The following is a 57,671-nucleotide window of genomic DNA, read 5'->3' as shown; positions in this document are numbered from 1 at the left end:
ACTGCAACAGCACCTTCGCCCGAATGCAGTAAGGACAAGTTTGCCAAGTATAAATCTCCACATGAGCCTTCACCTGCTCAGGGTGACGACCAAAAAACCGATTGAGAAATTCGAGCATGTTTTCTCAGAATTGCACTGCTATCTTAAGCATACTATTCGCACCCTCAGCCAAATAGAACCAATCCATCGCTCCAACCTCAATGCAGCGGGAGCGGAAAAACTACTAAAAGACTAAAACCCGCGATCGCCAGCCCCAGAGAAACCGCCGTTAATTTCACACGATTCTGCCAGTCTGGTATCCCTGGCGATCGCTCTCCATCCATTCTTTGCGGCTTACTCCCAGACCAAGGCACCAGCCACAACAACAGACTCCCCAGCGTCATCAAACTACCCAAAATCGCCAAACTGCCACCGACCCAAGCCACCAGGAACCAAGCCATTTGATTCATCGTGATGCTCCGAACTTAAAAAACTTCCCAGCGATCGCCAGATAGAGATAAAGCCAGCTCTAGCCCACCGCCTCAAAAACAGCTGAATCACGCTTGGAGCCAAGCGCCTGTCTCCACTGTAGCCTTGCTCAATCTGGGTTTCTGGGAGCAATTTGTGACGAATTCCTTAAGTTCTGACACACCCAAACTGCCACTCTTGCTGCTCAACCCAAAATCTTTCTGTCAAGGGTATACCCGCACTTTGGTAGGATTGAGAACTGAAATTGCCAGTTAAAACGACGCAAAATCAGCCGTTTGGAGGAAACACCTCGTGGAAAACACGCTCGGTCTTGAGATTATTGAAGTAGTAGAGCAGGCTGCGATCGCCTCTGCTCGCTGGATGGGCAAGGGCGAAAAGAACATCGCTGACCAAGTTGCTGTAGAAGCAATGCGGGAACGGATGAACAAAATTTACATGCGAGGCCGTATCGTGATCGGGGAAGGGGAGCGCGATGACGCCCCCATGCTCTACATCGGGGAAGAAGTGGGAATTTGCACCCGCGAGGATGCTAAAGAATACTGCAACCCAGACGAGCTGCTCGAAATTGACATTGCGGTTGACCCGTGCGAAGGCACCAACCTCGTCGCCTATGGTCAAAACGGCTCTATGGCCGTGCTGGCTATTTCTGAAAAAGGTGGTTTGTTCGCAGCGCCCGACTTCTACATGAAGAAGTTGGCAGCTCCGGCGGCAGCCAAGGGCAAAGTGGATATTCGCAAGTCTGCGACCGAAAACCTCAAGATTCTATCCGAGTGCTTAAACCGCTCTGTGGAAGAACTAGTGGTTGTCGTCATGGATCGTCCTCGTCACAAGGAATTGATCCAAGAAATCCGCCAAGCTGGAGCTAGAGTTCGCCTGATCAGCGACGGTGACGTGTCTGCCGCCATTTGTTGTGCTTTCGCTGGCACCAACATCCACGCTCTGATGGGCGTTGGCGCCGCTCCTGAAGGTGTGATCTCCGCTGCTGCAATGCGTTGCTTGGGTGGCCACTTCCAAGGCCAACTAATCTACGATCCCGCAGATGTCAACACTCCCGAAAGCAGTAACTGGAACCGGGAAGCCAACATCGCTCGTTTGAAAGAAATGGGCGTGGACGACCCCGATCGCATCTACAACGACGATGAGCTAGCGTCTGGTGAAACCGTCCTGTTCGCCGCTTGCGGTATCACCCCTGGCACTTTGATGGAAGGCGTGCGCTTCTTTAGCGGTGGCGCTCGGACTCAATCTCTGGTCATTTCCAACCAGTCCAAAACGGCTCGCTTTGTAGATACCATTCACCTGCTTGATGGACAAAGCAAATCCCTGCAATTGCGTTAATTTGCAGTTTCTCAATTGCTAACGGCAGGATTTCAGACAGGGGTATGGCAATGCTATGCCCCTGCTGAACTTTAAGCCTGAAACAGCATTAACCCCAGAGAAGTGCCACACTAAAGGTAGAAGCGATCGCTGACGTAGATCGCTTTTTCATGCCTATCACTTTGGGTCTCCAGCTAGATGAACTTTTCCTAACTTGCCTGTTTTGGGTACTCCTTTAGTTTTAATTTAGATTTCTAAAGATCCATTGATTGAGACTGCTAGACGCCTGCTGGTTATCAAAAACGTTTTTTACATCAATCGCTCCGTCTGGCTTGAAAGACGACAACTCTTAGGGAGGGAAGATGAATATTGCCGTTGTGGGCCTGAGCCACAAGACAGCCCCCGTTGAAGTGCGCGAAAAGCTTAGTATTCCAGAACATCAGCATGAAGCGGCGATCGCTCACTTGCAGAGCTACAGCCACATTGAGGAAGCTGCCATCCTCAGTACCTGTAATCGCCTCGAAATTTACATTGTCACTACCGAATCTGAGCACGGCGTGCGGGAAGTGACACAATTCTTATCTGAGCACAGCAAGTTACCCATTCCGGCGCTACGACCTCACCTATTTGTGCTGTTACACCAAGATGCAGTCATGCACTTGATGCGGGTGGCTGCGGGTCTGGATAGCTTGGTGCTGGGCGAAGGGCAAATTTTGGCGCAGGTGAAGCACACTCACAAACTGGGTCAGCAATATAAAGGCGTAGGCCGCATTCTCAATCAACTTTTCAAGCAAGCGATTTCGGCAGGAAAGCGGGTTCGCACAGAAACCAGCATTGGTACGGGGGCTGTTTCAATTAGTTCAGCTGCGGTGGAACTGGCTCAAATTAAGGTGCCAAATTTGGCCGCTTGTCGAGTTGCCATTATTGGGGCAGGCAAGATGGCGCGCCTGCTAGTGCAGCACTTGATTTCCAAGGGAGCGGTGCAAATTTGTATTCTCAATCGTTCTTTGGAGCGGGCCGAGGAACTAGCCAGCCAATTTACAGAGGCACAACTCAAGCTCTGCTTGCTGTCTGAGCTGTCGGAAGTGCTGACCTGTTCGGATTTGGTGTTTACCAGCACCGCTTCAACTCAACCGATTTTGGATCGCGCCAAGCTAGAAAACTGCTTGGAACCAGCTCAACCGCTGATGCTGATCGACATTTCCGTGCCCCGGAACGTCGATGCCGATGTCAACGACTTGGAATGTGTTCAGGTATTCAACGTCGATGACTTGAAAGCCGTAGTGGCGCAAAACCAAGAAAGCCGTCGGCAGATGGCAATGGAGGCGGAAGCCCTGCTAGAAGATGAGCTAGATGCCTTTGATGTTTGGTGGCGATCGCTAGAAACTGTCACGACCATTAGCTGCTTGCGGGAAAAAATTGAAACCATTCGCGAGCAAGAACTGGAAAAGGCCTTGTCACGTTTGGGTTCTGAGTTTGCCGAGAAGCACCAGGAAATTATTGAGGCGTTGACTAGAGGGATTGTAAACAAGATTTTACATGACCCGATGGTGCAACTCCGGGCGCAGCAGGATATTGAGGCGCGGCGGCGAGCGATGCAGTCGCTGGAGATGCTGTTTAACCTCAATCCAGAAGCGCGATCGGGTGAGGCAATTTAGCATCCGAACCTTGGGGGCACTCGCCCCCAAACCCCGCTGAGGGACGGCTGCGTCCCTCAGATCCCCTCCAGAAGTGGGGTTATTTTTTTGGGGTGAAGGCTGATGTGTAAGAACTGGTTCCGCACAGTTTCTCAGGTTGTTGTCTTCCTGGTTGGATTGTGGTTGGCATTTGATTTGCTAGCTCGTTTAGGGGGAGAGGTGCTTTGGTTTCAGGAATTGGGCTATTCACCCGCGTTTTTGCTGCGGGTCTGGACTAAAGCCTGTCTCTGGACGATCGCCTGCTTGGTAACGATTGGGTTTTGGTTTGGTAATTTTGCGATCGCCCAACGCTTGCAGTACCAGAAGCCGCAAGAGCAAGATCTAAGCCCCAAGGAAATTTTGTTGGGGAATCGGGTGGCTCGGCCTCGCGGCTTAGGGGTGACTAAGTTGCTGCCGTTGGCAGTGGGGTTAAACCTGTTAGTGGGCGTGATGTTGCTTTACTACGCTCAGGTGGCAGGACGCTATTGGCATCCTCCTAGCTGGCTGGGCAAGGCTTTTTCTAGCTTTTCCAACGCATCACTGCCGTCCCCCCAGCGCTTAGAACCAGAAATCATATGGCAAATCTTGGTGCAATTGCCGACTCACCTGTCGCAGGCGGCAGTGTTGGGTGGGCTTGTGCTGGGGCTAACAATTGCCCCTCGGTTTTGGTTGCGAGCGATCGCGGTGGTTTTAGCAGTGGGGTTTGGGCTCACACTGGATGGCCACTGGGCACAGGTTTTGCAGTACTTCTATCCCACGTCATTTAACAGTACTGATCCGCTTTTTGGTCGCGATATTAGTTTTTATGTCTTCACTCTGCCAGTCCAGCAACTCCTAGCCTTTTGGCTGACAGGCTTAACGCTGTATGCCTTAGTGTCAGTAACGCTGTGGTATCTCCTATCAGGAGAAAGCTTGAGTGAGGGCAACTTTCCAGGATTCTCGGCTCCGCAAGTTCGCCACTTACAGGGCTTGAGCACTAGCCTGATGCTCGCGATCGCTTTTAGTCACTGGCTCAGTCGTTACGAGTTGCTGTACTCCTCTAGAGGCGTGGTCTATGGCGCTAGCTACACGGATGTAACGGTACAGTTGCCGATTAACACTGGCTTGAGCTTTTTGGCCTTAGCGATCGCGGTTTTTCTGCTTTGGCGAACGATTGTCGGCTCGAAGCGAGCTAGCCAACCCGCTCCTTGGCTGTATGGGTTGGGTTTGTACGTCGCGGTTGTGGCGATCGCGGGCATCGCCTTCCCAGAGGCAGTGCATCGTTTTGCCGTACAGCCTAACGAGCTAGCACGGGAACGTCCCTATATTGAGCGCAGCATTGCCCTAACCCGTCAAGCTTTTGACCTGCAAGCCATTGATGCTCAAACCTTTTCCCCCACTGGAGAACTGACCCGCACTGACCTGCAAAACAACCAACTCACCCTCCGCAACATTCGGCTTTGGGACACGCGCCCGCTCCTACAAACCAATCGGCAGTTACAACAAATCCGGTTGTATTATCGGTTTCCAGATGCGGATGTCGATCGCTACACGCTTTTGAAGGATGAAGGCGGAAGAACGTTCGCGAAGCGTTCCGAAGGAAGGGATGATATTGCTTCTTCTCTCCTCACTCCTAACTCCACCCTGCAGGAACGCATTCAGCGATCACCCCTCACTACCGAAAAGCAACAGGTTCTCATTTCGGCGCGGGAGTTAGATTACAGTGCGGTGCCGCAACAAGCTAAAACTTGGGTGAACGAGCACTTGGTCTATACGCACGGCTATGGATTTACGCTTAGCCCAGTGAATCGGGTGGGGCCAGGGGGTCTGCCAGATTATTTTGTTAAAGATATTGGGGTCAACCCAGCCGATGATAATGCTAGCTCTTTGACGACCTCCAGCGCTGGAATTAGAGCCAGTATTCCTATTGGCCAACCTCGGCTCTACTACGGGGAGATTGCTAATACCTATGTCATGACTGGGACGCGAGTCAAGGAGTTGGACTATCCCAGTGGAAACGACAACGTTTACAACACCTACGGGGGGCGCGGTGGTGTCTTCCTGAATTCTCAATGGCGACGGTTGCTATTTGCCAAGTACTTAAATGATTGGCAGATGGTCTTAACTCGCAACTTTACGCCCCAAACCAAGGTGCTGTTCCGTCGCAACATTAACCAGCGGATTCGGGCGATCGCTCCTTTTCTGCGTTATGACAGTGAGCCTTATTTGATTACGGCTGACACCAACCCAGATGCTACTGCTGGCAATGATTCAGCCGACCAAAATTATCTTTATTGGATGGTCGATGCCTATACGACGAGCGATCGCTATCCTTACTCAGACCCTGGCAACCATCCGTTTAACTACATTCGCAACTCGGTCAAGGTGGTGGTCGATGCTTACAATGGCTCGGTTGATTTTTATGTCGCTGATCTCACAGATCCGATTATTCAAACTTGGGCCAGAATCTTTCCAGGATTATTCAAACCGATCAGTGATATGCCCGCCGCCCTTCGCAGCCACGTCCGCTATCCGGTCGATTTTTTCAATGTGCAATCAGAGCGGCTGTTGACCTATCACATGACCGATCCGCAGGTATTTTATAACCGGGAAGACCAATGGCAGGTTCCGGTGGAAATATATGGCAGTAAACCGCAGTTAGTGGAACCCTATTACCTGATTACTAGCCTGCCTGGGAGCGACACAGAAGAATTCATTTTGTTGCTGCCCTTTACGCCGCGACAGCGCAATAATTTGATTGCTTGGTTGGCAGCGCGATCGGACGGAGAAAACTATGGCAAGCTGTTACTCTACGAGTTTCCTAAACAGCAATTGGTCTACGGGCCAGAGCAAATTGAAGCGCGGATTAACCAAGACCCGATTATTTCTCAGCAAATTTCCTTATGGAATCGGCAAGGTTCACGGGCGATTCAGGGCAATCTGTTAGTGATTCCGATCGAACAGTCATTGTTGTATGTTGAGCCTCTATATCTGGAAGCTGAGCAAAACAGCTTGCCTACTTTAGTCCGAGTCATTGTGGCTTACGAAAACCGTATCGTCATGGCAGAAACGTTTGACCAAGCTCTAGCAGCTGTGTTTGAAGCTAAAGCACCCACTGCCCCAGTGGTGCGTCCCGTAGCCGCTCCCACACCTCCCACTCCATCGCCTGTTCCCCCAACGCCCTGAACCGTATTAGGATTTAGCCACATGGCAACCATCCGTGAAGCGTTTGTTAGCGCCGTTCAGCATCACGAAGCTGGGCAGTTGCATCAAGCCGAGCAGCTTTACCGCTTAATTTTGCAGCAAGAGGCTAATTATTTCCCTGCCTTGCATGGCCTAGGGCTAATTGCTTACCAAGCTGGTTACATTGAGGAGTCGATCGCGCACTACCGCCAAGCGATCGCCCTCAAGCCTGAGGTTGCTGATGCTTACAACAATCTAGGATTGGCTTTGGTTGCCAATGGTGAATATGCGGCGGCTGTGGCTAGCTACCAGCAAGCGATCGCTCTAAATCCCCGCTACCCAGAAGCCTACAACAACTTAGGCCATGCCCTGCGGCATCAAGGCAAAGTAGCTGAGGCGATCGCGGCTTATGACCAGTCAATCGTGCTGAAGCCAGAATTTGTCTCGCCTCATTGGAATCGGTCTCTGGCTTTGTTGCTGGGTGGAGATTTAGGCCAAGGCTTTGCTGAATATGAATGGCGCTGGCGACGGGAAGGCAAACAACTCCGCCCATTTCCCCAACCTCTCTGGGATGGCTCAAACCTAGCGGGACGGCGGATTCTGCTATATGCCGAGCAGGGGTTTGGCGACACCATGCAATTTATTCGCTACGCCTCCTGGGTGGCAGAGCGAGGCGGGCAAGTGGTGGTAGAGTGCCAAGCTCCCATAGTTCGCTTAGTCCGAACGGTGCCCGGAGTGCAAGCCGTTGTCGCTCAAGGTGAAGCCTTACCCGCCTTCGATGTGCAGAGACCGCTGATGAGCTTACCTTGGCTCCACGGCACCACTCTAGAAACTGTTCCTGCTCAAGTGCCCTATCTTCAGGTTCCTAGCTCTAGCTCGATCACCTTGGTCACCCCTCCGAACACCCAGTTAAAAGTAGGGTTCGTCTGGTCGGGCAATCCAGAAAATCGCAATAACCGCAATCGCTCTTGTACAGCGGGTGACTTCCGCCCTTTGCTCAATATCCCTGGCGTAACGCTTTACAGCTTGCAAAAAGCAGCCCAACCAGAAGAACTGGCTCAACTGGGTGCACTGGGCGATCGCCTCCAAGATTTAAGCCCCCAGTTACAAGATTTTGGTGATACAGCCGCCGCGATCACCCAACTGGATTTAGTCATCACGGTAGACACGGCAGTTGCTCATTTGGCTGGAGCTTTAGGTAAACCTGTCTGGGTATTGCTTTCATTTGCTCCCGATTGGCGCTGGATGCTAGAGCGGGAAGACACGCCTTGGTATCCCACCATGCGGTTGTTTCGGCAAGCTCAATTTGGTGATTGGGCAGGTGTGTTGGCGCGAGTAGTGGCAGCACTGCGGGAGGCGATCGCTCAGCCGCAGAAATATTTACTAGACAAGAGCCAAACCTCATTCCCAGCCCCTCTCCTACAGGAGAGGGGTGCCGCAGGCGGGGAGAGGTCAGCCAATGCTCTACCCGAGCAAGATTGGGCAGCACTCCTAAAAACTGCTATCCAACACTATCAATCAGGTCGTTTGGCGGAAGCCGAGCAAATTTATCAGAAAATTTTGCAAGCACAACCCAACCAAGCCGAGGTTTGGCAGTTGCGAGGAGCGTTGGCAGCCACTGAGAAACGCAACTCTGACGCGATCGCCTACTACCAAAAAGCTTTAGCCCTCAAACCCAACTTTCCGGAAGCGCATAGTAACTTGGGCGTAGCGCTCAGCCAAACCGGGCAAATTGAGGCAGCAATTTTTCATTACCAACAAGCGATCGCTCTCAATCCTGGAGCCGCCGAGTTGCACCACAATTTAGGGGCCGCGCTGAAAGAACAAGGCCAAGTTGATGCCGCGATCGCGCATTACCGACAAGCGATCGCGCTGAATCCCAGCTACGCCATGACCTACAACAACTTGGGCACAATCTGGGAGGCCCAAGGTCGCTATGTCGAGGCAATGGCTTGCTACAACCAAGCGCTGGCTGTTAATCCTGAGAATGTCGATGCCCGCTTTAGCAGAGCGATCGCGCTATTACGGCTCGGTGACTTGAGGCGAGGTTTTGAGGAATATGAGTGGCGGTGGCGACGACTAGATATGAAGCCGCAACCATTCAAACAACCAATTTGGGATGGCTCTGACTTGTCAGGAAAAACCCTGCTGATTCATACAGAGCAGGGGTTTGGCGACACAATTCAATTCATTCGCTACATCCACCTAATGGCGCAGAAGGGAGGCCGTATCCTTGTGGCTTGTCAGCAAGCGTTATCCACGCTGATTCAGCCCCTCCCCCAGATTCAGCAATTTATCGTCGAGGGTCAGGCCATCCCCAAGTTTGATGTCCATGCGCCACTATTAAGCTTGCCGCGAATTTTAGACACCAGCCTGGAAAACATTCCTGCCCAGGTGCCCTACTTGCAGCCTCCAACCTCCAGCCTGACTTTAGTCGCCCCACCCGCCACTCAACTCAAAGTTGGGTTGGTTTGGTCAGGCAATCCTAGCCATCCGCACAACAATCAGCGCTCTTGCCCCCTCCAGCAGTTTTTGCCTCTGCTAGAGCTGCCTGGAGTCGCGTTCTATAGTTTGCAAAAAGGCCCGCAAATTGCTGATTTAGCGCAATTACCCTCCACCGCAATTCAAGATTTAAGCCCCCAGTTACAAGATTTTGGCGATACAGCCGCCGCGATCGCCCAACTTGACTTGGTGATTGCCATTGATACCTCCGTGGCTCATTTAGCGGGAGCCTTAGGCAAGCCAGTTTGGTTGCTGCTCGACACCTCCCCCGACTGGCGCTGGCTCACTGACCGCGAAGACAGCCCTTGGTACCCGACAATGCGGCTATTTCGGCAAACCACTGCGGGAAATTGGCCTGAAGTCATTGAGCGAGTCAGTCAAGCACTGCAAAAATTATTAGCCAGTTGCCTGCCTACACCTTTGAGTGATTTGGAGGCGGCGATCGCTACTGCCCTCCAAAGGCACCAAACTAATCAACTAGAGGCAGCCAGCACCATTTACTTTCAGGTGTTGCGGCAAGACCCCAACCACCTAGATGCTTTACATTTGCTAGGAGTGATCGCGCACCAAAAACGCCAATTTGACCAAGCGATAGCCTACTACAAGCGGGCGTTGGCGATCGCGCCCAACTTTGCCGAAGCCCATGCCAACCTCAGCGCCACGCTGCGGGAACAAGGCCAGTTTGCTGAGGCGATCGTCCATTGCCAAAAAGCTTTAGCGTTCAACCGCAACTTCACGAACGCTTATGCCAGTCTGGGTTTAATTTATCGTCAGCAAGGTCAAGTCGCTCAGGCGATCGCAGCCTACAACCAGGCTCTAGCTAGCAATCCTGACGATATTGAGACTCATTGGAATCGCGCTTTGGCTTGGCTGATCGGCGGAGATTTCCAGCAGGGATTTGTCGAGTACGAATGGCGCTGGCGACGACCCCACCGACGGCCTCGTCCTTTTGCTCAGCCACTATGGGATGGCTCAAACTTGCAAGGGCAAACTATTTTGCTCCATGCTGAGCAAGGCTTTGGCGATACGATTCAATTCATTCGCTATGCGGCTCTAGTCGCTGAGCGCGGCGGACGGGTGATTGTGGAATGCCAAGCCCCACTGCTGCGGCTTTTATCTGGAGTAACTGGCATCGATCAACTTGTGGCCCAAGAAACTCCCCTACCCGCCTTTGATCTGCACACGCCACTGCTGAGCTTGCCGCGCTTGTTTGGTACCACGGTAGACACCATCCCTGCCTCAGTTCCCTACATTTTCCCTCCGACACAATCCGCCGTAAAACTCAGCGCACCGACTGGCCATCTCAAAGTGGGCTTAGTTTGGTCGGGCAGCCGAACGAATCAAAACAACCATCATCGCTCTTGCTCACCGCACTATTTTCAACCGTTGCTGACGATACCAGGAGTCAGCTTCTACAGCTTGCAGAAAGATGCCTCAGTTGCCGAACTCGCCCAACTCACCAGCGACGGCGCAACCGTAGAGAATTTAAATTCGCAGTTGCAAGACTTTGCTGATACAGCCGCCGCGATCGCCCAACTCGATTTGGTGATTACTGTGGATACTTCTGTGGCTCACCTGGCAGGCGCAATGGGCAAACCTGTGTGGGTGCTGCTCACCTTTGCCCCCGATTGGCGTTGGCTGCTAGAGCGCGAAGATAGCCCTTGGTATCCCACGATGCGGCTGTTTCGTCAGCAACAACCGGGTGGCTGGGCCGCTGTGATCAACCGTGTCCAGGAGGCATTGCAAACATTAGTCGAGACACCATCGCCATCAACCCATTCTCTTCCTGCCATGCCCCAGCCTTCTCCTGAATTCGCAGCAGCTACTCCACCCGACGATTCTACTAACGTCACTCCCCCACCTCCCACCGCAAATACTAAGCCAGTGAGACCCATTGGTATCGGCTGGCAACTGAGCTTAATGACAGGATGGGGAGTCTACGGCATCAACTTCACGCTCCAGTTGCAGCAGCATCCCCACTTCGCCCCGATGTTGCTGACACCCGCCTCAGTCACCTCAGAACTGCTCAATCCGCTACACCAAGTGCTGTTGCGTCCTGCGATCGCTCAACAGCAAAATTTGCAAAATCTACTGGCTAACTACCCCAAGCAACAAGTCGGCTTAGATATCCCCGTCTTCTACGCCTTGGGCAAAGATTTTGACTCTAAACTGTTACCACGAGTCTCCGGTCAGCACAATTTCGGCGTGGTGTTTTTTGAAGATACGGCCCTAAAACCAGAAGCCATTGCCAAGGCTAAAACCTATGATGCGATCGTGGCAGGCTCGACTTGGAACGCCCAAGTATTGCAAAGCTATGGCCTGGCGAACGTTTACACCGCCCCTCAAGGCATTGACCCAGCGATTTTCCATCCTGCTCCCAAAGCCAATTTGTTCCGCGATCGCTTTGTGATTTTTTCCGGCGGCAAGCTGGAGTACCGCAAAGGTCAGGATATCGTGATTGCAGCTTTCAGGGCGTTTCGCGATTGCCATCCCGATGCCTTGCTACTTACCGCTTGGCACAATTTCTGGCCGCAGTTCATGTTGGGGCTGGAGCAATCAGGTCACGTCCAAGGTATGCCAGCTATTCATGCTGATGGTCGCTTGCGAGTAGTGGAATGGCTCGTTGCCAATGGGATTCCCGCCGATGCCTGTATTGATGTTGGTCCTATTCCCAATCATATGGTCGGGCAAATTATCCGCGAAGCTCATGTTGCAGTATTTCCCAATCGCGCCGAAGGCGGCACCAACTTAGTCGCAATGGAAAGTATGGCTTGTGGGCTACCCACGATTCTCTCAGCCAATACGGGCCACTTAGATTTGATTGGAAGCGATCGCTGCTACGCCCTCACTCATCAAAAACCTGCTAAATCAATTCCCATTTTTCAAGGTGTAGAAGGTTGGGGTGAATCAGATGTAGAAGAAATCGTGGAAGCTCTAGAACAGGTCTACACCGACTACCAAACCGCTCAAGCCAAGGGCCAAGCCGCCGCCCGCTTCATGCAAGATTGGACTTGGGAAAAACAAGTACAACGCTGCCTCACCGGACTCAATCTGTAAATTTGAAGTTCTTTATGACTCAGGTGGGCACTCTAGGTGAGCTAATTTGACATATAGAAACAGATATGAAGCTAATTCATGTGCATGGGTTTACAGAGCTTCAGCCGGAATCACTTATTACCAATCAATATCGAAAGTTTGCCAAGAAACTTCATTGGAATTTGGAGATTCAAGAGTTTAAGTGGAAGACCCTAGAAGGAAATCCAACTAAGATAGTTGCCAATTTCCATGAATCTGAATGTCGTATTGAAGAAGTTGCACCTCGACTGGCAGAGGTAATTGCAGCCGAAAAAGATGAAGTTATATTATCTGGTCATAGTCTTGGTGGTGCAATCTTACTAGAAGCATTAGAACGTCATCCTAACTTCTCTAATCTTCATAGCGTAATTCTATTAGGTGCAGCTTATCCCCAAAAAAATACACTCTCTCAAATCCAGAAGATAACTCCTCAGTGCTATGCGTTAAACTATCACTCCCCGAAATGGGATTTGGTATTGAATCAAGTCTATTTCAATGCGAAGGGATGCGTTGCGATTGGAACCAATGGACTTTTGAATCCCGGTATTTTTGAGAACGTGAAAGTGAACTGTACGCATGATGGATATACAGGATATGCACGGTTAATCCCTGGCATTATTGAACTTCTCGCTCATCCCCAAAAAATTCAAAGTCCTGAAAAAGCAAATAAACCTTGGCAACCGATCGCGATTGGTAACACAGAAGATTGGGATGATCTACATTATCTTGATGGTCATATTGTGCAACGAAACTGTATAACAGGTTATTTTCGAGTTATTGAAGAAGGTGGCGTTCATCGGGAGCGATTTTATTCGAAATCTGTCATACCTCTTCTAGAGGCGATCGCAAAACTACCAAAATAAATAATCGAAATATTTTAGAATTTTAGCTGTCATATTACTGTTGCAAGCGTAGTGCGTAATGATAAAAGTCTCCATCCTTGATATATCCACGTGATTCGTAAAGCGATCGCGCTACAACATTAGAAATCTGTGTTGCTAAAACAATTCGGATAGCTCCCGTTTCTCGTGCAAACTCCTCTGCCACATTCATCAGCAACTGTGCAGCTCCTTTTCCTCGGTAGGCTTCGTCTACAAACAAATCATTCAAAATCCAAACCCGTTTCATCGATACTGAAGAGAAACTAGGATAAAGCTGGGTGAACCCAAGCATATTCCCTCTATTACTGGCTAAGAAGATAGTGGAATCATTTTTCTGCAATCGCTCTTGAAGAAACTTTTTAGCTGCTTCCATGTCTGAAGGTTGCTGATAAAAAACGCGATATTTATCAAACAACCTCGAAACTTCTTCCAGATGCTTCAAGCTAGCCAGAAAAACTTCCATCCTTCATCCTCCCTAAAGGTAAGTTATTGCGCTCTTATAATTAAACTACACCTTACTTAAAACCTGCTTATGACGGTCGCTGAACAAACTTATGAACTTGTCAAGTCTCTCCCCGAAACACCTATAACTTCAACGAGTTTTCAGAATTTCGGGGCTTGCGATCGCAGATTGGTACTCAATAATTTGATTGTTGCTTACCCCTCTAGCCCAACGGTGATTAAGTATACAAGGCATTATTCTGTGCATCGTTGCCACCAAGGATTTTTGAGGCTGGGGAATCGCCGCATTGCCTGATCTAACAATTGGTTAACCGTCTCAACCGGAGGTAAAAGTCCATCTACCGTTATGACATTTTCTTCGGGAGTAATGGGTTCAAAGGCAGCCATTTGGCTGTGCAGCATCGCCGATTGCATGTAGTGATTTTGCCTTTGAGCAAGGCGACGCTCCAGTTCGGCGGGTGTCACCGCAAGGTAAACCAGTTGGACACGCCCTAAAGTGGCTAGCTGTTTGCGGTAGGAAAGTTTAAGCGCAGAACAAGTAATGACTGTCTCACGGTTGCGATCGCCAGAGCGTTGAATATCATCCTCGATTTCTAAGAGCCATTGTCGGCGGTCTGCGTCTTGCAAAGGTTGGTGGGACAGCATTTTGAGGATGTTGGCTTGGGAATGGCGGCGATCGCCTTCGAGGAAATCACATTCTAGGCGCTCGGATAGCAATCGCCCTACTACCGTCTTCCCTGATCCAGCTACCCCCATCATGATCCAGACCAATGGACAGTCGTTCATTTCTACCTCACAACCTGAAGTTAGACACGACTAAATAACAGGTTAAATACCTTAGTGGTGTCGCAATATTGGTTGGGTTCTAGCTTAACTAAATTGGGTGAACTGGCTTGCATTAAATAAGCGTCATATCCGAGCGATCGCATCCATTCTCGTAGTTCAGTTTCATTAGTTCCCATTTGCTGTAAACCGAAACGATTGACTTCAGAAATAATGTAAGGAACTCGATGACTTTTCAGGATGTTTATACTGCCCTTCAAAACTTGCAACTCTGCGCCTTCGGTGTCAATTTTGATCATCTTAGGCGGGATAGAGTTTTGGTCAGTCAAGGCTTGGTCTAGTGTGGTAGCACTAACCTTCTTTGTTGCTTGGCTCATCCGACTTTTTTGATTAAATTGGTGCGCTCCCACATTCCACAAAGCATGACCACCATCATTATCTAAATTGACAAAAAATTGGGCTTCTTTTGTTTCAGCTCCTAAGGCAACATTAAAAACCTTGAGATTCGAAAGTTGATTCAATTCAATGTTTTCTAAAATCTTTTTGTAGTTCGCCGACTCCATTTCAAAAGCCAGCACACTACCCGAACCACCAACCAAAGTAGCTGCTAAAAGAGAGAAATAGCCCACATGTGCCCCAATATCAATAAAGCGATCGCCGGGACGCAGCGTTTGAATCAAAAAATCAGAAACTTCTGTTTCATACAACTTGCCAGCGCTAAAACGCGACAGCATGAGTTGCTGGGTATATTTCTCCGCATCCAAGTACAACTTTAACTGTTTGGTTTCTTGGTTACTAGTAATCGTTAAGTTCACCACTTGGGTTTTAGTGGGCGAAACGGCAGGTTGGCTGATAGGGGCGATCGCGCCTTTGGCATCGTTGAAGATCGTAGGACGACCAATCGGGGACAAGCCAGGTTGCAGAGTCACAGGACCATGCATGACTGCGGCAATTCTGCGAGCATCGGCTTCTCGATATGGGGCGGTTCTGCCAAACAAATCCATATCTCGTCGCACCGCAGGCTTAAGATTTCCCTGGGAGTCTACTTGCTTAAATTCGTAAGTGGAATCAATTTCGGCCTTGCCATAGCCCCAATGCAAATGCTCCGTCAACACATCGGGAATGTAGTGCAAGCGCCCGACCCGCTTGGCAATATCCATAATCCACAGGTCATCATACAAACACTCAAAAATGCCTGTGATGAAGTAGCCCAACGTTAAACACCATTTGCGGCTGACAATGGGGAAGGTGCATAGCTTCTCGCCCCAATGACCTTCGTTGAACCACATGCAAAAAATCTCATCTGGGAATTTTGCGGTTTCTTGGTCGAGCCGCGTATCCCACCCTGCGTCGTTATAAATTTGGTCATCAGCGGCCATGACTAGAAGATCGCCTTGAGAAGCAGTCGCCAAGGCATTCCAGGCTTTAGAAACCCCAATTGGCTCGTTGACCATCAAGAAGCACTGCTTTAAGCGGTTGAGTTCTGTTTTATGAGCTTTCAGTTGCTCCACGTAGTCCAGCTTGGTGGAGTCATCGGTATCTACATAAAATAAAACCTCGACTCTTTCCGGGTGGTGCGCGGTTTTCAGCACACTTAAGACTAGGCGGAGGGCTTTATCAGGTCGTCCTCGCGTGGGGCAAAGCAAGGAGATCGTTTTCAGTGGCGTTGACATGCTCAAGATCCTCGATCGGGCAAAATTCTATGGGATTAGCAAAAGTGGGGTAACTCACTTTAGCGAGTGGCAAAGGCTCCAGCCATTCGTTTAACTCAACAACAGCTAGCCTCTATTTCTCTTGATCATTCCCAACATAATGTCTATCTGAAAGCGCAACTCAGCTTTTGTGAGGCAATCTGGGACCGAGTTTTGAGATTGAGCTTTGAGATGCGGGGTTGGGTAGGGAATGCTGGAGTCGGTGTAGCGTTAAAGTTACAGACTTGAGATGAGACAGTTTTGCAGGCAAGATTCAGTGGAGCAAGACATTGGGCGGTATGGTGAATATTTCTGAAGCTTCGGCGATCGCACTCCAACATTTTCAGGCCAAGCGGTGGTCTGAAGCTGAGCAAATCTATCGACAAATTTTGCAGCAGCAACCTAACCAAGTTGAGGCTCTGTCTCAGTTAGGGCTGATTGCTCAACAGCAGGGGCAGATTCAAGCGGCAACTCAGTATTGGCATCAAGCAGCAACCCAATATTGCCAGCTGGCTCTGGCCTGCTTCAACCGTCGCCAACTCGATCAAGCGATTACTTACTACCAGCAAGCGCTAGCCCTGCAACCTACCGCCTCCGACATTCATACCAACTTAGGTAATGTTTACCAAGACTTGGGCCAAGCGGAAGCCGCGATCGCCTCTTACCAGAAAGCTCTAGCCCTCAAGCCCGATTCGGCTGAAGCCCACAACAACCTCGGCAATATGTACAAACGCCAAGGTCAGTTGGCAGAAGCCAGCACCCACTACCAGCAAGCAGTAGTGCTACGTCCTGACTTGGCCGAAACCTACAACAACTTGGGCAACGTGCTCAAAGACCAAGGACGGATGACGGAGGCGATCGCGGCTTATCGGCAGGCGATCGCGATGAAACCCGGTTTGATGGAAGCGAAGAGTAATTTGCTGTTCTCGCTGCACTATGACAGCAGCCACGACCCGGAGACAATTTTTACTGAGCACAAACGCTGGGCCGAACAGTATGCCGAGCCGCTTACTCAAGCCGCGACGCCACACTTAAATGATCGGACTCGCGATCGCCGTTTGCGGATTGGTTATGTCTCCCCAGACTTTAACGCCCATCCGGTGGGATTTTTCATCGGTTCTGTGCTGGCAACTCATGACCACGCTAATTATGAGGTGTTTTGCTACGCTAATCTGCTGGCCGCTGATGGCTTGACCGAGCAATTCCGCCGCTTTGCTGACGGCTGGCGCGACATCATTAGCCTTAGCGATGAGCAAGTGGCTCAGTTGGTCCGCCAAGACCAGATTGATATTTTGGTGGATTTGGCAGGACATACGGCTGGCAACCGCATTTTGGTGTTTGCTCATAAACCTGCACCGATCCAAGTAACTTACTTGGGTTATCCCAACACCACAGGCCTGTCAGCGATCGACTACCGCCTCACCGATACTTGGGCCGATTCCGTAGGAGTGGCTGATACTCGGCACACCGAGAGCTTAGTAAGGATACCTCGTGGCTTCCTCTGTTACCAAGCAGCACAAAACGCCCCAGCCGTAGAAGCATTGCCTGCGCTGACGAAGGGATACGTCACCTTTGGCTCGTTTAATAACTTGGCCAAGGTGACACCAGAGGTGATTGCTACCTGGGCAGCAATTCTCCAAGCCGTGCCCCAATCTCAGATGGTTTTGAAATACAAAGCTTTGACTGATGCGGCTACTCGTCAGCGCTTTCATGATTTGTTCACCCAACACGGCGTGACTAGCGATCGCGTCCACCTCCTAGGGCACGTCTCCTCTTTTGCCGAGCACTTAGCCCTTTATCACCAAATCGATATTGGCCTCGACAGTTTTCCCTACAACGGCACTACAACTACCTGCGAAGCTTTATGGATGGGGATTCCGGTGATTACTCTGGCTGGCAAAAGTCATGCGGCTAGGGTGGGGATGAGCTTGTTAGCCAATCTAGGGCTGACCGATTTGATTGCTGTGTCTTCAAACGAGTATGTAGCATTGGCCAAACGTTTAGCAGAAGACCGCGATCGCCTACGCTTCTTGCGATCCAATTTGCGCTATCTGATGTCGCGATCGCCTCTAACAAATGGGCGCGGTTTTACTCAAACCCTCGAAAGCCTGTATCGGCAAATGTGGCATCGCTGGTGTGACGCGCCAAGCAAGCCGTAGTTTCCTGCTAGAACCGTGTTTACCGACAGCTTATGGACGCTTGAATCTTTGTCAAAGATTTTATTTGCTCGGTAAAAATACGGTTGTAGCTCAGGCTGATTCTTTCGATAAATGAGTGAAGTTGATTGTACAGCCATACCCCTGCCTCTCTATGACTGCAAATTCTGGATCACCCTCAGAACCCCCCAAAGGACAAGGATTTAAAGTAACCCTGACTCAGGGCATTATTGGTGCTGTCTCGCTGGCTGGTACGACTGCCATTCCCCTGCTAGTCAATCGGTATCTAGCTCCTCCAACTGCCGCAGAAAGCCCCGCTCCAGCCGCTCAAGTATCGCCTGCGCCAGCTACAACTCAGGCATCGCCTTTAGCGGTTCCTGCTGCGGCTCCTGGTCAGGTAGTTCCAGGACAGACAGTCCAAACGCAAACCGGAAGCGTCATGCAACTGCCAGTAGAGCCCGTAGAAGGCAAAAACGGCAAAAAGAAAAAGCACGACTAGGCTCAAGCAATTCAAGCCGCAAATTGCTACAAGGCTTCTCTCAAAGGGTGCATCACAACTAGTTTGCAGAAAATTTGAGCGTTGGAGGTGGGTGTCAAAACTCACCTCTTCGTGTTTTTAAGGCACCTTCGGGATGAGTACCTGTTGACCTCACTGCCCCAAATAAGCCTCCAATACTTCCGAGTTGGTTTGGATTTCACTAGGACTGCCCACTGCCAAATTGCGGCCTTCTGCCAAAACCCAAACGCGATCGCACAGCGACATAATCACGTCCATGTTGTGCTCAATAATCAGGAATGTCAGCCCTTCCCGATTCCAGGTAGTGATGTGTTCGCAGATTTGGTTGATTAGGGTAGGATTCACGCCAGCCGCAGGTTCATCCAGCAAAATCAGTTTGGGCTGCACCATCAGGGCACGCGCCATCTCTAGCAATTTGCGCTGACCACCGGAAAGGGCTCCAGCATACTCATGGGTCATGTGTGTCAAGCCTACCGACTCTAAAATGGCGTAGGCGCGCTCTTTCAGCTGCTTTTCTTCCTTAGCCACTTGGCGAAACTGCAAGCAAGCGCTCCAGAAATTTTCTCCCGTCTGATGTTGAGCCGCCAGCAGCATATTTTCCAGCACTGACAGCCGGGACAACACCCGCGCTACCTGGAAAGTACGGACCATGCCCTGCTGAGCAATTTGATGGGGTTGCAGTTGTTGGATCGGTTCGCCATCAAAAATCACCCGTCCTTGATCGGGGCGAATAAAGTTAGACAGCAAGTTAAACAACGTTGTTTTACCCGCACCATTGGGACCAATCAATCCAGTGATACTACCCTGAGCCACCTCGATCGCGGCATTATCCACGGCTTTGATGCCGCCAAAGCTCTTAGAGAGGCCACTTGCTGCTAAAAGGGGAACTTGAAGTGAGGGTCTACGGTCTTCCACCTCGGTCAAAATTTCTTCTAAGCCTCGCTGCGGCACTGCCTCCGGCAAAACATCGGGAGACTTAGGATCATCGACCAAGGGTTAATTCCTCCTTTTTACCTAGAATGCCTTGGGGTCGCCACATCATCACGACAATCAAGATCAAGCCAATGATCATGACGCGGAATGCGCCTAATCGTGCATCATCTAGCGGCACAATGTCTTTCAGGACAAACCGCGTCAACGTGTTGTAGGCCCAGAAAATTGTCCCACCCAGCAAGGTGCCGACGTTATTCCCAGCGCCACCCAAAACGACAATCGTCCAAGCTTGAAATGTGATTAAGGGAATAAAGCCGTCGGGGTTAATGAAGGTGAGTTGCCAAGCGTAGAAGGCTCCCGCGATACCAGCGATCGCGCCGCCTAGCATTAGCGATTGCAACTTGTACCAAAACACATTTTTGCCTAGCGCTTTGGCGACTTCCTCATCTTCTCGAATCGCCTTCAACACGCGGCCCCAAGGCGATCGCACCAGCCACTCTAACAAGCTAAACAAAATCGCCAGCACCACCACCAGCAACAACATCAGCCCTGCCTTGTAGGAATAGTTATAGAGGGCGTTCGCGCCAATACTATACATCCACAAGCCTAAAATCGAGCACAAGGAGACGCTAAATAAAGCCAAACCTGCGGCCCATTCTGACAAGCGAGCCACTAGGGTTTTAGCGATCGCGATGTAAACCCAGCCTAGCCCGACCAAAGCGATCAACAGGCCCAACCCTAACAACTCTGGCGAAAGGGCGCGGCTTAGTTTGAGCTGTTGCATCACAACTCCGACTCCTCCCAAGAGCAAGACGAGTGAGCCCATATAGCCACCCCAAACCAACGCATTTCTAATTGCAGCGGGACGAGACACTGTCTTGAGTCGTTGTTGCACCCACTGCCACAGCTTCCAGTAGGCCAAACCCACCACCACCGTTAGCAAAGCAATCATGCCGCCTCTAGTGAAAGCATTAGGATTGAATTTGTCCAGCGGTAGGGGATAGCCATACACACCCCGCGCTCCTCGCGTCAGCCACTCTTCATTCAGGGCTACGAGTCGCACCACTTCAGACACGCCAATTGTCACGATGGCTAGGTAGTCTTCTCGTAAGCGGAGGGTAGAAAAGCCGATCAATAAGCCTAGCAAGGCAGCCAAAGCCGCACCAGCTAAGACCGCAATGGGTAGGGGTATCCCAGTTAGCGTCAGTAAAACGGTGGTATAGGCTCCGACCGTCATAAAGGCAACATGGCCAAAGTTGATCAGACCTGTAAAACCCCACTGCAAATTCAGGCCCAAGCTAAAGAGGGCATAGGTTGCAGTGAAAATAATTAACTGGACAATGTAGCCTTCCATGCCAAGGGTGACAGCAGCAATAGGGGAACAGAAATCGTGGAATCGGTGGAGTCTGAGTCGAGCGATCGCCCTAAGCGCCCTAAAAAGTTACAGCGACTAGAAGGAAGCTGGGCAATCGGATTGTACCGCAGTCCGAGAGCAGACAAGTATCAAGGGCAACTTACACCTCCTGATCCTTCAACCACTTCTCATACAAATCGGGGCGGCGATCGCGAGTGCGTTGAATTTGCTGTTCTTGTCGCCAGCGATCGATTTCAGCATGGTTTCCAGAGCGCAAAACGGCTGGCACTTCCCACTCGCGAAACACGGCGGGTCGAGTGTAGTGCGGATAATCAAGTAGACCCGCTTCAAAGCTTTCCGCCTTAAGGGATTCCTCTTTACCCACCGTTCCAGGCAGCAAACGCACCGTACCATTCAGCAGCGTGAGTGCCGGAATTTCACCACAGGTCAGCACAAAATCCCCTAATGACACCTCACGAGTCACGAGGTGCAAGACTCGCTCATCCACTCCTTCGTAATGGCCACAAATCACCACCAGTTGGTCATAATTCGTTCCCAACTCCTGAAACATCGCCTGATTCATCGTTTGACCTTGGGGCGTCATTAAGATCACCTCTCGCCTCGGTAAAACAGGCAGGGACTCCACCGCCGCAAAAATTGGCTCTGGCTTCATCAACATGCCGACCCCACCCCCGTAGGGTTCATCATCCACACGTCGATGCTTGTCAGTCGCAAAATCACGTGGATTTGTGAGATGCACCGTAGCAATTTCTTTCGCTAAAGCCTTGCCCAACAAGCCCGAACTCAGCGGTGACGTAAAGAAGTCAGGAAACAAAGTAACAATGTCGAATCTCACAAAACCCTAACTTTTGAGAATGCAAATCTTGCCGAGACTGCTGACTATACCCTGAAACTGGCGCATACTTCTGATCGAGAGAGGCATTTGGCGATCGCTAGTGGTTAGTTCTCATGCCACCTTAAGAGCCGTCAGAAGAAACTAAGCAGTGATTTTTGAATTTCTTAAATTATGTTTAAATAATCTGACATTATGCCTATATTAGTTAAGCTCCAGGGTTAAAACTGCATGGCACTGGATGAACAGAAGCGGCATCCCTATTTCAATCAATCGGTTACTGGAGCGTCTGGTTCATTTTATGTCCAGGAGTAGCGTCGTGCCGCAGCTAGAATCTCAAACCCTCAAACAACAGATGCCTCAGTCCACGAAAACCGCTGTGATGATTATTGGGGGAGCGGAAGATAAAGTCCACGGCAAGGAAATCTTGACTTCCTTTTTTCATCGGTCGGGCGGTACAGATGCTCGGATTGCCATCATTCCCTGCGCCTCGCGAGAACCTGCCACGATTGGCGAACGGTACCGTACCATTTTTGAAGACATGGGTGCTAAGGCAATTGAAGTCCTAGATATCCGCGAACGAGAGCAGTGTGAGGACTCTCTCTGGCGTGCTTTTCTAGAGAGCTGTACAGGCGTGTTTATGACTGGGGGCGATCAGTTGCGGCTCTGTGCGCTGTTGGCAGACACAGAATTGATGGCAGAAGTGCGGCGACGGGCCGTGAAAGGTGAGATCACGCTGGCAGGCACCAGCGCTGGGGCGGCGGTCATGGGGCATCACATGATTGCCGGCGGTGGTAGTGGTGAGCATCCCAACCGCTCGCTGGTAGACATGGCTACTGGGTTGGCCATCATCCCAGAAATTATCGTGGATCAGCATTTCCATAATCGCAATCGCATGGCACGACTGATGAGTGCGATCGCGGCTTACCCGGATAAGCTGGGCATCGGCATCGACGAGGATACTTGTGCCCTATTTGAGGGCGATGGCTTGCTACACGTCCTGGGCAAAGGTTCTGTGACCGTTATTGACCCTGTGGATCTGAACTATACGAACCAACCCGATGCAGATGCGACAGAGCCACTGAGTATTCATAACTTGCGGGTGCATATCCTCAGCTACGGCGATCGCTACCAGCTCTACCAACGTCGGATCATGTCTCGCGAACCATAAAATCAGATTCCTGCGAACCTCTGGCTTAATGCTGATTTTGAAAAGCATTCAGCCTGAATTTGTCATACCCGAAGGTAGTCTCGGCTCCCCATCAGTTACCTTAGTATTGACTTCATGCTAGCCAGCAACTCTCAAACTTTTTTAACTAAAACTGCTCAATATGAACAGTTTTGCAGGTTCTTAAAGCTTGAAACTGCAAAGAACAGCTATCAGGTCAAGAGCTAAGCTTTGACTGGTTTTGCTATGTCGATTGTTTTTTGTATTGGTATGCTGATTTTATTGGGTAAATACCAGCCACCCTGGTAATACAGCGGCAGTTCCTCGATCCTCTACCTCAAAAAGAGCCAAGTAGTTCAGGCGATCGCTGCTACGCTGTTTTTTAAGTTTGACTCTAAATCTGCTGAACTTTGATTTGTTCTGATTTGTTGTAATTCATACTGGCAGAGATTGTAGTTTATCGAGCACCAAACTGTTCTTAGTAAACAATTTGAGGTTTATTGAAGCGAGAAACTGGATAGTTGCTTCTTTAAAGTCACCTCAACTCGTTATTGCATCTGCGTCCTCCCCACCCCCGAACACCCTCGGATAGCGTTATGAAAATACTCAAGATCCAGACACTACGCGGCCCTAACTACTGGAGCATTCGTCGTCATAAGCTGGTCGTGATGCGTTTAGATTTGGAGGATTTGGCAGAAAAGCCTTCCCACCAAATTCCTGGGTTTTATGAGGGGTTGGTGGCAGCGTTGCCCAGCTTAGACGATCACTTCTGCTCGCCAGGATGCCGGGGGGGATTCCTGAGCCGAGTCCGCGAAGGCACCATGATGGGGCATATCGTGGAGCATGTAGCTCTGGAGCTACAAGTGCTATCGGGTATGGAAGTTGGTTTTGGCCGCACCCGGGAAACGGCTACCTCTGGCACTTACCAAGTGGTGATCGAGTACTTAGATGAGCAGGCAGGTCGTTATGCCGCCAGAGCAGCAGTGCGCCTGTGCCAAAGCATTGTAGAAACGGGGAACTATCCTAAAGCTGAGCTAGAACAAGACTTGCAAGACTTGCGAGCTTACTGGGCCGATGCTTCGTTGGGTCCCAGCACCGAATCTTTGGTGCGCGAAGCAGAAGCGAGAGGCATTCCTTGGTTGCCAATTCCGGCTCGCTCCATGATTCAACTGGGGTATGGAGCGCATCAAAAACGGATTCAAGCAACCTTAAGCAATCACACTGGCATTTTAGGCGTAGAGCTGGCTTGCGATAAGGAAAGTACCAAGCAAATTCTCCACGAATCCGGTGTGCCTGTGCCACGGGGTATTGTAATTAATTACATGGACGAGCTGGAAGAGGCCGTAGAGCAAGTCGGTGGCTTTCCAATTGTCATCAAGCCGCTCAATGGCAATCATGGGCGTGGCATTACGCTCAACATTGACTCCTGGAAGATGGCCGAAGAAGCCTACGACGCAGCCAAGGAAGTGTCGCGATCGCTGATTGTGGAGCGGTACTACACAGGGCGCGACCATCGTGTATTGGTGGTGAACGGTAAACTCGTGGCCGTGGCTGAGCGCGTCCCCGCCCATGTGGTGGGTGATGGCCGCTCCACCATCGAACAATTGATTGAGTGGACTAATCAAGACCCCCAACGGGGCGAAGGTCATGACAATGTTCTGACCAAGATCACGGTCGATCGCACGAGTTGGAAGCTGCTAGATCAGCAAGGCTATACCCTGCAAACCGTACTGCCTCTGGGAGAAGTTTGTTATCTGCGGGCCACCGCCAACCTCAGTACCGGAGGGATCGCGATCGATCGCACCGATGATGTCCACCCAGAAAACATTTGGCTGGCCCAACGAGTTGCCAAAATCATTAACCTGGATATCGCTGGCATCGACATTGTTACCTCTGATATTTCGCGACCGCTGCGCGAAACCGGCGGTGTAATTGTTGAAGTCAACGCTGCTCCTGGCTTCCGGATGCACGTTGCGCCTAGCCAAGGTATTCCTCGGAATGTGGCAGAGTCGGTGATTAATATGCTGTTTTCGCCGGGGGCTGCTAGCCGCATTCCCATCATTGCGGTTACGGGCACCAATGGCAAAACTACTACGACCCGTTTGATTGCTCACATCTTTAAGCAAACCCAGCGCGTTGTGGGCTACACCACCACTGATGGCATCTATATTGATGATTATTTAGTGGAAAAGGGAGATACCACTGGGCCTCAAAGCGCCCAACTGATTCTCCGCGACCCCACTGTGGAAGTAGCAGTTCTAGAATCCGCACGTGGCGGCATCTTGCGCTCTGGCCTAGGCTTCGATGCCTGCGATATTGGCGTGGTGCTCAATGTCGCGGCTGACCACATGGGGCTAGGAGACATTAACACGCTAGACGATATGGCGCGGGTGAAAAGCGTGGTGGCAGAATCTGCCATGCCCAACGGCTACGCGGTGCTGAATGCTGATGATCCTCTCGTTGCAGGCATGGCTCGTAACGTCACAGCCCAAGTAGCTTACTTTGCCATGAATCCTGACAACGAAATTGTCCGGGCTCATGCTCAGCAAGGAGGTCTAGCCGCCATCTATGAAAATGGCTATCTATCGATTCTTAAGGGTGACTGGACGCTCCGCATCGAGCAAGCGATCCATGTGCCGCTGACCATGGGGGGACGTGCGCCCTTCATGATTGCTAATGCTCTCGCTGCGAGTTTAGCGGCTTTTGCACATGGAGTCAGAATTGAAGATATTCGTGCTGCTTTAATGAGCTTCCAAGCTTCAGCTGACCAAACACCAGGACGAATGAATTTGTTTGACCTCGGTCACTACCATGCCTTGGTGGACTATGCCCACAATCCTGCCAGTTACGAAGCCCTAGGAGGCTTTGTGAAGAATTGGACGGGAGAACGGATTGGTGTAGTCGGGGGGCCAGGCGATCGCCGCAATGAGGATTTTGTCACTCTGGGTAGGCTGGCAGCGGATATGTTCAATCGCGTGATCGTCAAGGAAGATGACGATACTAGAGGGCGAGCCAGAGGCGAAGCGGCGGAGTGGATTTGCCGAGGGCTGGAAGCAGCCAACCAAAGATGCCCCCACGAAATCATTCTGGATGAAACCAAAGCGATCAACTCTGCCCTCGATCGAGCTACACCAGGGAGCTTGGTTGTCATTCTGCCAGAGAGCGTGACTCGCGCTATTCAGTTAATTGAGGCCCGAAACCCGGTCGGCCATACCACAGCCACCCAGACGGCAGATCAGAATGGAGCCAGTACGTTGACCAATGGTCAAACTGTAAACGTCGCTTCAGTTGAGGTAAGCCAGTCCAACTCAGGCACAGCTCAAACAGAGTCTCAGTCTGCGTACACTTTTTAGAGTTTCAGTTTCCCCGGAGAGAGGTTAAGCACATCTAGACAGTTGTCTATGAGCTGTCTAGATGTGTTTGTTTTTGCTCTAAAAATTAGGGTCTGGCTCGGGCTGGTTATTCTTGATCTAAATCTGTAATATCATTCTCAGCATCAGGTTTTTGGACTTCTTCCTTAAACCCCCGCAGCGTTTTGCCTAGGGCGCTCCCTAGCTCAGGAATTTTTTTGGGACCAAAAATCACAATTGCCGCGATCGCAATAATCGCTACTTCCGGCCATCCTAGACCAAACATAGCCCTCTCCCTCTCCTGTCAACCATGCTTCACTCATTAACTATAGACGGGAGGAACGTCCGGTTTTGCAGAACTCCTCGATTTAGATGAATTAGGATTTGGCGAGCGGAATCTTGAGCCAAGTGCTGAGTTCATAGGCTAGCCAATCTAATTCTGCCGCTGTGAGAGATTGCGGCCCGCCTAGTTCATATTGCTGAGAGCCGACTGCGATCGCCAGCCTGGGCGCATCACCAGATTTTGTGTAGGTCACGCTGCGAATCTCTTGTCTACGCCCCACTTGAGGCCGCCCCTTGGATAGCCCCAACCGCTTTTGAGCTAGTGAGATTTCTTGGGCATCGATCCGCAAGCGAACTTGGCCTAATAAGGCTGGCATAATAATTTCCAAAGCCTTAGCATCTTTGCTCAGCGCTACTTTGCTATCAGCGGGTTTAGCCACCACTGCCACCGCTGCATTGCGAGTTTGGCCTTGTTCGAGGGCTTGTAAAGCAGCCTGAGCCGAAGTGAGCCGCCGCTCTAAGCTAGATTCGGTCATCCAACTGAGCCAATCGGCAAAGGCTGGACTCAAATCAGCCACTTGACCAAAATCAATTCGGGAACCACGCCGAGGCAAGCTAGAAGGGTGGGTGCCCGTGACCAAAGTGATCAAGGTTGCTCCCAAACTGTAAAGGTCGGATGCCGCGATCGCCCTGCCACTGAACTGCTCTGGCGGCATATAGCCATAGGTACCGACCACTGTAAAGTTGGTATTCTCCTCCGGCGTTGCAGCCCTAACCGAGCCAAAATCTACTAAATAGACTTGAATCGGGCGATCGCCAGAGGTATCGGTGAGCAAAATATTTTTCGGCTTGATGTCTCGGTGGATCACGGGGGGTTGTTGACCGTGCAGGTAAACCAAAATTTCTAGCAGTGCTTTGGCAACTTGCTTTGCTTGTGCTTCAGTCAAGGTTTTGCCGCCTTGGAGCAAGGTTTCCAAAGATTTCCCATGCACATAGGTTTGGATTAAAGCAAAGCCTTTACCATTGCGGAGGTTCAGCTCAAAGGAATTGAGATATTGCGGAATCGCCGGATGCGACAGATTCTTGAGCGTGTCGGCTTCGCGCTCAAACAACTTCAAATCGTCCCATTCAGTTTCATTGTCGAAGGACAGCAGCTTGATCACCACAAAGCCCTGAGTTTGCAAGTCACGAGCGAGGAGAGTTCGCCGTCCTGAGTTCTTGCCCAGTTGCTTTTGGATCTCGTAGCGATCGCCTAAAACTGGATTTGGCATTTTCTTCCGCCGTTATTGCCCTTAGAAATTCTTATAGCTTTGAATTCGTGCCCAAAGCAAGCTGATATTCTGAACCTACGACAGCATTCTTTAACAACTTCCAGTTTTTACCATGTCAGCGACCTCAATCCCCTCTCTCCGCGAACAACAACACCCTTTAATCCGTCAACTCGCAGATGCGATCGAATCTGTTTGGCAGCGCCATTTAGATTTATCTCCATATCCTTTCCCAGCGGAGTTAGGGTATGTCGAAGGGCGACTAGAAGGGGAAAAGCTGCTGATTGAAAATCGCTGCTACCAAACTCCTCAATTCCGGAAGTTGCACTTAGAATTGGCACGGGTTGGGAGCAATCTTGATATTTTGCATTGCGTCATGTTTCCTCGCACCAATTACGCTCTGCCTATGTTCGGCACCGACTTGGTAGGGGGTCGAGGACAGATTAGCGCCGCGATCGCAGATTTATCCCCGCTCAACGCCGACCGAACTCTTTCGGAGGCATATCGCACCGCTTTATCAGCCCTACCCAATCCTGAGTTTTCCCAAGCTCGGGCTTTGCCAGACTGGGGAGATATTTTCTCGGATTTTTGTCTGTTTATTCGCCCTGGCAGCGCTGAAGAAGAACAACAATTTCTCAGCCGAGTCGAAGGTTTTTTAACAGTTCACTGCCAACAGGCGAGCGCGTCTACTGCGGTGACTCCAGAGCAAGAAACCGAAATTCTTCAGGCTCAACGTTACTACTGCACCAAACAACAACAAAATGACAAAACCCGCCGCGTCCTTGAAAAAGCTTTTGGCGTAGATTGGGCAGACTATTACATGACCACTGTCTTGTTTGACTGCGTCTAAGCACCTCCGGCAACCTCCCAGAGCGCTTGGCGAAACACAGCAATAAGCGTGGGTTGCGATCGCTAAAAGGAGATGCCATCGTGCTACAGGGCAATCAGCCTACCGCCTGGCAATTTGATGCCAGGGACGCCTATGTACCTATCACCCATGAGGGAGCTGTAGTTGGGCTTTGCAAGCCTGATTATGCGGCTCAAATTGCCGCAGCTATGAACCAAGACCGCAAGTTGCGCCAAGCGTTGTATTTGGCATGCTATGACTTGGTTAGCCGCTCCGGGGGACACAACAGCCAGATTGACGGCTTGGTGCAGAAGTACTTAAATAAAACCGAGCCACCTAAGCAAGGAACAGCACTCATTGCGACCCTCCTCAAGCATCGCCAAGCTGAACTTGATTTGAACGATGATGAGTTCGCTCGCTTTTGTGACTCTTATCGGCTCTCCTACGGAGAACTGAAGAATATTTGGGTCGGCAAAGACATAGAACAACGACAACTGGGACCTTTGGCGCGGATTCTCGGCCAATCAATTGATGAAGTGATTGAAGCTTGGAAAGGCCCAGATGAAGATGATTGATGACTTTGCTATCAATCTCTTACGTTGTTGCAAGGCGCGTCATGCTTTGCAGGATGAAAAGCGTCTAGTTAACTTGTAGCTGACGAATCAATATATTTTGAAATCCTTAAAGTCATCTTTGATAGGTGACTTTAAGGATTTATAGAGACTGGTATAGCAAATATAAAACCCACCTATATGCAGCAATTAAAAAATATTGGCTGGGTTAGCTGATGAAGCTTGATCGATGGTCAAGGTGGTGGGGCTTCTAGAGCGCGATCGCCACTGCTATAACTTTCTATGACTTTTAGCGATGCGCTAAAGTGCGGTTAGTCCGGAAAGTAACGTTCGTGCCGTCAGTCGTTTGCTCTAGCACCAGCATCGGCGTAGGCTTCGCTTTCTGATCCCAATGAATTTGAGCAATGCGACCCTGAATGGTAGGTTGCCAGGTGTCGTTCTCCTCATGGGCAGGGCTGAGGTAGGTTTCTAAGCAGTCAATAATTTGGCTAATTGTGACCGAGGTGGGCTGAGTCGGCAGTTTCGTCAGCTTGATTTGAATCCGGAACAACACCCGCTTCGTGCCCTTTGGCAGGTCGCCCGGTTCGTATTCCACATCAAATACTTCATCTACAGCCCGACCTGCACTGGCAATTCCTACAGAACCCTGCTGGGCTTGGCTGGGTCGCAGAGCTAGGGAGATTTTTTCTTTAACTTTAATTTTAATTTGATTGACGATGGCAAAGTGGAAGACCTCTTCCGCCATCCGCATGCGCAGGTAGTCTAAATTAAATTCTCTGGAGTGAATTAGGTCGGGGTTCTTTTCCATCTTGCCGATGGTTTCCAGAGCCATCTTCAGCTTCTTCTGCATCTCCTTATTCTTCAAGTCGGCAAATCGCACCTGCTTTTGCAACTTACTGGCTTGCAAGTGAGAATAAACTCCTAACCCAACCAATAGGAGAAATAACCCGCCAGTGGTCATCATCCACGGCTGCATAGCACTATCATCAGGCTGCACAGGCTGAGGGGGAGGCACAGCCACCTTGGTTTTAACGGTTTTGACAGGTTTCGCAGTCTTGACAGGAGCTTGAGCCAACCAAGGTTCTATGAGAAAAAGAGGGGTTGACATAGTAAATCCAGGCCCAACGGTGACTTCTATTTTCAGAGTGCCCCGAAGCGGGGCTGTTGCATCACAAGCCGCAGCGAAAATACAGGTATCTAAAAATACTAGCGGAGCCAACGGGCTCGGTAGCTGCGAGCATCAATGTGGCTGAGATAGGGGAAGCTAGCGTATCGGCCTAGCCCCCCTGGCCACCAGGAATCTAGGAACCAGTAGAGCTGATCGCCTGTAAGCCCGTCGCAATAAAAGTCGATCGCGTCCCCAACAATATGGCGGCTGTTAGACACACCACCGACTCTAGCATTGATTTCTGGGGGACGGTACCAACTAGTGACCTGGAAAGGACGACCAATCCGCTCCCGGGCTTGTTGCGCTAGACGAGCAATGCGGACAATCGCATCGACTGTGGTTTGGTCGGGTGGCATGCGAGTGCCGCCGTGAGTGGCCTCAGCCCAGCTAAAAGTCCCATTGGGAATGATGGAGGCATAAAGCTGAATATTGCCAGGAGTCCAGCGGGCAGGACGCTTGGGCAAGATCAACGGTTTCGGTTTGGGGGGGGCTTCTGGGGCATCTCGACGCGCTTGCTGCATCCGCCTCACGTCTTCAAACAGAGATCGAATGGTTTGGTCACGAGTAGTTAACCCGCGCCAAAGCTGCACCAAACGAATTAATGCTTCTCGTTGCTCTTCAGTTTCTTGATACTCACCCGGAATCCGCTCAATAAATTCGAGCAGTTCGCGATCGAGTTGAGTTGCTGCGTTGGTGAGAGCAGTTTTATTGGTAGTGCTAGCAGACAATGTGTTTGGGTTAATGCCTAACGCAGCCAGAGCTGTGGTGCGGGAATCAAGACCCCGCCACAGCCGAAAAGCTTCTGTTAGAGCATTTCGTTGCTCTCCTTTGCCTTGGTAGTACTGTGGCAAGCGCTGGGCAAAGGCAACTAGAGCAGGATCGAGGATCTTTAATCCTGGCTCTGGGGAGGTGTCTTTTTCTAGAGAGGCGATCGCAGCCTCACGGGAATCGAGTTGTCGCCACAGTTGAGTCAGTCGAACTAAAGCTTCGCGCTGATGAGGGTAGCCTGAATAGTTACGAGAAATGCTTTGCATAAACTGAATCAGAGCTTTGTCTAGGTAAGACTCGTCTACGGATTCAGGGTCAGCATCAACGGGCGTTTTCAGGTTGAGAGAGGCGATCGCAGCCTCACGGGAATCGAGTTTGCGCCAAATCCGTAGGGCTTCTAGAAAAGCATCTCTTTGGTAAGGCAAGCTTCTGTAATAACTAGGTAGGCGATCGACTAAAGTCAGTAGTGCACTGTCTAGGTAAGCCAGGTTTTGTGGCAACCCTTCGGCTTTGAAGTCAATGGCTAAATCGTCCAGGTAAGCTTGCAGCAGAGCTTGAGGGTTTGAGGATTCTAGGCGGGCGGAGGCTTCGTTATTGGCTGGCGGTGTATAACCTGCTGCTGCCGCTTGAATAAATCTGTTACCGTAGCGTCCTGCTTCGTTACTCCATAGGTCAGTGGCTTTCCATCCTTGGGCGACTAGGCTATCGGTGATGCTGCGAATCGTGTTAGCGGCATATTGCACTTGAGCCGCAAAAGTATTGACTTGCCCGAGGGGAATCCGGTTGGCAGGTGCAATCCCTAGCCCAGTTTCGCCATCTTCCAGCGTTGGCTTACCTTGAACCTGATAAAGTGCTGCCAGGATGGGTTTATGAATTCCGGCTCGTTCTGCCTCTAATAAGTAAAGGTAGTTGCGCTGGTCTGGTGTCAGTTTTGCCATAAGCTACAGCACTCAATTGACCTAATCATTACAGTTACTAACCAAGATGCCTTTAACGCTACTGTCTCAGGCTTTAGTCGCTAATTCCCTTAAGAATGTTTGCCTAGTGGCCACCGACATGGACGGCACACTGACGCAGAATGGCAAATTTACGCCCACCTTACTACAAGCTTTGGAGCAGTTAGCTGCGGCGGAAATCCAAGTTTTGATTGTCACCGGGCGATCGGCAGGTTGGGTGGGTGGCTTGGTCAACTATTTGCCCATTTGGGGAGCGATCGCGGAAAACGGCGGTATGTTTTACGCTAGCCAAACTGAGACTCCAATCGCGTTGGTGACAATTCCTGATTTAGCCTTGCATCGCCAAAAGCTGGCCCAAACTTTTCAGCGCCTACAAGCCGATTTTCCGCAACTACAAGAATCTGCCGACAATCGTTTTCGCGTCACAGATTGGACATTTGATATTCAGAGGCTGAGCTTACCGGACATTCAAGCCATTAATGCCTACTGCCAAGATCAAGGCTGGGGCTTCACCTACAGCAATGTCCAAGGCCACATCAAGCCAATTGAGCAGGACAAAGCGACTGGGTTACGCCAAGTTCTAGGTCAGTACTTTCCTGAGCACACGGCTCAGCAGGTCGTCACAGTGGGCGATAGCCCTAATGATGAAAGCTTGTTTGATGCCGATCAATTTCCCCTATCCGTGGGGGTCGCTAATGTTAAACACTATGCGGATCAACTCGTGCATCAACCGACTTACATCACACCAGAACCAGAAGGTAAAGGATTTTGTCAGCTCGCTGATTGGCTATGTCAGCATTAAAATTTTTAATTAGAGCTTCTAGGTTGAGAAGGCTCATCACTAGAGCTAGTACCCTCCTCAGAGGCAATAGGCATTACTAAGACTTTATCGACGCGGTTTCCATCCATATCCATCACCTCAAAGCGTAGCCCTTGCCAGTCAAAGTGATCTGCAGCGGTGGGGATGTGGCCTAGATGCATGACTACAAAACCACCTAGCGTATGATAATTACCTTTTTCTTCTCCAGGAATTTTATTAATTTCAAGAATGTCTTTGAACTCATCCACTGATAGCATTCCGTCTAGCAGCCAAGAGCCATCCTCACGCTGGACGGCGTAGGGCTCCTCTAAGTCCTCAACTGAAGGAATGTCACCGACGATCGCCTCTAGGATGTCATTGAGGGTTACGAGTCCTTGAATCACTCCATACTCATCCACGACAAACGCGATATGAGTACTGGATTTCTTGAACAACTCTAGAACTGAAAGGGCGCGAGTACTCTCTGGAATAAACAGCGGTTGCCGCAAATTAGTAGCTAAATCGATTGGTTCTCCAACTAGACTCCGTACTAGCAAGTCATTGACATGCAAGACCCCCAAGACGCTATCGATACCACCCTGACACACCGGAAACCGGGAATGCACTCCTTCCGTGATTTTCTGACGGTTTTCTTCTGAGGAGTCTTCTAGGTCAAGCCAGACAATATCGGGGCGGGGTGTCATCAAGCCATTGGCGCGGCGATCGCCCAAGCGGAACACCCGCTCCACCATGTCTTGCTCAACTTCTTCAAAGGTGCCCGCTTCAGTTCCTTGTTGCAGTAAGACTTTGATTTCCTCTTCAGTCACCATTGGCTCGTCGGAGGGTCGAATGCTGAGCAATCGCATCACCATATCTGTCGAGGCGCTCAGGAGATGGACCACTGGCGCGGCGAACATTGCCAACATCCGCATGGGGCCAGCCACGGAGGAAGCCACTCTTTCTGGGTTGTTTAGCGCCAGTTGCTTAGGCACCAGTTCCCCGATAATCAGGGTTAAGTAGGTGACGATGACAATTGCTATACCCGAGGCGATCGCCTCTCGGTATGGAGCTAAGGCGGGGATCAAGGCGAAGAGCGGCCCAATTCTTTTAGCCAGCGTGGATTCCCCCACAGCACCAGACAGAATGACAATCAGCGTGATCCCAATCTGGACGGTTGCTAAGAATTGGTTTGGAGCACTTGCTAGGTCGAGGGCTGTGCGAGCTTTGGCATTCCCCTCATTGGCCATCTGCTGGAGTCGCACTTTGCGCACCGAGACGATCGCCATCTCCGAGAGCACGAAGACTCCGTTGGCAAAGGTCAGCAAGATAAGGATGAGGAAATCAAAAAGAAAAGAGGACATTCCTGAGTTGCCTGTGATTGTGGCGAATCGCGCCTAATGTCTTAAGTATCTTAATATTCAGAATCAAAGGTTCTAAACATTCCAAGACTCTAAGGTGCAGTTTTTGCCCAAGCTTAACAAGTATCAGCCAACACGATTGAAGCAAATATTGTTGCGATCGCCTCACCTCTCAACCATACAAGCAGATCGCGGCTAGCTTAGCTGCTTTGGCTTAGCCTTCTACAACTACCGTCCATAATTAAAGCCTCCGACTCCCTTCTAATGGGGAGCGGAGGCAGTTGTTTCTAGCGTTGTGGCACGTTAGCTAACTATCTCAGGGAATCAGATTCAGACTCTACATTCCAGAGATGGGTTGCTTAGGACTGGTAGCGCTTCTTGGTTTCTTCGTCAGTAGTCAGGGAATCAATGGAGCGATCGGTGATCAACTTAGGATTCGTTGCAGGAGGAGGCGTGATCACAGGCGTAGTGTTTACATCAAGCAGGGGATCTACACCCAGTAGGGGATCTCTGTAGAGATCTCGGTTAACCGATGTGGATGAAGTTGGGCTAGTCGAGGGTTGGCTACCTAAGATGGGCTTAGCTTTATCTGCGATCGCGTCTTTAGCCTTGTCTGCGGTGCCTTTAACAGAATCCTTCACAGAGTCAGCCATGCCACGCACGTTCACGTCGTCAACTTTGCTCTTGACAGAGTCGCTGATCCCGCGAACATTCGCTTCATCGACCTTGCTCTTGACAGAGTTGCTAACGCCACGCACGTCAGCTTCTTCGATCTTGTGCTGTACGGAGTCAGTCACGCCACGCACATTTGCTTCATCGATTTTGCTCTTGACAGAGTTACTGACGCCACGCACGTCGGCTTCTTCGATCTTGTGCTGTACGGAGTCAGTCACGCCACGCACGTTGGCTTCATCAATTTTCTGTTTGACGGAAGCACTCACACCCTGAACGTCAGCTTCCTCAATTTTGTGCTGCACAGAGTCTGTAACACCGCGAACATTCGCTTCGCTGATTTTTTGCTTCACAGAATCGGTGATGCCATGAACATCAGCTTCCTCAATTTTCTGTTTGGCAGAATTAACAGCACCCTTTAGGTCAGTCTCGTTGACTTTTTCTTTGACGGTTTCAACTACACCTTCCACCTGGTGAGTCACGCCATCAACGGCGTCCTTCATGGTGTGAACTGCACTATCGAGCTTTTGGTCAATGCCTTCTGCGGCCTGGTTACCAATTGCTGCACCTGCGATCGCGCCACCTACAGCACCGACGGCTGCACCTAGGCGTCCACCGACCATTTTACCAATTGTGGCTCCAGCAATACCACCACTAGCCGCGCCAATAGCTTCGGCAACGATGTGATTAGTCGCTTGACCTTTGTCAGAAGCAGACTCCTGGGGCTGAATCTCAGCGGTCGTCTCTACGATTTCCACGTCGATCGGCGCTAGATTGTCGTCGTTACTCATGAATGGTGAGTTGTTGATACTAGTCATAAAAAACTCCCTGGCGATTCTATAAACTTTCCTTATTTCCTCTAAGCTTATCGATTAAAAAAGGAGCTGACCTCTCCAGGAGGGGGAGATCCAGCAGTTTGGATGTCCCCTGATAGAGGTATTCCGCCCTCGAAAAGCAACGGCTTCTGCTCAGGCTTCTACAATATAAAGATAGGTAAACACTCTTGGCTGTTCGCTGCTCCGGTTCCAGAATCTATGGCTTTCTCCTCAATTATTCGTGCCCTTGGGCGATCGCCCCTCACTAACGAGCTATTAGCCAAGCTGAAACAGCAACAACTTCTAAAGCTCAACGGTGTGTCTCGCATCCCTAAGGGCTTGGTAGCATCGGCTCTAGCTCAAGCTGGCCCCCGCAACTTGTTAGTAGTGACTGCCACCCTAGAAGAAGCAGGCCGCTGGACTGCACAACTAGAAGCAATGGGCTGGCAAACGGTTCATTTCTATCCCACCTCCGAAGGATCTCCCTACGAACCCTTTGACCTGGAGTCAGAAATGGCTTGGGGCCAGTTACAAGTCTTAGCGGATTTGGTAGGTAGCCAAGCAGCTACCAGCAATGGGAATGGTCAAGGTGCGGAGACGAGCCGAACCGCGATCGTCGCCACAGAGAGAGCTTTACAGCCCCACTTACCCCCTATCGATGCCTTCCGTCCCTATTGCCTGAGATTGCAACGAGGGACTGAAGTTGATCTCAATGCTTTTAGCAATGAACTGACCCGTTTAGGCTACGAGCGCGTTTCCCTCGTAGAAACAGAAGGCCAATGGAGCCGCCGAGGAGACATTGTGGATGTGTTTCCCGTCGCCGCCGAACTCCCGATTCGTCTGGAATGGTTTGGTGATGAACTCGACAAAATGCGGGAGTTTGATCCAGCAACTCAGCGATCGCTCGACTCGATCAATCATCTCGTCCTCACGCCCACCAGTTTTAGCCCGATCGTCAGAGCTGCGTTTATAGGCGAGAAGTCAACAGCGCTAAAAACCTATCTCAACCCCGCCGAACAGGAAAAGTTTGAGCAAGACCAACCCTTAGCAGGTCTGCGCCGATTTCTGGGATTAGCCTTTGATCAGCCAGCTTCTTTGCTCGACTACTTGCCAGAAAATACCTTGATTGCCTTAGATGAACCGGAGCAGTGTCAGGCTCACGGCGATCGCTGGTTTGAGCATGTGGAGGAGCAGTGGAAGGATGAAGGAGGTAAGGGAAAGGATGAAGGAGGAGGGATGAAGGATGAAGGGGAGAGTTCTCTTCTGCCTAAGATCCATCGTTCCTTTCAAGAGTCACTCGCCGAAGTCGAATGTTTCGATCGCCTCTATCTCTCAGAACTGGTAGAAGAAGTTGTAGGTGCTGCTCCGTCTCTCAACCTCGCTAGTCGTCCAGTTAATGCCACTCCGCATCAGTTTGGTAAGTTGGCGGAGACGATTCGAGGAGAGCGCGATCGCGGATTTTCGGTGTGGTTGGTGTCAGCGCAGCCTTCGCGATCGGTGTCGCTGTTGCAGGAGCACGATTGTCCGGCGCAGTTTGTCCCAAATTCAAGAGATTATCCCGCGATCGAGAAGCTTCAGATTCAGCGGGTGCCTGTAGCAGTCAAGTATTCGGGCCTCGCAGAGATTGAAGGGTTCGTTTTACCGACCTTCCGCTTGGTGGTGGTCACAGACCGAGAATTTTTTGGTCAGCACACCCTAACAACTCCCAGCTATGTGCGGAAGCGGCGACGGGCGGCCTCTAAGCAGGTTGACCCGAATAAGCTACAACCGGGGGACTTTGTTGTCCATAAAAGTCATGGCGTGGGCAAGTTCCTCAAACTAGAGAGCTTGACGATCAACCATGAAACTCGCGAATACCTGGTGTTGCAGTATGCCGATGGTTTGTTGCGGGTGGCAGCCGATCAAGTAGGGTCGCTGTCCCGGTTCCGAGGGGCTGGGGATGCGGTGCCAGAGTTGAACAAAATGTCCAGCAAGGCCTGGGAGAAAACCAAGAGCAAAGTCCGCAAGTCAATCAAAAAGTTGGCAGTGGATCTGCTGCAACTGTACGCCCAGCGATCGCAACAGCAAGGCTACACCTACCCCACAGACATGCCTTGGCAGCAGGAAATGGAGGACTCCTTCCCCTACCAACCCACCCCTGACCAACTGAAGGCGACCCAGGATGTCAAACGGGATATGGAAAATTCCCGTCCGATGGATCGCTTGGTTTGCGGAGATGTTGGCTTCGGCAAAACAGAAGTAGCAATTAGAGCCATCTTCAAGGCAGTCACGGCGGGCAAGCAAGTCGCGCTACTAGCTCCCACCACGATCCTGACGCAGCAGCACTACCACACGCTGAAGGAACGCTTTGCCCCCTACCCGATTCAAGTGGGTCTACTGAATCGCTTCCGCACCGCTGAGGAACGCCGCCAAATTCAGCAACGCTTAACCACCGGAGAGCTAGATATTGTCGTGGGCACCCATCAACTCTTGGGTAAAGGCGTTGCTTTCCGAGATTTGGGCTTGTTGGTAGTGGATGAAGAACAGCGGTTTGGGGTGAACCAAAAGGAGAAGATCAAAAGCCTTAGAACCCAAGTGGATGTGCTGACCCTCAGCGCCACCCCGATTCCCCGAACGCTCTATATGGCGCTGTCTGGAGTGCGAGAAATGAGCCTGATTACCACACCACCGCCTTCTCGTCGTCCGATCAAAACTCACTTGTCTCCTTTTGACTCCGAAACGGTGCGATCGGCGATTCGTCAAGAACTCGATCGCGGCGGTCAAATCTTTTATGTGGTTCCCAGGGTAGAGGGGATTGAGGAAACTTCAGCTAAAATCCGCGAAATGGTGCCAGGAGCAAGGCTCGCGATCGCCCATGGCCAAATGCCAGAGGCTGAGCTGGAATCCACCATGCTCACCTTCAGCAATGGGGACGCAGATATTCTCCTTTGCACCACAATCATTGAATCGGGTTTAGATATTCCACGCGTGAACACCATCTTGATTGAAGACGCCCAGCGCTTCGGCTTGTCGCAGCTGTATCAGTTGCGCGGTCGGGTGGGCCGAGCAGGGATTCAAGCCCATGCCTGGTTGCTCTATCCCAAACAAAGTCAGCTTTCTGATACTGCACGCCAGCGGTTGCGCGCGATTCAGGAGTTTACTCAACTCGGTTCTGGCTATCAACTGGCAATGCGGGATATGGAAATTCGGGGTGTGGGGAATTTGCTGGGGGCAGAACAGTCGGGTCAAATGGATGCAATCGGGTTCGACCTCTATATGGAGATGCTGGAGGAATCGATTCGGGAGATTCGCGGCCAAGAGATTCCCAAGGTGGACGATACGCAAATCGATCTCAGCGTGACTGCCTTTATTCCGGCTGATTACATTCCCGATCTCGATCAGAAGATGAGTGCTTATCGCGCGATCGCTTCAGCCAGTACCAAGGCGGAGTTGACGCAAACAGCGGCGGAATGGAGCGATCGCTATGGCACGATCCCACCCGCAGCTCTGCAATTAATTCGGATTGTAGAGCTGAAGCAGACTGCTAAGAAGCTAGGTTTCTCTCGCATCAAGCCTGAGGGCAATCAACATGTGGTGCTAGAAACGCCGATGGAGGAGCCTGCCTGGAATTTGCTGAAGGCAAACTTGCCAGATCATCTGCAATCTCGGTTTGTCTATACGCCGGGTAAAGTGACGGTGCGAGGTTTGGGAGTGTTGGGTGTGGAGCAGCAGTTGGCGAATTTGATTGATTGGTTGGGGCGGATGCAGGGGGCTTTACCGGAGCCTGCTTTGGTTTAGTTTGGTTTGACTAAACCCAGAGCTTGGGGGCGCTTGCCCCCAAACCCCCGCTGAGGGACGGTTGCGTCCCTCAGACTCCCTGCAAACGGGTTCTTTTGTGAGTGCTTCGATTCCTTAGTTGGCTAATTTTGTCTTTGATCTCTCAACTTTTTTCTTCTAACTCCTCACTTCTTACACCTCACCCCTTTCATCCCTCTCATCCTCCCTCCTCTTTCATTCTTTCCTACTCCTCTCTCCTCACTTCTCTTCACATCGTGGCTCGTAATAAAGCTGAATGAAGTCGGTAAATTGTTTGTAGCCCATGCGGGTAAAGCTGGTGGCGATCCCGTCTCCTAGGCAGTATTCGTAGTCGTAGATGGTGGTGTTGCCTGTGAATTGGGTTGATAGCTCTTGCCAGGTAGGGGGTTGGTAGCCGAAAACGAATTGAAAAAATTTGACGGCTTCTGCTTGGTCGTAGGTAAAGTCGTCGGCGTTGGGGTTGGCGGCTACGTTCAAGTTGATGTATTTAGCGCGGTTGTTGACGAAGGTGATTGACCACTCGGTTTGGGGAAATTTGGGAAATAGTTGATGCAATCGAGTTGCAGAATAGGTGTAGGTCACGCCATCTGGGGTGGTGAGGCGAGTCTGATAGGAACCAAAGGTGCGCTCGATGGTTTGAGGGGTTTGGTTGAGCACGGGTTGCCCTGCTCTAGCTGGATCTGTCAGTAGACCTGTAAGGACTAATCCAGCTAAGGCAAGACTACAAAACCGAACGTTCATAATTTAAAGTCAGATTGCTGTTCATAAACTTCAACTGAACATCTAGTTTTTCAGGGCAGTAAAACGAAAGTTTTTCCTATTAAAAGGATGAGTCTGAATTGAAACAGTTTCTAAGGGCAAAAATCTGGTAGTTTTTGCTACAAATTTGCAGATTTCATCAGAGATTTATCAAAAATCACCCGTTTATATTTGCCACTTTACGGAACAATTCGCTAGCATTTGTATCGTTATGTATGGGAATGTTAAGAGCGTCTGCTACCCGCGATCGCGCAAAGCATTGCTGAGAGCATCGCCGCCATTCCTAACTCTCTCTTACTTGGAACGCATGTTATGGCGTCAACAAATCAAGTTAGTTTCGACCTGTTCCATGCAGCAGCGGCTCCCGCCAAAGGCTCATCTACGTTTAAGGCTCAGTTTGACGCTCTCAAGCCTTTACGACAGTGGCTAGATGGCATCGAAATCAAGACTCCTGAAGTAGCTCATTTTCTCGCTAAGACAATTCCTGCTCAGTGCCCTTTTGAAAGAGACATTACTCTCTTTGGCCGCAGGGTGGCTCACATTCCGCCACTGTGCAAACTCAATCCTCTATACGAGGAATTGGTGGGCCTCCGATTTCGTGCCCTCTGCTACTTAGTAGACGAGTGTGGTGAGGACATTCAAGCCTATTCTTAGACCCTATTGCTAAATAGGGTTTTGATTAGCTTTGCTCTAGGAGTTTTAATTAGTTTTCAACACATCTGCTTGATTTTGCGCTGTGATCACAGCTTGCGGCGGCACCTGGGTTCCGTCCCGTAGCGTCACTCCCACTACAACGGCTCCCGTGCCAATCGTGACGTTGTTACCGACTTGAGAGCGAAACAAGATTGCGTCGTCTGCGATCGCCAGGTTATCGCCAACTTCTAGAGGGCCGTGGAAGACAACGTTGTCGTCTGTATTTAAGTTTCTGCCAATTCGGATACTGGTGCCTTTGAGGGCATGAAAGGTAACTCGGTCCTCAATCGCGGCATTCTCGCCAATGATGATTGGTGAACCTTCATCGGCTCGAATCGAGGTACGTTGACCCACCACACTGTTACTACCCAAACGAACATCACCCACAATCCGCACAAATTGATCGATTTGAACGTTCTGGCCTAAGGTGGGTCGCACGGGTTTTGGGTTCCAGGAGGTTCGGGGGGCGGGGCTAATACCAGTGACGGCATCGAATCCCTGCGATCGATAGAGTTCACTATAATGCTCTGCAAACTCTTCGTTTACTTCTAAAACTTCTTTTTGAAACTCTGCGTTGTCTGCTGTTTTTAGCGGTAAAGCATCTGCTTGAGCTTGCGTGGTAACGACTGCACCAATGGGTACCAGACGGTTTTTGCCAATCCGCACGTTAGTTAGCTTAGCCCCATGCAGCACAAAAGCTCCATCTTCTAGGATGGTGTTCTGCAGTCGTGCATTAAAACCGACGAAGGTGAAGTTACCAATTTTGGAATTCTCAATACTGGCTTGGTGAGCAATGCTGACTTGGTTTCCAGCGCTACTCGATCTGCGGCCACAGGCACTAGTGGGAGCAAGAGTGCGGCGACGGGCGATGAAGAGAATATTGTCTTGAAGATTCGTTTCATTGCCAATGCAGATGTGCGTGTCAGGATCGGCCCTTAAAACCGTGTTGCCAGCCACAAACACCCGCTTGCCCACAGCAACATTGCCAAATAGCTCCACTAAGGGGCTGATAAAGCTGGAATTGACCACAACTGGGGTGGGGCGAAACAAGCTGGTTAAGGAACTTGGCGTTGCAGCCAAGGTAACAGCCGCAACCAACACAATGCCCAAAATAAAGCCAACGCTTAGAAAACTCTGTGGTAGCTTTTTTAAGCGTTGATTGATAGAAACAAATTTCACAGCGCAACCAATAAACGAGATACTAGCTATTTCTAGCTGACAGCTTAACTCTCAGGTTGGTTTCCTGCTGATTTAGTTTGCCGCACCTAGCAATTGCGACTCAATCTTGGCAGCATCGATCGCACGACCAATAAATACTAGGCGCGTCTCTGGAGTCTCATCGGCTTGCCAGGGGCGATCGTAGAAGCGCTCAAAGCGTTTACCCACACCTTGCAACACCAATCGCATCGGCTTGTTGGGTACTGCCACAAATCCCTTAATTCGGTAGATTTCTTGCTCTTGCACCAGAGTTTCTAGTTGGCGTTGTAGTTGGTCCGGGTCAAAGCTTTGGTGCAAAACAACGTGAGTTGAGCTGATATCGTCATCATGGTCATGCTCTTCCTCGGTGTCGTGGTGACTGGGGCGCTCCTCCAGGTTATCTTCCACCGCTGCCTGGAAGCCTAGCAACACATCTGGGCTGAGTTGCCCGCGATCGCTCGCCACAATCTTCACCGCTCTGGGCAATTCTTGCTGAATCAGTTCTAGGGCTTGAGTTTGGGCCTCAGCATCGACTAAATCCGTTTTGTTCAGCACCACCAGATCAGCACAGGCGAGTTGATCTTCAAACAACTCTTGCAAGGGGGTTTCATGATCCAGATTGGGGTCAGCTTGCCGCTGTGCTTCTAGGGCTTGCAAGTCACTCGCCAGCGTTCCCTGAGTCACTGCTTCACAATCCACCACCGTCACCACACCATCCACCGTCGCAGCATTGCGGATTTCGGGCCAGCGAAACGCTTGAATCAGTGGCTTAGGCAGCGCTAAACCAGAGGTTTCAATCAAAATACAATCCAGCTCATCTCGCCGTTTGATTAGCTCCAGCATCGTCGGCAAAAACTCTTCCTGCACCGTGCAGCAGAGACAGCCATTCGTCAGCTCCACAATATTAAGGGCGTTGACCGCACTCACTGGCTGTTCCTCACCCGACTCATCTGGACACACTTGGCAAGAGCGTAGCAAATCGCCATCAATGCCCAACTCGCCAAACTCATTTACCAACACCGCAATTCGCCGACCTTGGTTGTTTTGCAACACATGGCGAATCAGGGTCGTTTTACCACTGCCAAGGAAGCCAGTAATGACAGTAACAGGAATTTTTGCAGCCATGCCTAAACTCAAAAAGGGCTTGAAAACGGTTCAAAGAGACTCGAAAAAGGGAGGCTCGAAAAGGGCGATCGCTGACCCAAATACCGCTTGTTCAGGTTATCACTGCAAGCAGGATGCCTTCAAGCTAATAATCCTGCAAGCTCAGTGACTGCTTTACAACCACCAAGCCTCCAGGATTACAAGTTCGCTCACCAGGGAGACTAAATTTTAGATAGAGGATAGTTCCTCAAAGTTAGCTAACTTTCTAGCTCAGCTAGCTTATTCAGCAGTCGCCATTTCGGTGCTGCCACGACCGCGACGACGAGTCAACGTGTTGAACAGCATCACACCGATCGCCTTGATCAGGTTACCTTCTAGCTCATTGAACAACTTCATGTTCATGCCGAAAGCTGCATTGGCTTCCTCAACAATCCGATCCGCAGTCGCCTCATCCACGGGCAACTCATTCATCGCTTGACGGTAGGTGTTTTTGAACGCTTTCTCGTCCGCAATATCTTCGAATTCGTAGAACGCAGTACCATTGCTCTCAAGATTCATGGCACGTTGAGCAATGCCCTTGAGGATCTGACCACCCGAGAGGTCGCCAAGGTAACGGGTGTAAGAATGCGCCGCTAGCAACTCAGGCTCGGTAGCCGCAATCTCATGAATTCGCTGCACATAGGCTTGAGCCGCAGCCGAAGGAGCCACTTCCTCGCGCCAGTTAGGACCGTAGTAGTAGTAAAGATCCGTCTCCAGACTGACCTTACGGCTCAGTTGAGGAAAGTAAAATTTCGAAACAATAGGGTGGTGCTGGAGCCGATCCATCTCTTCTTCGATCGCAGAATAAACGAAGTAGAGGTTAGCGACTAGCTTCCGGTAAGAGTTTTGCTCAACTACTCCCTTCAAAAAGCACTTCACAAAGCCGACATTCTCGGCCATAGTATGGGCTTTTTTAGTACCCTCACGGAGTTTTGTTGCTAAATTACCGTTGCCCTCTAAATTGGTAGCGACAGTACTGGTCATACTAAATGTCCTGCTAAACTTCCCAACACTAAAGTTGCTTGCTGGAATGGCAATCCTTACGAAAAACTAAAAAGCCACCTAAATCGTTACAGTAAAACGATTTGATGAGAATTTGTGTTAAATATTCTGAAGCTCTATTGAGCCAGAAGCACCAAAAGCCCCAGCAAGCCAACATTCATCCGAATTCAACCCATTACATCACAGGTTTTACTTACATTTATTAATAAATGTAAGCAGCCTGAACCATTGCTACATATCCTTTCAGGCAGAACGGCAGGGAAGTAGAAGGGATGAAATAGGAAGGGTGAAGGATGAAAAGGGAAGAGATAGAAGCCAAAAATTAAAGGCCAAAAACTAGAAGCCAGAATCCAAAGACCCGAAACACTTACATTCAAGTTCGTTTGGAAGAGGTCTGAGGGACGGTTGCGTCCCCCAGCGGGCGTTTGGGGGCAGGTGCCCCCAAGCTCTTGGTTCTGTTCTAACCAAACAACAAAGCTACAGGAAAATGCTGTAAAGCCTCCCCAACCAGTATCCTTCCCTCAGCTTGCAGCGATTGTGCCGTAATCGCATTGTGCCAAGAAGTAGGAGCACCTTGAGGCAGCTCAATGGCCGTATCCTCCCATACTTGTTGAGTTAGAGGATACTCCCCAGGTTGAATCACACTCGTGAGGAACCGAGGCGCGATCGCGATCGCTGTTTCATTTCCCTGCCTTCTCGCAAAAGCAATGATATGGTCTTGCAACTTACCAGTCACTTGGAGTGGCAAATAGTCGCCATCCTGAAATAGGTCACTATGTTTAGCTCTAGCTTGCAGCCCTTGGAAAGTCAAAAACAGCTTAATTCTGCCATCTTCCTTCGTCTCTAACAGTTCAGTAATCAGCTCTGGAATATTGTTCGCGATCTTCTGTTTCAGATCATCTAAACAAGCCTGACGCTGCTCAAAATCTACAGGCCGACGGTTATCAGGGTCCACCAAACTCAATTCCCAAAACTCAGTGCCTTGGTATATGTCAGGGATACCAGGAGAAGTCAGCTTCAGTAGCGTTTGTGATAGAGAGTTAAACATGCCATAGTAGGCCACTCGCTCTTGGAAAGGACGCAACTCCTTCAGGAACGGGTTATCTCCACCAGGTTGCAAGACTGATTCCACAAACTGAGCAAAGGCATCTTCGTAGGCTGCATCCGGTCTGAGCCAAGCCGTATGTACCTTCGCCTCCCGTACGCCCTTAATCACATAATCCTTAACTCGCCCGACGAACTGCTCAAACTCACCATCCTGAAAAGGAAACGCCCCAACCACGGTTTGGTAAAAGAAGTATTCATCATTCTCATCAGGCATGATTTCGCGCTGCCGACGCACCTTCTGAGAGCGATTAATTTGGCTCCAAGTGCTGACTTGCTGCTCCCACTCATCTGGGATTTCGGAAAGGACATTGAGCCGAGCCCGGACATCTTCCCCACGCTTAGTGTCATGAGTCGCAGTGGCGCTCATAGCGTAAGGCCAATCGGTCTGCCGTTTGTGATTGAACTCATGGAAAGCGTCAAGAGATAACCCAAAGTGGCTAGGGTCACCGCCGACTTCATTGAGGGATAGCAAGCGGTTGTAAACATAGAGGGTAGTGTCCTCGACCCCCTTAGCCATCAGAGGTCCGGTGTACTGCTGCAATCGCATGACGAAATAGAGCCAGTAGTCTCTCTCGGCTTGAGTGAGAGAGTCTTCATATTCTAGGAGCAGCAGTTTCTCAATGAAGTTCAGCTCATTTTGGAGCAGAGGCACCCGTTCTTTAGCGCGATCAATTACTTCTGTGATGTAGGCGCGATCGCGCTCAGGTAAGCCTTCCTGCGTGATGTAGGTGCGGTAAATCGGGAAGATGGTCAACACTTCCGCCAACGCCCGCTTCAAACCATTGATCGTAAAATCGTTGCCGTAGCGATACTTACTAGATATGTTTTTGAGCAAATAAGTTAGGTTCTCAATATCCCCAGCTAAATTCTTCTCCAGAATTAGCCGTTTATTTTGATTTACCAACTCACCATAGCCAGCTCTAGTACGAGTTAGTTTCGTATAGATCTCATCAAATCGCTGCTCATTATCAACTCGACAGAAGATGCCATTGACATAGTTCAAGTAGTCATAGCCAGAAGTGCCCTCAATCGGCCAATTACTGGGTAAATCTTCTCCTGCTTCTAAGATTTTTTCCACAGTGATATAAGTATCACCTATTTTTTCGCGCAGACGCTCTAAATACTGGATTGGATTATAAAGACCATCAATATGATCAATTCTTAATCCAGTAAATTTACCCGATTCTACTAACTTGAAAATAAGGTTATGAGTATTGTTAAAAACCTTCAGTTCTTCGACTTTAACGGAAATTAATTCATTGACGGTAAAGAAACGACGGTAATTAATTTCTTCCGCCCCTACTTTCCAAAAGGAAAGCCGAAAGAACTGGTCAGACAGTAGACTATCTAGTAGGTTAAAGCTCTCTGAATTGCCTGCTTCTCCATTAAAGGTTTGAATATTTTGTTCAATAAAAGCTTTGACTTCTTCATTACTGGTGTATAACTCCCAAAGTAATCCTTTGACAAAAGCAATTTGGTCTTGTCGTTGCTTCCCAGTCACTTCTGAAGGAACGCTCTTGACTAAGTAAAGAATGCCAAGCAATTTAACGAAATCAGGATTATGCCTACCTAAAGTTCTAGCTAGCTGCCCTAAATTTTGAGTCAGGAATTGTGCATAAGACTCTAATTTAAGCGGTAACTTCAGGCTGTAATAATTAACACTCAGTCCTGTTTCATCGTAGTCAAGTTGAATCTGCCCATTCTCTAAGCAACGTCCATAAAAATCACCTAACAAAGGTGCAAGAATCCGATCCTCACTATTGGCAAAGGGAGCATTCCAAGCGATATCAAAATACTCGACATAGTCAGAACTAGGACCATTTTCCAGCACGTCCATCAGGTACTGGTTTTCGCTGTCATAGGCCATGTGGTTGGGCACAATGTCTTGCAACCAACCCATCTGATGAGATTGCAATTCCTGCACCAGAGATTCAAAAGCATCAGGGGTTCCTAGCTCTGGATTCAGTTGGCTGGGATCAACCACATCATAGCCGTGAGTGCTACCAGCCCTAGCCTTGAAAATAGGAGAAGCATACAGGTCAGAAATACCCAAATGAGCGAGGTAGGAAGCAATCTTTTGAGCATCCTCAAAACCGAAGGCGGAGTTGAACTGGATGCGATATGTAGCGCGAGGAATCCTCATAGGAAAGTTTTGGCTCCTGAGTCAGGGGGAATGAGGGAGAAGTGGGGGAGAAGTGAAAGAGGAGGGATGAAGGATAAAAATGCAAAAGCAGGAGAGGCAGTTACATCAGGCGATCGCTTGGTAAACCACACAATTCCACGGTTGCAATGTCACGGATTGCTGAGGTGCTAAAGCATCGGAGGAAGAGGCAGCAGAGCCTTGCCATTTTGAATCGGCTGAGTCGAGGATTTTGTGCCACTCAGCAGTTGGGATATCTGGTTGGCAAGTAATAGGCTGGTCGCTGAAGTTCATTAAGATCGCAATTTGCTCAGTTTCGCTCCAGCGCCGTAGCACGATCAAGGTTTCAGTACTGGTGGCACTGAGGCGATCGCGGCTGAGCTGAGTCAGGGCAGGAATGGTTTTCCGCAGTTGGATCAAATGTTTGTACCAATCCAACATGGTTTTGTTTTTGCCTTCGTGGCGCTTTTCCCAGTTCAGCTTGCACTTGTTAAAGGTTTCCGGAGCTTCTGGGTCGTCGGGTTCGCCTTCGCAGTGGAAAGCGGCAAATTCCTGCTTACGGCCTTCCCGTACCGCTTTGATCAAATCAGGATCGGAGTGGCTGACGAAGTAAACAAAAGGCGCTGGTTCGTCATATTCCTCGCCCATAAACAGCAACGGAATGTAAGGAGATAGTAGAACCGCAGCCGCCGTCAGTTTAGCCGCTTCGTAGGGGATCATATGGGAGAGCCGCTCACCCAACATGCGGTTGCCAATCTGGTCGTGGTTTTGGCTGCAAATTACGAACTGAGAGCAGGGGCGATCGGTGACGACATTGCCATGAAAGCGGTGGCGATGGGGTGAGTACTTCCAGTCGTAGACGAAGGTATCACTATAAGCTTTAGCTAGTTGCTCGCATTCACCATAGTCTTGGTAATAGCCTTGGCGATCGTTGCTCACTAGGGCATGGAGAGCATGGTGAAAGTCATCACTCCACTGAGCATCTAGACCATATCCTCCCTGCGCCACCGAACGAATCACACGGGGATCATTAAGATCACTTTCGGCAATCAGATATAGCTCGCGACCCACTTGCTCGGATAGAGTTGCCACATTCTCGCCTAGTTCTTGGAGAAAGTGCTTGGCACCAAGGTCGTAGATGGCATGGACAGCATCTAGGCGCAAGGCATCAATGTGGTAATCTCGCAGCCAATACAGGGTATTTTCAATGAAGTAATTGCGAACTCCAGGGCTATAAGCATCATCGAAATTAATGGCGCTGCCCCAGGGGGTCCGGTAGGTGTTCGTAAAGTAAGGACCGAAGTGGCTGAGGTAGTTACCTTCCGGGCCAAAGTGGTTGTAAACCACGTCCAGCACGACCGCCAACCCTTGCTGATGGCAGGCATCGACTAGTTTTTTTAAGCCTTCTGGTCCACCGTAAGAGTCTTGGACGGCAAAAGGATAAACTCCGTCGTACCCCCAGTTGCGATCGCCTGGGAACTGTGCCACTGGCATGATTTCGATCGCGTTGATCCCCAGATCTTTCAAATCGGGCAATCGGGAGATGGCGGCTTCAAACGTGCCTTCCTGGGTAAAGGTGCCAACATGCAATTCGTAGAGAATCATTGCCTCTAAGGGGACACCGCTCCAGTTGCGATCGCTCCAATTAAACTGGGGATCAACAACTTGCGAAGGACCATGTACACCTTGCGGTTGTAAATTTGAAGCAGGATCAGGGCGAGTTTCGCCGTCATTTAATTGGTACTGGTAAAGAGTGCCTGGCTGCACGTCAGAGACTACTACACGCCAATACCCACTCTCCTGTTGCTCCATCGCAATTTGCTGTTGATTAGGAGCCAGTAGTTGCAAGGAGACTGTAGCAGCAGTAGGTGCCCACAAGATAAATTCACATTGACCATTTCCTAAATATTGCGCCCCAAGTCTCACGCTCAATGTCCTCCCTGAAAACGTAAAAAACTAGCGCACTGCTGATTAGAGCTGTGCGATCGCAGATGAATAAAAACATGAATAAAGCCGGTTCAACTAGGAATTGTGCTGGGAGGGAAACTATTGAGGCTAGTGCCGAAAGAGAGATCTTCTAGTTGTGATGGTTGCCACTTTGGAGACGAGAACCAAAGACTTGGAAGCACCTGTCCAAACCCCTGCTGAGGCACGATTGCATCCCCTAGACCCCTGCAAAAGGTTTTTAAGAGACAATTGAAGCCAGCGATCGCACCATATTTGCTCATATCCGCTCATATTCGCATGGAAAATTTGATCTCTCGTATGCAGGCAGTCCAGTCTCCCATCATTCCGATCGTGGGGGAACTGATTCGTCAATATCCTGGCACGATTTCCTTAGGGCAAGGAGTGGTTTACTATGGGCCTCCACCGGAAGCGATCGCGCAGATATCTCAGTTTCTAGCTGACCCAACGAATCATTTATATAAAGCAAACGAAGGAATTCCACCGTTACTAGAGGCGATCGCGGGTAAGCTTTGCACCTTTAATCGCATTGAGATCAACGAGCAAAACGCTGTGGTAGTGACAGCAGGCAGCAATATGGCCTTTATGCACGCCCTTCTCGCCATTACTTCCGTAGGCGATGAAGTCATTCTGCAAACGCCCTACTACTTCAACCACGACATGGCAATTACGATCGCTGGGTGCCGCCCTGTCTTTGTACCCACCGATGAGAATTACCAGTTACGTCCAGAAGCGATCGCTCAAGCGATTACCGGACGCACTCGTGCAGTCGTCACCATTTCCCCCAACAATCCCACAGGTGTCGTGTACCCCAAAGCGGCTTTACAAGCAGTAAATCAGCTCTGTCGCGATCGCGGTATTTATCACATCAGCGACGAAGCTTACGAATACTTCACCTACGACGGTGTGCCGCACATCTCTCCAGGTTCCTTCGCAGGCAGCGATCCCCACACTATTTCTCTCTTCAGCCTCTCTAAGGCTTATGGCTTTGCCAGTTGGCGCATCGGCTACATGGTGATCCCAGCATCACTTTCCGTAGCTGTGAAAAAGGTGCAGGACACCATTCTGATTTGTCCCCCCGTCATCTCCCAGTACGCTGCTGTCGGAGCCTTACAGACAGGAATTGCCTACTGCCAAGAGCATTTGCACGCGATCGCCGAAGTCCGCCACCTAGTTCTCAGCGAACTCCAGCATTTGGATCACCTGTGTACCGTTGCACCGACAGAAGGAGCCTTCTACTGCTTCCTCAAAGTCCATACAGACCTACCAGCAATGCAATTAATCGAACGCCTCATTCGCGAACATCGAGTAGCCGTCCTACCAGGAGACACCTTCGGCATGACAGAAGGATGTTACCTCCGCATAGGTTATGGAGCCTTGCAAAAAGAGACAGCCACCGCAGGGATCGAGCGGCTAGTAAAAGGTTTGCAAAGCATTTTGTCCTAAGCTGCCTCTATAGCTACCTCTATAAATGTCTCAACACCTAGAGCAAAACTGAGCAACCCAAGGTTACCGCTGGAGGAGGTCTGGAGGACGCAAATCCTTCAGCGGGGGTTTGGGGGTGAGTGCCCCCAAGAGTCTTCCACAAAACAGTTAAACCCGATCAGAAAAATGCCAATCGTCCACAAACTAATCGAAATAAAAACCAGCCAAGGCATCAATATCCACAACATTACCCCACAAATCGAAACAGTACTTGCTACAAGTTCCATTCAAAACGGGCAGGTACTCGTGTTCTCCCGCCACACCACCACCGCTTTAGCCATCAACGAACACGAAGAACGACTCCTGCAAGACATCAAAAAATATCTTGAAAAACTAGCACCCGAAAGCGATCGCTACTTACATAATGATCTGCACCTCAGACCCAACATTCCCGAAGACGAACCCATGAACGCTCACTCCCACCTCATGGCAATAACCCTAAGCACGAGTGAAGTAATTCCAGTGATCAACGGCGAACTAGCTTTAGGAACTTACCAATCAATACTATTGTTCGAGTTAGACGGTCCTCGCGATCGCACAGTCTTATGCCAGATCTCTGGCGAAGCCTAAATATTCTTCAATCCACTCTATGTATGGGTAGAGCTTAAAAAATTTAAGACTATTACTCAAGCATGAAGGGGTTTCCCCCTTCCGGTAGTGCCTCCAACCCTGGGTAACTCGCTAATCTATATACATTAAAGAACGCGCATCGCGAAATTTAGAACACTTTGTGCGGTTGTTGAATATTTAGTTTATTGATTCTGAGGAAATAACAATGAATATTTTGGCTTGGATCGTATTAGGTTTGATTGCAGGTGCTATTGCAAAAGCTATCTACCCTGGTCGTCAAGGTGGCGGTATTCTTGGCACCATGCTGTTAGGAATTATCGGTGCTTTCCTGGGTGGAACCCTCTACAGCTTCTTGACCACAGGCACGTTAGCCTTGGGTGCGGCTGGCCTAAGCATTGGCGGTATCCTCGTTTCCGTCTTGGGTGCAATCGTCGCTCTGTTCATCTACTACGCTGTTACCAGCCGTCGTAGTGTTCACTAAGCTGTAAAGCTTCAAACGAAATAATTTTTTTCAACCCTTCCTAAGCAAAAAGCCTCTGTGTTTAACAGAGGCTTTTTGTTGTCTAGAGGCTTATAAGAAATGTAGCTTCTATCGACTTAAAGCACGGTAGAAGCTACAAGAGAATGAACATTAATAGCTTGGAACCTTTAGGTTCTCTTACAAGTTAGACCATTTGAGTCAGACTGTTCGTCCGTCGTTGGTTAAGTCAATCCCTCTAACTAATGATTAGGGGTAGTCCAATGAGTTGCCTCTCCAGCTCTACCAAAAGATAACCAATACTTACCTAGATATCTAAGTCGATCAGGTTGAGCTTTGGCCCATAGGTCTCGATAAATTCCCGACGAGGTGCCACGCGATCGCCCATCAGAACCGTAAAGATCCGGTCAGCTTCAGCCGCATCTTCGATCTCCACGCGCTTCAAGGTACGGCTTTCTGGGTTCATCGTGGTTTCCCAAAGTTGGGTCGGCATCATTTCACCCAAACCCTTAAACCGCTGGATCGTGTAATTAGCATTCGCGGGAAACTCATGCTGTACTAGGTTAGTCATCTCGCGATCGCTATAGCAGTAGTAGTGGCTACGACCCCGTTCCACTTTGTAGAGGGGAGGGCAAGCAATATAGATGAACCCTTGCTCCACGAGCGATCGCTGATAGCGGTAGAAGAAGGTGAGCAACAGCGTCCGGATGTGTGCACCATCTACGTCCGCGTCCGTCATGATTACGATGCGGTGGTAGCGCAGTTGAGAAGAATCAAATTCTTCGCCCTTAATTCCCAGACCCAGCGCCGTAATTAATGCTTGAATCTCAGTGTTCTTGTAGATCTTGGCATCATCGGTTTTCTCAATGTTGAGAATCTTGCCTCGCAACGGCAGAATCGCTTGGAAACGGCGATCGCGTCCCTGCTTTGCAGAACCACCCGCAGAGTCCCCTTCCACAATAAAGATTTCCGATTCGCTAGGATCACGAGAACTACAATCCGCTAGCTTACCGGGAAGCGTCGAGGACTCTAGCACCGACTTCCGCCGCACGAGTTCCCTAGCCCGACGAGCCGCTTCCGCAGCGTTAAACGCCTGAATTGCCTTCTCTAAAATGCTGTCCGTAACCCCCGGACGGAACTCTAGATACTCAGTCAGGACTTCTCCGACCAGAGAGTCCACAATTCCTCGGACTTCTGTGTTGCCTAGCTTAGTTTTGGTTTGGCCCTCAAACTCTGGGTCTGGCACTTTAACAGAAATTACAGCGGTTAGACCTTCCCGGATGTTCTCACCTGCCAGGTTGGGGTCATTATCCTTCAGCTTGTTACGCTTACGCGCCAAGTTGTTTAGCGTGCGAGTCAGCACCGCCTTGAGACCTTCGAGGTGAGTTCCGCCGTCAATGGTGCGAATATTGTTCGCAAAGCCTAGCAAGCTGTCGGTATAAGCATCGGTACACCATTGCAGAGAAACCTCTACCTGCACATTGTTGCGTTCGCCTTGCACGTAGATAATCTCTTCATGCAGCGGTTGCTTGTCCCGGTTCATGTAGCTGATGTATTCCCGGATGCCGCCTTCATAGAAGTAGGTTTCAGAGCGAGGCTCGTCGCCTTTAACTAGTTCTAAGCGATAGTCCGTGAACGTAATTTCTACGCCTGCATTCAGGTAGGCTAGTTCCCGAAGCCGACTGGAGAGTGTCGTGTAGTCAAACTCAATGCCAGTCGTAAAGATGGTCTCATCTGGCCTAAAGCTAACCATTGTTCCGGTACGAGCTTCAGATGTAGGCTTGACAGTCAATTCTGTCATTGCCACGCCACGCTCAAAGCGCTGCGTGTGAACCTTCTTGTCTCGCCGAACTACCACCTCTACCCACTCGGACAAGGCATTCACTACTGAAATGCCCACCCCGTGTAAGCCGCCAGAGACCTTATAGCCACCACCACCAAACTTACCGCCTGCGTGCAGTACGGTCATGACCGTCTCTAAAGCCGACTTGCCCGTGCGGGGGTGAACATCGGTCGGAATGCCTCGGCCATCGTCTTCTACAGTGACTGAGCCGTCAGCATTAATATCAATCCGGATGTGCTTACAGTAACCTGCCAGCGCTTCATCAACAGAATTATCAACGACCTCGTAAACTAAATGATGGAGTCCTCGCGGTCCCGTACTGCCGATATACATACCCGGTCGTTTACGGACTGGCTCAAGACCCTCAAGGACTTGAATCTGATCGGCACCGTAATTGCTTGTCATGAATGAAGCGCTCCAATAATTAGGTCTGAAGCTCGATCAAGCCTCAAGACACCAAAATCTATCAAAATTATAGCACAAAAGGGTTATAAGCGATTTTAGAGGCGTTTCCAGCGAGCTTTATGGTAGGGATGGATCAAAAGGCGATACAGGTACCTAGTTTGGTTGTGATTTGTGGCCCTACTGCCTCAGGTAAATCGGGGCTGGCGATCGCCCTAGCCCAACGCCTAGAATCCGCAGCCATCCTCAGTGCTGACTCCCGCCAAGTCTACCGGGAATTCGACATTGGCACCGCCAAACCCACCATAGCTGAGCAACAACAAATTCCCCACTATTTAATAGACATTTGTGCCCCAACTGAAACCTTAACCCTGGCAGACTACCAGGAACAGGCCCAGGGCTTGATTGCTCAGTTTCACAGATTTCTTCCTATCCCTTTTCTTGTCGGTGGCACCGGACTATACATTCGCTCCGTGGTGCAAGGGTTGATTATTCCTCGCGTACCACCGCAACCGGAATTGCGATTGCAGCTTCAGGGGTTGGGTCAGCGCCAGATCTACAGCTTCCTACAGCAAGTTGATCCTGCTTCAGCAGCCCGAATTCACGCCAATGACCAAGTACGGACTTTGCGGGCGCTAGAAGTGTTCTACACCACAGGCCGAGCTATATCCGCCCAACAGGGTGAAAATCCGCCCAGTTACCCGATCTTGCAGATTGGGCTAGATGCCGAGGGCGATCGCCTGACTCGGCGGATTGAGCAGCGTACTGATCAAATGGTCGCCGTTGGCTTTGTCGATGAGGTGGCAACCTTGTGCAATAAATACGGCCCTGACCTACCTTTGCTCAATACTCTGGGCTACCAAGAGATCAAGCAGTATTTGGCAGGAGAAATCTCACTTTCAGCAGCGCGAGATTTAACGGTGTTGCATACTCGACAGTTTGCCAAGCGCCAACGCACCTGGTTTCACGCTGACCCCACCATTACCTGGTTCGATTCTGATGCCCCTGATTTAGTAGAACAGGTTTGGCAGCGAGTGCAGCAATTCTGGGAGAGATCAGCAACCACGATCGCTGCTCCATAGCCTTGTCAGCCCAGCCAAAACTATCAACTTTACAGTTCAATTGTACTAAATATTCTCAACTTAAGCCAAGCCAAAACGTAGCGGGTGTTAGGCGCAGCCGTAACGCATGAGTTTTAAAGATTTGGTGCGTGGCCCAAGATTCACGCATCTTACCTCTCTTATGTCTGGAGTTTTAAGGTGGCGATCGCACCTAAAATGATGGGCACATTACAAGCAGTTATACATTTGCTGCTAATTAATGAAACCCGTTTTGCGTAAAGGTCAGTTAGTGACATGGAAGGATGATCGAGGCTTTGGCTTCATCCAAGCAAGTGATAGTGACAAGCAGGTTTTCCTACATATCACTGCCTTGAAAGACCCCAGCCACCGACCTCAAGTAGGGGATGTCATTTACTATCAGCTCAGCGTTGAGCAAGACGGAAAAGCACGCGCTTCAAACGCTTCCATTCAAGGAGCGGTTCCCAAGCAAGCACCCCACTCTCCATCTTCTGTGACCCAAACAGGAGCGAGATCACAACCTAGAGCCTGGTCTGCACAATCTACTGTAGCAGCGTTGCTTTTAGCTTTACTACCTAGCGTAGGAGCAGTTCATTTTGCCTTAACAACTGCTAATGTCATTCCTCTCATTCTTTATCCTGTGATGAGCGTAGTCACGTTCTGCCTGTATGCTACGGATAAAGCTCGGGCGCAGCAGAAACAGTGGAGAGTACCAGAAAAGACGCTGCACCTCTGTGAGCTGCTGGGTGGATGGTTAGGAGGCTTTGTGGCTCAACAAAAATTACGCCATAAAACCAGAAAAACTTCCTATCAAGTTGTATTTTGGCTAATCGCTGCCCTTCATATCGCTTTTTGGCTATATTGGTTTTTCTTTGGAAAAAGTCTGATTAATCTGTTTAGTCAATAGGGGTGTTTTTCATTTGTGTAGCGCTTCCACCGCAGAGAATGCCTCTACAGAAGGTTCGGTAGCAGCCGAGCGATCGCCTCACCACTACTCTCTGGCTAAAGCTGCTCAGCGTCTAATTCACTAAAGCCTTTCATTAGGAACATTAATCAGAGTTGAGGCAGAAACCAACTAAAATTAATTACCTATGATGGGAATCGAGCCGCCTTTATGAAGAAATTGATCAAAGGTCTGCGGGAGTTTCAGGCCGGATATTTCAGCCAACACCAAGACCTGTTTGAACAACTCGCGCATGGTCAGAAACCGAGAGTGCTGTTTATCGCTTGCTCCGATTCCCGGATTGACCCCAACTTGATTACCCAAGCCCAGCTCGGGGAGCTGTTTGTTATCCGCAATGCGGGTAACTTAATTCCTCCCTTTGGGGCCGCGAATGGTGGAGAGGGCGCAGCCGTAGAATATGCAATTCACGCTTTGGGAATCGAGCAGGTAATTGTGTGTGGTCACTCGCACTGCGGAGCTATGAAAGGCTTACTCAAGCTCAGCAGCTTAGAAGAAGAGATGCCCCTGGTATACGAATGGCTCAAGCATGCTGAAGCCACTCGCCGTCTGCTCAGAGAGCATTACAGCGATCGCGAAGGGGAAGAACTTTTAGAATCGGCGATCGCGGAAAACGTGATTACCCAACTAGAAAACCTGAAAACCTACCCAGTGATCCACTCTAAACTCCACGAAGGCAAGCTGGCCCTCCACGGGTGGGTTTACAGCATCGAAACTGGAGAAGTTTTGTCTTACGATCCGGAGGAACACGAATTTCTGCCTCCTCACAGCAAAATTTCGTCGAGAACTTGGCCCAACTTTGCGGTTACCGAATCAAAGCCTGCGCCTCCAGAGCCCAAGCCTAGTCGTAATTTCCCAGAAGATGAATTGTCTGCTTATAGCTGGTTACCCCGCGAGCAAGCGCACCGGATTTATCGCGGCTCCTATTAATCGCTGAATGCAATCGCTGATTAAGGCAACCGCTGATTAATGGATTGCCTGCCAAAAAGTCATTAAATCGCGCTGCTCCCACAACATCAGCCCCCCAGCGATCGCCATATTCGCCATCACTAATTGATGGAATTGGCGATCGCTAATTTTTTGGAGAATAGACCTCCTGCATGAATCAAGAGGGATGTGCCAGTTCATAGTTGAGCAAGCCAGCAATCAAGTTCAAGCGTAAGCCAAACCGCTCTCTCCGGTTGCGATACCGCCCTGAAAAG

At 50.1% G+C, this 57,671-nt stretch carries 44 protein-coding genes and 1 pseudogene (1 of these 45 running past the window's edge); 21 read left to right on the top strand and 24 right to left on the bottom strand.

Annotated features, from left to right (window positions below; translation table 11 throughout):
- Window positions 1–118 carry the 5' portion of a glutaredoxin 3 gene (gene grxC / locus NDA01_RS21355; protein ID WP_348229537.1) on the bottom strand. The gene continues 203 nt to the left of window position 1, outside the view, so only the first 118 of its 321 coding nucleotides appear in the window; its start codon is at window positions 116–118; its stop codon lies beyond the left edge, outside the window.
- A 79-nt stretch (window positions 119–197) separates the two neighbouring features.
- A complete protein-coding gene (locus tag NDA01_RS21350) occupies window positions 198–449 on the bottom strand; it encodes a hypothetical protein (RefSeq protein WP_348229536.1) in 252 nt (83 codons plus the stop codon).
- Window positions 450–759: 310 nt separating this feature from the next.
- Here NDA01_RS21350 and glpX point away from each other — a divergent pair, with 310 nt between their 5' ends.
- The 5 genes from glpX to NDA01_RS21325 all read left to right on the top strand — a co-directional run bounded on the left by glpX (window position 760) and on the right by NDA01_RS21325 (window position 13,060).
- On the top strand, window positions 760–1,803 hold the full coding sequence (glpX, locus tag NDA01_RS21345; RefSeq protein WP_190440897.1) for a class II fructose-bisphosphatase: 1,044 nt from the start codon (window positions 760–762) through the stop codon (window positions 1,801–1,803).
- 341 nt (window positions 1,804–2,144) lie between these two features.
- On the top strand, window positions 2,145–3,440 hold the full coding sequence (locus NDA01_RS21340) for a glutamyl-tRNA reductase (RefSeq protein WP_348229535.1): 1,296 nt from the start codon (window positions 2,145–2,147) through the stop codon (window positions 3,438–3,440).
- A gap of 102 nt (window positions 3,441–3,542) precedes the next feature.
- Window positions 3,543–6,623 carry a UPF0182 family protein gene (locus tag NDA01_RS21335; protein WP_348229534.1) on the top strand — a complete coding sequence of 1,027 codons (3,081 nt, stop codon included), beginning with the start codon at window positions 3,543–3,545 and terminating at the stop codon, window positions 6,621–6,623.
- Window positions 6,624–6,644: 21 nt separating this feature from the next.
- Window positions 6,645–12,179: a tetratricopeptide repeat protein gene (locus NDA01_RS21330; RefSeq protein ID WP_348229533.1), complete on the top strand. Its 5,535-nt coding sequence runs from the start codon at window positions 6,645–6,647 to the stop codon at window positions 12,177–12,179.
- A gap of 65 nt (window positions 12,180–12,244) precedes the next feature.
- A complete protein-coding gene (locus tag NDA01_RS21325) occupies window positions 12,245–13,060 on the top strand; it encodes an alpha/beta fold hydrolase (RefSeq protein WP_348229532.1) in 816 nt (271 codons plus the stop codon).
- 34 nt (window positions 13,061–13,094) lie between these two features.
- On the opposite strand, the gene NDA01_RS21320 is transcribed toward NDA01_RS21325, so the two are convergent.
- From NDA01_RS21320 to NDA01_RS21310, 3 genes are all read right to left on the bottom strand, one after another.
- Complete coding sequence (locus NDA01_RS21320) at window positions 13,095–13,541, bottom strand: GNAT family N-acetyltransferase (RefSeq protein WP_348229531.1); 447 nt, start codon at window positions 13,539–13,541, stop codon at window positions 13,095–13,097.
- A gap of 233 nt (window positions 13,542–13,774) precedes the next feature.
- Window positions 13,775–14,326: a gluconokinase gene (locus NDA01_RS21315; protein WP_348229530.1), complete on the bottom strand. Its 552-nt coding sequence runs from the start codon at window positions 14,324–14,326 to the stop codon at window positions 13,775–13,777.
- Window positions 14,327–14,346: 20 nt separating this feature from the next.
- Window positions 14,347–15,996, bottom strand: coding sequence for an FkbM family methyltransferase (locus NDA01_RS21310; protein WP_348229529.1), 1,650 nt, complete (start codon window positions 15,994–15,996; stop codon window positions 14,347–14,349).
- 66 nt (window positions 15,997–16,062) lie between these two features.
- Between NDA01_RS21310 and NDA01_RS21305 the strand changes: the two genes are divergently transcribed.
- From NDA01_RS21305 to NDA01_RS21295, 3 genes are all read left to right on the top strand, one after another.
- Window positions 16,063–16,263, top strand: a complete 201-nt coding sequence (locus NDA01_RS21305; RefSeq protein ID WP_190562110.1) for a hypothetical protein — start codon at window positions 16,063–16,065, stop codon at window positions 16,261–16,263.
- A 50-nt stretch (window positions 16,264–16,313) separates the two neighbouring features.
- Window positions 16,314–18,173, top strand: a complete 1,860-nt coding sequence (locus tag NDA01_RS21300; RefSeq protein ID WP_348229528.1) for an O-linked N-acetylglucosamine transferase, SPINDLY family protein — start codon at window positions 16,314–16,316, stop codon at window positions 18,171–18,173.
- Between the two features lie 151 nt (window positions 18,174–18,324).
- Window positions 18,325–18,669: a hypothetical protein gene (locus tag NDA01_RS21295; protein ID WP_190562107.1), complete on the top strand. Its 345-nt coding sequence runs from the start codon at window positions 18,325–18,327 to the stop codon at window positions 18,667–18,669.
- Window positions 18,670–18,819: 150 nt separating this feature from the next.
- Here the strand turns inward: NDA01_RS21295 and NDA01_RS21290 are convergent, their stop codons facing one another.
- The 4 genes from NDA01_RS21290 to trmD are packed head-to-tail and all read right to left on the bottom strand — an operon-like array spanning window position 18,820 to window position 21,830.
- The gene (locus NDA01_RS21290; RefSeq protein WP_431193482.1) at window positions 18,820–19,680 is read right to left on the bottom strand and encodes an ABC transporter ATP-binding protein; all 861 of its coding nucleotides are present in this window, start codon (window positions 19,678–19,680) and stop codon (window positions 18,820–18,822) included.
- A complete protein-coding gene (locus NDA01_RS21285; RefSeq protein WP_348229527.1) occupies window positions 19,670–20,974 on the bottom strand; it encodes a branched-chain amino acid ABC transporter permease in 1,305 nt (434 codons plus the stop codon). Before NDA01_RS21285 ends, NDA01_RS21290 begins: the two co-directional genes overlap by 11 nt.
- Window positions 20,950–21,120 (bottom strand): hypothetical protein, encoded by a 171-nt coding sequence (locus NDA01_RS21280; RefSeq protein WP_348229526.1) that lies wholly within the window; start codon window positions 21,118–21,120, stop codon window positions 20,950–20,952. The genes NDA01_RS21285 and NDA01_RS21280 overlap by 25 nt, the downstream gene beginning before the upstream one ends.
- 14 nt (window positions 21,121–21,134) lie before the next feature.
- Window positions 21,135–21,830, bottom strand: a complete 696-nt coding sequence (gene trmD / locus NDA01_RS21275) for a tRNA (guanosine(37)-N1)-methyltransferase TrmD (RefSeq protein WP_190440914.1) — start codon at window positions 21,828–21,830, stop codon at window positions 21,135–21,137.
- Between the two features lie 298 nt (window positions 21,831–22,128).
- Here trmD and NDA01_RS21270 point away from each other — a divergent pair, with 298 nt between their 5' ends.
- Both NDA01_RS21270 and cphA read left to right on the top strand, forming a co-directional pair.
- Entirely contained in the window at window positions 22,129–22,998 is an 870-nt protein-coding gene (locus tag NDA01_RS21270) for a cyanophycinase (protein WP_370527551.1), read from the top strand.
- 593 nt (window positions 22,999–23,591) lie between these two features.
- Window positions 23,592–26,348, top strand: a complete 2,757-nt coding sequence (gene cphA, locus NDA01_RS21265) for a cyanophycin synthetase (protein ID WP_348229525.1) — start codon at window positions 23,592–23,594, stop codon at window positions 26,346–26,348.
- 106 nt (window positions 26,349–26,454) lie between these two features.
- Here cphA and tatA read toward each other — a convergent pair whose 3' ends face one another.
- Together tatA and NDA01_RS21255 are read right to left on the bottom strand one after the other, a co-directional pair.
- Complete coding sequence (tatA, locus tag NDA01_RS21260; RefSeq protein ID WP_348229524.1) at window positions 26,455–26,631, bottom strand: twin-arginine translocase TatA/TatE family subunit; 177 nt, start codon at window positions 26,629–26,631, stop codon at window positions 26,455–26,457.
- Window positions 26,632–26,722: 91 nt separating this feature from the next.
- Window positions 26,723–27,898: a serine/threonine protein kinase gene (locus NDA01_RS21255; RefSeq protein ID WP_348229523.1), complete on the bottom strand. Its 1,176-nt coding sequence runs from the start codon at window positions 27,896–27,898 to the stop codon at window positions 26,723–26,725.
- A gap of 112 nt (window positions 27,899–28,010) precedes the next feature.
- On the opposite strand from NDA01_RS21255, the gene NDA01_RS21250 reads away from it, so the two are divergent.
- Both NDA01_RS21250 and NDA01_RS21245 read left to right on the top strand, forming a co-directional pair.
- Window positions 28,011–28,745, top strand: a complete 735-nt coding sequence (locus NDA01_RS21250; protein ID WP_348229522.1) for a phycocyanobilin:ferredoxin oxidoreductase — start codon at window positions 28,011–28,013, stop codon at window positions 28,743–28,745.
- A gap of 26 nt (window positions 28,746–28,771) precedes the next feature.
- Entirely contained in the window at window positions 28,772–29,317 is a 546-nt protein-coding gene (locus tag NDA01_RS21245) for a hypothetical protein (protein ID WP_199299230.1), read from the top strand.
- Window positions 29,318–29,603: 286 nt separating this feature from the next.
- Here NDA01_RS21245 and NDA01_RS21240 read toward each other — a convergent pair whose 3' ends face one another.
- Window positions 29,604–30,422 carry a hypothetical protein gene (locus NDA01_RS21240; RefSeq protein WP_190440929.1) on the bottom strand — a complete coding sequence of 273 codons (819 nt, stop codon included), beginning with the start codon at window positions 30,420–30,422 and terminating at the stop codon, window positions 29,604–29,606.
- A 98-nt stretch (window positions 30,423–30,520) separates the two neighbouring features.
- The gene (locus NDA01_RS21235; RefSeq protein ID WP_348229521.1) at window positions 30,521–32,188 is read right to left on the bottom strand and encodes a D-Ala-D-Ala carboxypeptidase family metallohydrolase; all 1,668 of its coding nucleotides are present in this window, start codon (window positions 32,186–32,188) and stop codon (window positions 30,521–30,523) included.
- A 46-nt stretch (window positions 32,189–32,234) separates the two neighbouring features.
- Here NDA01_RS21235 and NDA01_RS21230 point away from each other — a divergent pair, with 46 nt between their 5' ends.
- A complete protein-coding gene (locus tag NDA01_RS21230; protein WP_348229520.1) occupies window positions 32,235–33,008 on the top strand; it encodes an HAD family hydrolase in 774 nt (257 codons plus the stop codon).
- Window positions 33,009–33,013: 5 nt separating this feature from the next.
- Here NDA01_RS21230 and NDA01_RS21225 read toward each other — a convergent pair whose 3' ends face one another.
- A complete protein-coding gene (locus NDA01_RS21225; RefSeq protein ID WP_190562099.1) occupies window positions 33,014–34,366 on the bottom strand; it encodes a hemolysin family protein in 1,353 nt (450 codons plus the stop codon).
- A 356-nt stretch (window positions 34,367–34,722) separates the two neighbouring features.
- Window positions 34,723–35,853, bottom strand: a complete 1,131-nt coding sequence (locus NDA01_RS21220) for a glycine zipper domain-containing protein (RefSeq protein ID WP_348229519.1) — start codon at window positions 35,851–35,853, stop codon at window positions 34,723–34,725.
- Window positions 35,854–36,069: 216 nt separating this feature from the next.
- Between NDA01_RS21220 and mfd the strand changes: the two genes are divergently transcribed.
- Window positions 36,070–39,627: a transcription-repair coupling factor gene (gene mfd / locus NDA01_RS21215; protein WP_348229518.1), complete on the top strand. Its 3,558-nt coding sequence runs from the start codon at window positions 36,070–36,072 to the stop codon at window positions 39,625–39,627.
- Window positions 39,628–39,864: 237 nt separating this feature from the next.
- Here mfd and NDA01_RS21210 read toward each other — a convergent pair whose 3' ends face one another.
- Window positions 39,865–40,386, bottom strand: a complete 522-nt coding sequence (locus tag NDA01_RS21210; protein WP_348229517.1) for a hypothetical protein — start codon at window positions 40,384–40,386, stop codon at window positions 39,865–39,867.
- A gap of 330 nt (window positions 40,387–40,716) precedes the next feature.
- On the opposite strand from NDA01_RS21210, the gene NDA01_RS21205 reads away from it, so the two are divergent.
- Entirely contained in the window at window positions 40,717–41,058 is a 342-nt protein-coding gene (locus NDA01_RS21205; RefSeq protein WP_348229516.1) for a Mo-dependent nitrogenase C-terminal domain-containing protein, read from the top strand.
- 45 nt (window positions 41,059–41,103) lie between these two features.
- Here the strand turns inward: NDA01_RS21205 and NDA01_RS21200 are convergent, their stop codons facing one another.
- The 5 genes from NDA01_RS21200 to treZ all read right to left on the bottom strand — a co-directional run bounded on the left by NDA01_RS21200 (window position 41,104) and on the right by treZ (window position 49,612).
- Window positions 41,104–42,276, bottom strand: coding sequence for an LbetaH domain-containing protein (locus NDA01_RS21200; protein WP_348229515.1), 1,173 nt, complete (start codon window positions 42,274–42,276; stop codon window positions 41,104–41,106).
- A gap of 72 nt (window positions 42,277–42,348) precedes the next feature.
- Entirely contained in the window at window positions 42,349–43,419 is a 1,071-nt protein-coding gene (cobW, locus tag NDA01_RS21195) for a cobalamin biosynthesis protein CobW (protein WP_348229514.1), read from the bottom strand.
- A gap of 258 nt (window positions 43,420–43,677) precedes the next feature.
- On the bottom strand, window positions 43,678–44,421 hold the full coding sequence (locus NDA01_RS21190; protein ID WP_348229513.1) for a biliverdin-producing heme oxygenase: 744 nt from the start codon (window positions 44,419–44,421) through the stop codon (window positions 43,678–43,680).
- Window positions 44,422–44,899: 478 nt separating this feature from the next.
- Window positions 44,900–47,689: a malto-oligosyltrehalose synthase gene (gene treY / locus NDA01_RS21185; RefSeq protein ID WP_348229512.1), complete on the bottom strand. Its 2,790-nt coding sequence runs from the start codon at window positions 47,687–47,689 to the stop codon at window positions 44,900–44,902.
- 105 nt (window positions 47,690–47,794) lie between these two features.
- Complete coding sequence (treZ, locus tag NDA01_RS21180; RefSeq protein ID WP_348229511.1) at window positions 47,795–49,612, bottom strand: malto-oligosyltrehalose trehalohydrolase; 1,818 nt, start codon at window positions 49,610–49,612, stop codon at window positions 47,795–47,797.
- A 318-nt stretch (window positions 49,613–49,930) separates the two neighbouring features.
- Here treZ and NDA01_RS21175 point away from each other — a divergent pair, with 318 nt between their 5' ends.
- The 3 genes from NDA01_RS21175 (at window position 49,931) to NDA01_RS21165 (ending at window position 52,187) form a co-directional block, all read left to right on the top strand.
- Window positions 49,931–51,097 (top strand): pyridoxal phosphate-dependent aminotransferase, encoded by a 1,167-nt coding sequence (locus NDA01_RS21175; protein WP_348229510.1) that lies wholly within the window; start codon window positions 49,931–49,933, stop codon window positions 51,095–51,097.
- Window positions 51,098–51,262: 165 nt separating this feature from the next.
- Window positions 51,263–51,706 (top strand): secondary thiamine-phosphate synthase enzyme YjbQ, encoded by a 444-nt coding sequence (locus tag NDA01_RS21170; RefSeq protein WP_190553368.1) that lies wholly within the window; start codon window positions 51,263–51,265, stop codon window positions 51,704–51,706.
- A 205-nt stretch (window positions 51,707–51,911) separates the two neighbouring features.
- The gene (locus tag NDA01_RS21165) at window positions 51,912–52,187 is read left to right on the top strand and encodes a GlsB/YeaQ/YmgE family stress response membrane protein (RefSeq protein WP_190440964.1); all 276 of its coding nucleotides are present in this window, start codon (window positions 51,912–51,914) and stop codon (window positions 52,185–52,187) included.
- 304 nt (window positions 52,188–52,491) lie between these two features.
- On the opposite strand, the gene gyrB is transcribed toward NDA01_RS21165, so the two are convergent.
- Window positions 52,492–54,432 carry a DNA topoisomerase (ATP-hydrolyzing) subunit B gene (gyrB, locus tag NDA01_RS21160; protein WP_348229509.1) on the bottom strand — a complete coding sequence of 647 codons (1,941 nt, stop codon included), beginning with the start codon at window positions 54,430–54,432 and terminating at the stop codon, window positions 52,492–52,494.
- A gap of 119 nt (window positions 54,433–54,551) precedes the next feature.
- Between gyrB and miaA the strand changes: the two genes are divergently transcribed.
- From miaA to NDA01_RS21145, 3 genes are all read left to right on the top strand, one after another.
- On the top strand, window positions 54,552–55,511 hold the full coding sequence (gene miaA, locus NDA01_RS21155) for a tRNA (adenosine(37)-N6)-dimethylallyltransferase MiaA (RefSeq protein WP_348229508.1): 960 nt from the start codon (window positions 54,552–54,554) through the stop codon (window positions 55,509–55,511).
- A 238-nt stretch (window positions 55,512–55,749) separates the two neighbouring features.
- A complete protein-coding gene (locus NDA01_RS21150; protein ID WP_348229507.1) occupies window positions 55,750–56,415 on the top strand; it encodes a DUF1294 domain-containing protein in 666 nt (221 codons plus the stop codon).
- A 207-nt stretch (window positions 56,416–56,622) separates the two neighbouring features.
- Complete coding sequence (locus tag NDA01_RS21145; protein ID WP_190440972.1) at window positions 56,623–57,399, top strand: carbonic anhydrase; 777 nt, start codon at window positions 56,623–56,625, stop codon at window positions 57,397–57,399.
- Between the two features lie 36 nt (window positions 57,400–57,435).
- On the opposite strand, the gene NDA01_RS21140 is transcribed toward NDA01_RS21145, so the two are convergent.
- Together NDA01_RS21140 and NDA01_RS21135 are read right to left on the bottom strand one after the other, a co-directional pair.
- Entirely contained in the window at window positions 57,436–57,597 is a 162-nt protein-coding gene (locus NDA01_RS21140) for a hypothetical protein (RefSeq protein WP_348229506.1), read from the bottom strand.
- A pseudogene (locus tag NDA01_RS21135) lies at window positions 57,575–57,671 on the bottom strand (IS5/IS1182 family transposase); the annotation flags it as partial. The gene NDA01_RS21140 and the pseudogene NDA01_RS21135, both read right to left, overlap by 23 nt.

This window comes from Trichocoleus desertorum AS-A10 (assembly GCF_039962155.1).
Taxonomy (GTDB): Bacteria; Cyanobacteriota; Cyanobacteriia; order FACHB-46; family FACHB-46; genus Trichocoleus.
This window is presented reverse-complemented; position numbering and strand designations above follow the sequence as displayed.

Coding starts and splice junctions, on each gene's coding strand:
- NDA01_RS21225 (WP_190562099.1), bottom strand. CDS start 34,366: ATGTCCTCTTTTCTTTTTGATTTCCTCATCCTTATCTTGCTGACCTTT.
- NDA01_RS21310 (WP_348229529.1), bottom strand. CDS start 15,996: ATGTCAACGCCACTGAAAACGATCTCCTTGCTTTGCCCCACGCGAGGA.
- NDA01_RS21270 (WP_370527551.1), top strand. CDS start 22,129: ATGTCCAGGAGTAGCGTCGTGCCGCAGCTAGAATCTCAAACCCTCAAA.
- NDA01_RS21335 (WP_348229534.1), top strand. CDS start 3,543: ATGTGTAAGAACTGGTTCCGCACAGTTTCTCAGGTTGTTGTCTTCCTG.
- NDA01_RS21315 (WP_348229530.1), bottom strand. CDS start 14,326: ATGAACGACTGTCCATTGGTCTGGATCATGATGGGGGTAGCTGGATCA.
- NDA01_RS21300 (WP_348229528.1), top strand. CDS start 16,314: ATGGTGAATATTTCTGAAGCTTCGGCGATCGCACTCCAACATTTTCAG.
- NDA01_RS21150 (WP_348229507.1), top strand. CDS start 55,750: ATGAAACCCGTTTTGCGTAAAGGTCAGTTAGTGACATGGAAGGATGAT.
- NDA01_RS21325 (WP_348229532.1), top strand. CDS start 12,245: ATGAAGCTAATTCATGTGCATGGGTTTACAGAGCTTCAGCCGGAATCA.
- cobW (WP_348229514.1), bottom strand. CDS start 43,419: ATGGCTGCAAAAATTCCTGTTACTGTCATTACTGGCTTCCTTGGCAGT.
- NDA01_RS21190 (WP_348229513.1), bottom strand. CDS start 44,421: ATGACCAGTACTGTCGCTACCAATTTAGAGGGCAACGGTAATTTAGCA.
- NDA01_RS21285 (WP_348229527.1), bottom strand. CDS start 20,974: ATGGAAGGCTACATTGTCCAGTTAATTATTTTCACTGCAACCTATGCC.
- NDA01_RS21330 (WP_348229533.1), top strand. CDS start 6,645: ATGGCAACCATCCGTGAAGCGTTTGTTAGCGCCGTTCAGCATCACGAA.
- NDA01_RS21235 (WP_348229521.1), bottom strand. CDS start 32,188: ATGGCAAAACTGACACCAGACCAGCGCAACTACCTTTACTTATTAGAG.
- NDA01_RS21340 (WP_348229535.1), top strand. CDS start 2,145: ATGAATATTGCCGTTGTGGGCCTGAGCCACAAGACAGCCCCCGTTGAA.
- gyrB (WP_348229509.1), bottom strand. CDS start 54,432: ATGACAAGCAATTACGGTGCCGATCAGATTCAAGTCCTTGAGGGTCTT.
- NDA01_RS21255 (WP_348229523.1), bottom strand. CDS start 27,898: ATGCCAAATCCAGTTTTAGGCGATCGCTACGAGATCCAAAAGCAACTG.
- NDA01_RS21165 (WP_190440964.1), top strand. CDS start 51,912: ATGAATATTTTGGCTTGGATCGTATTAGGTTTGATTGCAGGTGCTATT.
- cphA (WP_348229525.1), top strand. CDS start 23,592: ATGAAAATACTCAAGATCCAGACACTACGCGGCCCTAACTACTGGAGC.
- NDA01_RS21250 (WP_348229522.1), top strand. CDS start 28,011: ATGTCAGCGACCTCAATCCCCTCTCTCCGCGAACAACAACACCCTTTA.
- NDA01_RS21320 (WP_348229531.1), bottom strand. CDS start 13,541: ATGGAAGTTTTTCTGGCTAGCTTGAAGCATCTGGAAGAAGTTTCGAGG.
- NDA01_RS21220 (WP_348229519.1), bottom strand. CDS start 35,853: ATGACTAGTATCAACAACTCACCATTCATGAGTAACGACGACAATCTA.
- NDA01_RS21350 (WP_348229536.1), bottom strand. CDS start 449: ATGAATCAAATGGCTTGGTTCCTGGTGGCTTGGGTCGGTGGCAGTTTG.
- NDA01_RS21170 (WP_190553368.1), top strand. CDS start 51,263: ATGCCAATCGTCCACAAACTAATCGAAATAAAAACCAGCCAAGGCATC.
- NDA01_RS21295 (WP_190562107.1), top strand. CDS start 18,325: ATGACTGCAAATTCTGGATCACCCTCAGAACCCCCCAAAGGACAAGGA.
- tatA (WP_348229524.1), bottom strand. CDS start 26,631: ATGTTTGGTCTAGGATGGCCGGAAGTAGCGATTATTGCGATCGCGGCA.
- NDA01_RS21175 (WP_348229510.1), top strand. CDS start 49,931: ATGGAAAATTTGATCTCTCGTATGCAGGCAGTCCAGTCTCCCATCATT.
- miaA (WP_348229508.1), top strand. CDS start 54,552: ATGGTAGGGATGGATCAAAAGGCGATACAGGTACCTAGTTTGGTTGTG.
- NDA01_RS21210 (WP_348229517.1), bottom strand. CDS start 40,386: ATGAACGTTCGGTTTTGTAGTCTTGCCTTAGCTGGATTAGTCCTTACA.
- NDA01_RS21145 (WP_190440972.1), top strand. CDS start 56,623: ATGAAGAAATTGATCAAAGGTCTGCGGGAGTTTCAGGCCGGATATTTC.
- NDA01_RS21230 (WP_348229520.1), top strand. CDS start 32,235: ATGCCTTTAACGCTACTGTCTCAGGCTTTAGTCGCTAATTCCCTTAAG.
- NDA01_RS21205 (WP_348229516.1), top strand. CDS start 40,717: ATGGCGTCAACAAATCAAGTTAGTTTCGACCTGTTCCATGCAGCAGCG.
- NDA01_RS21240 (WP_190440929.1), bottom strand. CDS start 30,422: ATGTCAACCCCTCTTTTTCTCATAGAACCTTGGTTGGCTCAAGCTCCT.
- NDA01_RS21140 (WP_348229506.1), bottom strand. CDS start 57,597: ATGAACTGGCACATCCCTCTTGATTCATGCAGGAGGTCTATTCTCCAA.
- mfd (WP_348229518.1), top strand. CDS start 36,070: ATGGCTTTCTCCTCAATTATTCGTGCCCTTGGGCGATCGCCCCTCACT.
- treY (WP_348229512.1), bottom strand. CDS start 47,689: ATGAGGATTCCTCGCGCTACATATCGCATCCAGTTCAACTCCGCCTTC.